52 protein-coding genes are annotated in these 57671 nt (G+C 40.7%); 14 read left to right on the top strand and 38 right to left on the bottom strand.

Going from position 1 to position 57671, the window contains the following annotated elements; genetic code table 11:
* Positions 1 to 239 precede the first annotated feature (239 nt).
* From AABS66_RS04625 to yceD, 21 genes are all read right to left on the bottom strand, one after another.
* Positions 240 to 1544 carry an NAD(P)/FAD-dependent oxidoreductase gene (locus tag AABS66_RS04625; RefSeq protein WP_206086390.1) on the bottom strand — a complete coding sequence of 435 codons (1305 nt, stop codon included), beginning with the start codon at positions 1542 to 1544 and terminating at the stop codon, positions 240 to 242.
* A 416-nt stretch (positions 1545 to 1960) separates the two neighbouring features.
* Complete coding sequence (locus AABS66_RS04620; RefSeq protein ID WP_206086389.1) at positions 1961 to 3580, bottom strand: bifunctional metallophosphatase/5'-nucleotidase; 1620 nt, start codon at positions 3578 to 3580, stop codon at positions 1961 to 1963.
* 39 nt (positions 3581 to 3619) lie between these two features.
* Positions 3620 to 4972, bottom strand: a complete 1353-nt coding sequence (locus tag AABS66_RS04615; RefSeq protein ID WP_272539438.1) for an OprD family outer membrane porin — start codon at positions 4970 to 4972, stop codon at positions 3620 to 3622.
* A gap of 1354 nt (positions 4973 to 6326) precedes the next feature.
* Positions 6327 to 7349, bottom strand: coding sequence for a beta-N-acetylhexosaminidase (gene nagZ, locus AABS66_RS04610; RefSeq protein ID WP_206086387.1), 1023 nt, complete (start codon positions 7347 to 7349; stop codon positions 6327 to 6329).
* Between the two features lie 51 nt (positions 7350 to 7400).
* Entirely contained in the window at positions 7401 to 8273 is an 873-nt protein-coding gene (locus AABS66_RS04605) for a phosphotransferase (RefSeq protein ID WP_349414967.1), read from the bottom strand.
* Complete coding sequence (gene lpoB, locus AABS66_RS04600; RefSeq protein WP_206086386.1) at positions 8266 to 8844, bottom strand: penicillin-binding protein activator LpoB; 579 nt, start codon at positions 8842 to 8844, stop codon at positions 8266 to 8268. The genes AABS66_RS04605 and lpoB overlap by 8 nt, the downstream gene beginning before the upstream one ends.
* Positions 8845 to 8846: 2 nt before the next feature.
* Positions 8847 to 9260, bottom strand: a complete 414-nt coding sequence (locus tag AABS66_RS04595) for a YcfL family protein (RefSeq protein ID WP_272681431.1) — start codon at positions 9258 to 9260, stop codon at positions 8847 to 8849.
* Positions 9260 to 9610 carry a purine nucleoside phosphoramidase gene (gene hinT, locus AABS66_RS04590; protein WP_206086385.1) on the bottom strand — a complete coding sequence of 117 codons (351 nt, stop codon included), beginning with the start codon at positions 9608 to 9610 and terminating at the stop codon, positions 9260 to 9262. The genes AABS66_RS04595 and hinT overlap by 1 nt, the downstream gene beginning before the upstream one ends.
* A gap of 47 nt (positions 9611 to 9657) precedes the next feature.
* Positions 9658 to 10449 (bottom strand): metal-dependent hydrolase, encoded by a 792-nt coding sequence (locus tag AABS66_RS04585; protein ID WP_206086384.1) that lies wholly within the window; start codon positions 10447 to 10449, stop codon positions 9658 to 9660.
* Positions 10450 to 10461: 12 nt separating this feature from the next.
* Complete coding sequence (gene holB, locus AABS66_RS04580) at positions 10462 to 11454, bottom strand: DNA polymerase III subunit delta' (protein ID WP_206086383.1); 993 nt, start codon at positions 11452 to 11454, stop codon at positions 10462 to 10464.
* Positions 11455 to 11466: 12 nt separating this feature from the next.
* Complete coding sequence (tmk, locus tag AABS66_RS04575; RefSeq protein WP_206086382.1) at positions 11467 to 12093, bottom strand: dTMP kinase; 627 nt, start codon at positions 12091 to 12093, stop codon at positions 11467 to 11469.
* 6 nt (positions 12094 to 12099) lie between these two features.
* Positions 12100 to 13122 (bottom strand): endolytic transglycosylase MltG, encoded by a 1023-nt coding sequence (gene mltG / locus AABS66_RS04570; protein WP_206086381.1) that lies wholly within the window; start codon positions 13120 to 13122, stop codon positions 12100 to 12102.
* Between the two features lie 44 nt (positions 13123 to 13166).
* Positions 13167 to 13997, bottom strand: coding sequence for an aminodeoxychorismate lyase (pabC, locus tag AABS66_RS04565; RefSeq protein WP_206086380.1), 831 nt, complete (start codon positions 13995 to 13997; stop codon positions 13167 to 13169).
* 149 nt (positions 13998 to 14146) lie between these two features.
* Positions 14147 to 15397 (bottom strand): beta-ketoacyl-ACP synthase II, encoded by a 1251-nt coding sequence (gene fabF / locus AABS66_RS04560; protein WP_206086379.1) that lies wholly within the window; start codon positions 15395 to 15397, stop codon positions 14147 to 14149.
* Positions 15398 to 15475: 78 nt separating this feature from the next.
* Positions 15476 to 15712: an acyl carrier protein gene (gene acpP, locus AABS66_RS04555; RefSeq protein ID WP_206086378.1), complete on the bottom strand. Its 237-nt coding sequence runs from the start codon at positions 15710 to 15712 to the stop codon at positions 15476 to 15478.
* A 155-nt stretch (positions 15713 to 15867) separates the two neighbouring features.
* Positions 15868 to 16602, bottom strand: coding sequence for a 3-oxoacyl-ACP reductase FabG (gene fabG, locus AABS66_RS04550; RefSeq protein WP_206086377.1), 735 nt, complete (start codon positions 16600 to 16602; stop codon positions 15868 to 15870).
* 7 nt (positions 16603 to 16609) lie between these two features.
* Positions 16610 to 17542: an ACP S-malonyltransferase gene (gene fabD / locus AABS66_RS04545; protein ID WP_206086376.1), complete on the bottom strand. Its 933-nt coding sequence runs from the start codon at positions 17540 to 17542 to the stop codon at positions 16610 to 16612.
* 18 nt (positions 17543 to 17560) lie between these two features.
* A complete protein-coding gene (locus AABS66_RS04540) occupies positions 17561 to 18511 on the bottom strand; it encodes a beta-ketoacyl-ACP synthase III (RefSeq protein WP_430224686.1) in 951 nt (316 codons plus the stop codon).
* Between the two features lie 9 nt (positions 18512 to 18520).
* Positions 18521 to 19561 (bottom strand): phosphate acyltransferase PlsX, encoded by a 1041-nt coding sequence (plsX, locus tag AABS66_RS04535; protein ID WP_206086375.1) that lies wholly within the window; start codon positions 19559 to 19561, stop codon positions 18521 to 18523.
* 11 nt (positions 19562 to 19572) lie between these two features.
* Positions 19573 to 19743, bottom strand: a complete 171-nt coding sequence (gene rpmF / locus AABS66_RS04530; protein WP_047755811.1) for a 50S ribosomal protein L32 — start codon at positions 19741 to 19743, stop codon at positions 19573 to 19575.
* Between the two features lie 12 nt (positions 19744 to 19755).
* Positions 19756 to 20280, bottom strand: a complete 525-nt coding sequence (gene yceD, locus AABS66_RS04525) for a 23S rRNA accumulation protein YceD (protein WP_004911841.1) — start codon at positions 20278 to 20280, stop codon at positions 19756 to 19758.
* 143 nt (positions 20281 to 20423) lie between these two features.
* On the opposite strand from yceD, the gene AABS66_RS04520 reads away from it, so the two are divergent.
* Positions 20424 to 21008 (top strand): Maf family protein, encoded by a 585-nt coding sequence (locus AABS66_RS04520; protein WP_206086374.1) that lies wholly within the window; start codon positions 20424 to 20426, stop codon positions 21006 to 21008.
* 48 nt (positions 21009 to 21056) lie between these two features.
* Here the strand turns inward: AABS66_RS04520 and rluC are convergent, their stop codons facing one another.
* Positions 21057 to 22016: a 23S rRNA pseudouridine(955/2504/2580) synthase RluC gene (gene rluC / locus AABS66_RS04515; protein ID WP_225818847.1), complete on the bottom strand. Its 960-nt coding sequence runs from the start codon at positions 22014 to 22016 to the stop codon at positions 21057 to 21059.
* Positions 22017 to 22557: 541 nt separating this feature from the next.
* On the opposite strand from rluC, the gene rne reads away from it, so the two are divergent.
* Both rne and AABS66_RS04505 read left to right on the top strand, forming a co-directional pair.
* Positions 22558 to 25791 (top strand): ribonuclease E, encoded by a 3234-nt coding sequence (gene rne, locus AABS66_RS04510; RefSeq protein ID WP_272573257.1) that lies wholly within the window; start codon positions 22558 to 22560, stop codon positions 25789 to 25791.
* 198 nt (positions 25792 to 25989) lie between these two features.
* Positions 25990 to 26289, top strand: a complete 300-nt coding sequence (locus tag AABS66_RS04505; RefSeq protein WP_430224611.1) for a putative quinol monooxygenase — start codon at positions 25990 to 25992, stop codon at positions 26287 to 26289.
* Between the two features lie 338 nt (positions 26290 to 26627).
* On the opposite strand, the gene AABS66_RS04500 is transcribed toward AABS66_RS04505, so the two are convergent.
* The 3 genes from AABS66_RS04500 to AABS66_RS04490 are packed head-to-tail and all read right to left on the bottom strand — an operon-like array spanning position 26628 to position 30330.
* Positions 26628 to 27446, bottom strand: a complete 819-nt coding sequence (locus AABS66_RS04500) for a dimethyl sulfoxide reductase anchor subunit family protein (RefSeq protein WP_430224609.1) — start codon at positions 27444 to 27446, stop codon at positions 26628 to 26630.
* Between the two features lie 2 nt (positions 27447 to 27448).
* On the bottom strand, positions 27449 to 27997 hold the full coding sequence (locus tag AABS66_RS04495; RefSeq protein ID WP_225818851.1) for a 4Fe-4S dicluster domain-containing protein: 549 nt from the start codon (positions 27995 to 27997) through the stop codon (positions 27449 to 27451).
* A gap of 2 nt (positions 27998 to 27999) precedes the next feature.
* Positions 28000 to 30330 carry a molybdopterin-containing oxidoreductase family protein gene (locus AABS66_RS04490; RefSeq protein ID WP_206082266.1) on the bottom strand — a complete coding sequence of 777 codons (2331 nt, stop codon included), beginning with the start codon at positions 30328 to 30330 and terminating at the stop codon, positions 28000 to 28002.
* A gap of 207 nt (positions 30331 to 30537) precedes the next feature.
* Here AABS66_RS04490 and AABS66_RS04485 point away from each other — a divergent pair, with 207 nt between their 5' ends.
* Entirely contained in the window at positions 30538 to 31227 is a 690-nt protein-coding gene (locus tag AABS66_RS04485) for a helix-turn-helix domain-containing protein (RefSeq protein ID WP_430224608.1), read from the top strand.
* A gap of 57 nt (positions 31228 to 31284) precedes the next feature.
* Here the strand turns inward: AABS66_RS04485 and tmaR are convergent, their stop codons facing one another.
* A complete protein-coding gene (tmaR, locus tag AABS66_RS04480) occupies positions 31285 to 31617 on the bottom strand; it encodes a PTS system regulator TmaR (RefSeq protein ID WP_004253179.1) in 333 nt (110 codons plus the stop codon).
* 124 nt (positions 31618 to 31741) lie between these two features.
* The gene (locus tag AABS66_RS04475; protein ID WP_272539613.1) at positions 31742 to 33025 is read right to left on the bottom strand and encodes an MFS transporter; all 1284 of its coding nucleotides are present in this window, start codon (positions 33023 to 33025) and stop codon (positions 31742 to 31744) included.
* Positions 33026 to 33361: 336 nt separating this feature from the next.
* Here AABS66_RS04475 and sbcB point away from each other — a divergent pair, with 336 nt between their 5' ends.
* Complete coding sequence (sbcB, locus tag AABS66_RS04470; RefSeq protein WP_206082269.1) at positions 33362 to 34789, top strand: exodeoxyribonuclease I; 1428 nt, start codon at positions 33362 to 33364, stop codon at positions 34787 to 34789.
* Between the two features lie 58 nt (positions 34790 to 34847).
* On the opposite strand, the gene dld is transcribed toward sbcB, so the two are convergent.
* The 8 genes from dld to yieE all read right to left on the bottom strand — a co-directional run bounded on the left by dld (position 34848) and on the right by yieE (position 47434).
* Entirely contained in the window at positions 34848 to 36587 is a 1740-nt protein-coding gene (gene dld, locus AABS66_RS04465; RefSeq protein ID WP_206082270.1) for a D-lactate dehydrogenase, read from the bottom strand.
* 645 nt (positions 36588 to 37232) lie between these two features.
* Positions 37233 to 38615 (bottom strand): APC family permease, encoded by a 1383-nt coding sequence (locus AABS66_RS04460; RefSeq protein WP_206082271.1) that lies wholly within the window; start codon positions 38613 to 38615, stop codon positions 37233 to 37235.
* Positions 38616 to 39213: 598 nt separating this feature from the next.
* Entirely contained in the window at positions 39214 to 41211 is a 1998-nt protein-coding gene (locus tag AABS66_RS04455) for a ligand-gated channel protein (protein WP_272539615.1), read from the bottom strand.
* 284 nt (positions 41212 to 41495) lie between these two features.
* A complete protein-coding gene (locus tag AABS66_RS04450; protein ID WP_206083004.1) occupies positions 41496 to 42284 on the bottom strand; it encodes an ABC transporter ATP-binding protein in 789 nt (262 codons plus the stop codon).
* Complete coding sequence (locus AABS66_RS04445) at positions 42278 to 43372, bottom strand: FecCD family ABC transporter permease (RefSeq protein WP_206082273.1); 1095 nt, start codon at positions 43370 to 43372, stop codon at positions 42278 to 42280. Before AABS66_RS04445 ends, AABS66_RS04450 begins: the two co-directional genes overlap by 7 nt.
* A gap of 19 nt (positions 43373 to 43391) precedes the next feature.
* The gene (locus tag AABS66_RS04440; RefSeq protein WP_206082274.1) at positions 43392 to 44528 is read right to left on the bottom strand and encodes an ABC transporter substrate-binding protein; all 1137 of its coding nucleotides are present in this window, start codon (positions 44526 to 44528) and stop codon (positions 43392 to 43394) included.
* 246 nt (positions 44529 to 44774) lie between these two features.
* Positions 44775 to 46265 carry an amino acid permease gene (locus AABS66_RS04435; protein ID WP_206082275.1) on the bottom strand — a complete coding sequence of 497 codons (1491 nt, stop codon included), beginning with the start codon at positions 46263 to 46265 and terminating at the stop codon, positions 44775 to 44777.
* A gap of 305 nt (positions 46266 to 46570) precedes the next feature.
* Positions 46571 to 47434: a DNA-binding transcriptional regulator YeiE gene (yieE, locus tag AABS66_RS04430; RefSeq protein WP_272539616.1), complete on the bottom strand. Its 864-nt coding sequence runs from the start codon at positions 47432 to 47434 to the stop codon at positions 46571 to 46573.
* A gap of 191 nt (positions 47435 to 47625) precedes the next feature.
* Between yieE and AABS66_RS04425 the strand changes: the two genes are divergently transcribed.
* The 4 genes from AABS66_RS04425 to AABS66_RS04410 all read left to right on the top strand — a co-directional run bounded on the left by AABS66_RS04425 (position 47626) and on the right by AABS66_RS04410 (position 50357).
* Positions 47626 to 48705 (top strand): YeiH family protein, encoded by a 1080-nt coding sequence (locus tag AABS66_RS04425; protein ID WP_206082277.1) that lies wholly within the window; start codon positions 47626 to 47628, stop codon positions 48703 to 48705.
* A gap of 97 nt (positions 48706 to 48802) precedes the next feature.
* Positions 48803 to 49648 carry a deoxyribonuclease IV gene (nfo, locus tag AABS66_RS04420; protein WP_206082278.1) on the top strand — a complete coding sequence of 282 codons (846 nt, stop codon included), beginning with the start codon at positions 48803 to 48805 and terminating at the stop codon, positions 49646 to 49648.
* 116 nt (positions 49649 to 49764) lie between these two features.
* Positions 49765 to 50043, top strand: a complete 279-nt coding sequence (locus AABS66_RS04415) for a type II toxin-antitoxin system RelE/ParE family toxin (protein ID WP_206083005.1) — start codon at positions 49765 to 49767, stop codon at positions 50041 to 50043.
* Positions 50043 to 50357, top strand: coding sequence for a HigA family addiction module antitoxin (locus tag AABS66_RS04410; RefSeq protein WP_430224607.1), 315 nt, complete (start codon positions 50043 to 50045; stop codon positions 50355 to 50357). The genes AABS66_RS04415 and AABS66_RS04410 overlap by 1 nt, the downstream gene beginning before the upstream one ends.
* Positions 50358 to 50407: 50 nt before the next feature.
* Here AABS66_RS04410 and fruK read toward each other — a convergent pair whose 3' ends face one another.
* Positions 50408 to 51343, bottom strand: coding sequence for a 1-phosphofructokinase (gene fruK / locus AABS66_RS04405; RefSeq protein WP_206083006.1), 936 nt, complete (start codon positions 51341 to 51343; stop codon positions 50408 to 50410).
* Between the two features lie 165 nt (positions 51344 to 51508).
* On the opposite strand from fruK, the gene AABS66_RS04400 reads away from it, so the two are divergent.
* The 3 genes from AABS66_RS04400 to yeiP all read left to right on the top strand — a co-directional run bounded on the left by AABS66_RS04400 (position 51509) and on the right by yeiP (position 54072).
* Positions 51509 to 51946: a nucleotide triphosphate diphosphatase NUDT15 gene (locus AABS66_RS04400; RefSeq protein ID WP_206082280.1), complete on the top strand. Its 438-nt coding sequence runs from the start codon at positions 51509 to 51511 to the stop codon at positions 51944 to 51946.
* A gap of 151 nt (positions 51947 to 52097) precedes the next feature.
* A complete protein-coding gene (gene mtr / locus AABS66_RS04395) occupies positions 52098 to 53342 on the top strand; it encodes a tryptophan permease (RefSeq protein WP_206082281.1) in 1245 nt (414 codons plus the stop codon).
* A gap of 157 nt (positions 53343 to 53499) precedes the next feature.
* Positions 53500 to 54072 (top strand): elongation factor P-like protein YeiP, encoded by a 573-nt coding sequence (gene yeiP / locus AABS66_RS04390; protein ID WP_206082282.1) that lies wholly within the window; start codon positions 53500 to 53502, stop codon positions 54070 to 54072.
* Between the two features lie 121 nt (positions 54073 to 54193).
* Here the strand turns inward: yeiP and AABS66_RS04385 are convergent, their stop codons facing one another.
* A complete protein-coding gene (locus AABS66_RS04385; RefSeq protein ID WP_206082283.1) occupies positions 54194 to 54538 on the bottom strand; it encodes a hypothetical protein in 345 nt (114 codons plus the stop codon).
* Positions 54539 to 54867: 329 nt separating this feature from the next.
* Between AABS66_RS04385 and AABS66_RS04380 the strand changes: the two genes are divergently transcribed.
* Together AABS66_RS04380 and mepS are read left to right on the top strand one after the other, a co-directional pair.
* Positions 54868 to 55467 carry a YrbL family protein gene (locus AABS66_RS04380; RefSeq protein WP_206082284.1) on the top strand — a complete coding sequence of 200 codons (600 nt, stop codon included), beginning with the start codon at positions 54868 to 54870 and terminating at the stop codon, positions 55465 to 55467.
* Between the two features lie 737 nt (positions 55468 to 56204).
* Complete coding sequence (gene mepS / locus AABS66_RS04375) at positions 56205 to 56789, top strand: bifunctional murein DD-endopeptidase/murein LD-carboxypeptidase (RefSeq protein ID WP_206082285.1); 585 nt, start codon at positions 56205 to 56207, stop codon at positions 56787 to 56789.
* A gap of 209 nt (positions 56790 to 56998) precedes the next feature.
* Here mepS and AABS66_RS04370 read toward each other — a convergent pair whose 3' ends face one another.
* A complete protein-coding gene (locus AABS66_RS04370; RefSeq protein ID WP_206082286.1) occupies positions 56999 to 57340 on the bottom strand; it encodes a hypothetical protein in 342 nt (113 codons plus the stop codon).
* Positions 57341 to 57671: the final 331 nt, after the last annotated feature.

Here is a 57671-nt window from a genome sequence, read left to right as displayed (position 1 = left end):
TTAATTATTCAAACATCACCCATGATGCTTGTTACAATATTAAACGATTTAATCTTACTGAAGATTGATCTGAATGGGTTTAAATGCAAATACCACTTAACCACATAAAAATAAATAAATTGGCGATTTATATCAACTTCAATAAGCTGAATTGTCCTATCAAAAATTAATGCACTGGATCACCTTTGCAATCAAGTGCATTCTATTATTACGTATGTTTATTTTTCCACCAATAAAAATTAGTGCAATTTAAGCTTTGGCCTAATAATTCGGTTAATACTGCCGACTAACATCATCAAGCCTGTTTTAATATATCCATGCAGTGCAATTTGATGCATGCGATATAACGAAATATAAACAAAACGAGCAATACGTCCTTCTACCATCATATCACCACGCATTAGGTTACCCATTAGGCTACCAACAGTACTAAAACGCGAAAGTGACACTAAAGAACCATGATCTTTATAGATATAGTCTTTAAGCGGTTTATCTTTCATCATGGCAAGGATGTTATCGTAACATAAACTGGCCATCTGGTGTGCAGATTGTGCCCGTGGCGGTACAAAGCCCCCCTCAGGTTTTGCACAAGATGCGCAATCACCAATAGCAAAAATCATGTCATCCAATGTCGTTTGTAATGTCGGTTTCACAACTAACTGGTTGATTCTATTTGTTTCTAATCCTGCAATATCTTTCATAAAGTCAGGCGCTTTAATCCCAGCAGCCCATACCATAAGATCTGCATAAATTTTGCCATCTTCTTTGGTATTTAACCCATCTGAATCAGCACTAGTCACCATAGTTTTCGTCAATACATTCACACCAAGCTTATTCAGTTCTTGATGTGCGGCTCCTGAAATTCGCGGTGGTAATGCAGGCAAAATACGTTCCCCCGCTTCAACCAACGTCACATTTAAAGCGTCTGTATCTAACCCTTTAAACCCATAACTCGTTAATTGTTCCACTGCATTGTACAGTTCAGCCGACAATTCAACCCCAGTAGCACCACCACCAACAATGGCTATATTCACTTTCTCCTCTGCATTATCACGCACAGAATAGCGCAGGAATAGGTTTAGCATTTCGTCATGAAAACGGTGAGCTTGATGAGGATTGTCCAAGAAAATACAGTGATCTTTCACGCCAGGTGTACCAAAGTCATTCGATGTACTTCCCAGTGCCATCACTAAAATATCGTATTCAAGCTCACGTAAAGGAACCAGTAACTCACCGTGCTTATCGTGCAATTCACCTAACACGACTTTTTTATTTTCACGATCAATATTCGTTAATGACCCTAATTGAAAGTTAAATGCATTATGCCTTGCATGCGCTAAATAACTGATAGCATCCACGCCATCATCCAATGAACCCGTCGCTACCTCGTGTAGTAATGGTTTCCATAGGTGGCTAGGATTACGGTCAACGAGCGTAATCTGCGCTCGTTTCTTCCTGCCTAGCTTTCGGCCCAAACGTGTTGCTAACTCTAAGCCACCCGCACCACCACCAACAACGATGATTTTTGGTTGAGATAAGGTCATAAATTCCTCGAACAAATATATTAAAATTATTTAAGATTTCTAGTGATAAAAACCTTAGATAACAATAATTAACACTCTCATTTGCCCCAAAGAAGTTCAGAATATCATGCTTGGTCTATTGGTAATACCAAATATTGATTCACATCAATTTACTTGATTATTATGATATCGACAACCTGCGTCAAATCATTTCTTATCAGCATATGAATCGAGTCAGCTCGAAACCATTAAATATCAATCATATGATTAAATTCATATCAGTATTAATGATAATAAGAATCATTATTCTATCATTTTTATTTTAATACAAACAATTGATTATCTTTAATTGGTAAGATAACTGGATGAATAACAAACAATAAAAAACCCGAAGCGCTTAGCACCCCGGGTTCCAATCATTTAAATATCAGTTTGGATTATTTGATTTTTTTGATACGCACGTCAGTTGGTACTGAAACTGGTGAGTTATCTTTGAAGTATTGCATTAATGCTTCGTTATCTGGCACGCTGTAAACACGGTCTTTACCTTCATTAAAGGCAGAGAAACGGCTACCACCCGTTGCTAAAAACTCATTTGCTGCAACACGGTAGGTTTTCTTCATGTCTAACGGTTTACCATTTAACTTCATTGAGCTTTGGATGACTTTATCACCCACTGCGCGGCTGTCATCCCACTCATAATAGAAACCTTTAGACACTGGCATCACTTGTGGACGTGCACGATCCCATTGTTGTTCCAGTGCTTGTTTAATTTGAGCACCTGTCAGCGATTGAGTCACAACCACATTAGAGAATGGCTGAACAGTAAAGATATCGCCGTAAGTCTGTTGACCCGCTTTCATGTCAGCACGAATACCACCACTGTTCATGAAGGCGATTTGTGCCCCACCCGCATCTTTTGCTGAAGCAACATACAACTGACCATCTGCAATAATTTTACCTAACGTTGAGTCCCCACCAGACAATAATTTTTTGTCTGAATCCGCACTCAGAGACCCCATCACTTCTTGCGAAATTGGTAACGCAATTTTTTCGTATTTTTGTACGAAAGTGGTTAGCTCAGGGTTTTTCTCATAACGTTTTGTTTCAACTGGAATGTTTTTCGCTTTAATGCTAACAATATCTTTTGTTTTTCTATCAATTTCAATATTTAGCTGAGACAACAATGTACCGTTAGACTGTGCAGAAATAACCGTTTTACCATTAATTTCACAGTTATACGCCTGATGAGTATGCCCACTAACGACAAAGTCAACAGCACCATCTAATTGATTAACGATATCAACGATTGGGCCTTTGATATTATCACAACGGTTAATATCTTTGACTTTAGTATCAACTTGTTGGGTTGCACCTTCATGGATCAACACACCGATGCTGTTAATGCCTTGTGCTTTTAACAATTTAACTTGATTGTTGATGGTTTCAACTTCATTTTTGAATTCTAAACCTGCGGTGCCGCTAGGTGTCACGATAGCGGGGGTACCTTCTAACGTCAAACCAATAAACGCCATTGGAATACCATCAAACTCTTTAATAAAGTAAGATGGGAACAGGGTTTCTCCTGTTTCTTTCACAATCACGTTTGCCGCTAAATAGTTAAAGTCCGCACCAGCAAAAGAGTCTTTACCGACACAACCTGCAGTTGGGTGGCAGCCACCATTTTGCTTTCTCAGCAGCTCTTCTTTACCTTTATCAAACTCATGGTTGCCTACTGCGCTTGTTTCCATACCAATTGCACTTAATGCTTCGATGGTTGGCTCATCATAGAACATAGAAGACAATAATGGGCTCGCACCGACTAAGTCACCTGCACCTACCACGATAGTTTTATCGTTTTGAGCACGCAGCTGGTTAACTAAGGTTGCGATAGATTCTATCCCACCTAATTTACCATCACCTGGCGCTTGTAATGCACCGTGGAAGTCATTGATACCAATAACTTGTACTTTTACTGTGTCGGCCGTTTTGGTAGCACAACCTGCAAGTAGCGCTCCCGAAATCAAAACGGTCAGTAATCCAATTTTATGTTTCATTTTTCAATCCTTTTATTATAAACAGCACTCAACTACCGACTACATTTTGAAGCGATAAGTTGTGGTCATAGAGCCTGACAACGAGTGTGCACGACGTGAGTGGCCGTCATACAGCTTTGGTGTGGTATAGTCGTTTTCTTGCTGGTGGTGCCAACCCAGACCGCCACTCAGTGACACAGATAAGTTTTCTGTTGGTTTCCAGTAGCTAAACAGACCAAATTGACCTTGTTTTAATCTTTCGCCTTCATATTTGAATTCTGAATAGTTAGTACGCGCACCAACAGACAGCTCTTTGCTTACACGGTATTCTGCCGCTAATGCAACCATGGTTTCACCATCACGTACATAGTCGATATCTGCATATGCTGGTGAGTTAAAGCGGCCACGAGTATTACCAATCGGGTTGCGGGCAAATTGACCTACACCATTCGCTTTTTTCGCTTGGGTATAGGTTAAGCCAGTACTCAGTGTCCACGGTGTTTCTGGTACACGCCATTCAGCGGTTCCTGCATAGTGCCATGCACGTTTATCAAAGTTACGTTTGCCTTTTGCGTCGTTCGTTTCAGTCCGTTTACCGTCACTACCGTACTCGTGATTATAAATTTGTGTGCCGAGTGTTAAGTCAGAAGTCAGCTTATATTTTGCTTCAAGACCCTGCTGACGGAATAAATCGTCCGCTTGACCATAAAAATAATGCACTTTCAGTGGTTTTGTATTGTAGTTAATACCACCAGTGATCACGTGATTAACGTTATGTCGTACACCATTACCATCCGTAAAATACATTGCATCGATATTTGGACTATCACGACGCATGACTTTCTTATCGAGATATAATAAATCCAAGCTCCAATCATCAATCGCTGTATTGGTGTAATAACCACTGTAACTGTTTAAAGAGAGACGTTGTGAGTTAGTAAAAATACCCGTATTTTTTAGGGTAAACCAACCTGCTTTTGCATTAAATTTAACAGGGTCTAAATCCAGTTTAACTTTGGCATAACGTTGACCAATTTTGTTATAACCTTTCGCATGACCATCATCGTTATATAAAATTGCACGAGAGGCGAAGTCTTTACTCGCGCCTAACTTAATACCGCCGTAGTAAGATGCATCAAAGCCAATCACATCAGCAAAATAACCTGATTTAAAATCGGCTTGAAAGTTTTGCCCCCATGCATTAGCGACTTGTTTTCTGTAGCGTTGTTCGTCTTTATCAAAACGGTTTTCTGTTTTCAGGTATTTCCACATATTACGAGTAGACAGCTCTAACTCTGAGTCCGCAATAAATGCGTTTTCTTTGATTGAATTTTCCCAGTTGCTCGCATTTGCCATAGTAACTGCTAAATAGCAAGGAGAAAGCATTAATAGCGCAAGATTTTTAACTTTCATTGGAATTAACCTAGTTAATGATTATTTGAATTAATTTTATGTTGAGTCATGTTGCCATGAACAACAAATCACCATTTTTTATTTTTAGCTTAATAAAACAATTTAACTTAACGATAAACAAAAACGTCCATTTCAAACACTAAAGTCATTTTTTAAATAAAAAAAATTCAATACAGCAATTTAGCCGCATGCGTGTTTACTTTTTGAGTTAATAAGGTGTTGCCCCTATTGTTAAAAATTAATTAACTTTAATTATTATCAGAATCCCTTACTCATTTTTAGCGTTTAATTTAGGTTAAGATCAAACAAGGCCAGTCAATTTTCAATCAACATAGAAAGTATTAATTGCACTTAAACTCGCAGTGTTACTTATTCTCTTTTTTTTGGGCAAAACTCCCCCTTGAGAAATAAACATCTCAGAATTTACAGCACTATTTGACTTAATATATTGTTTGCGAATGGCTTTCTTTTTCAATGCACTGTATTTATCAACGCATTGTCATAAAACTATCATAATAGGAATGCTATCGTAATTTTACGTCAATTAAAACGATCACTGTCACAACGTGTTACATAAGTTGCATTAAATATCTAATCAAATGTGACCAAAGTCACATATAAATGACATTTACCTTTTATATAAATTGAGCGACACATAAATAGGAAATCATACTCACCTTAAGGAAATAAGGAAAAAACCTTTAAAATCTGGAAGTAACAACAATCATATGCTCCCATTTTTTCATGTATAGGTTGTTATATCCCCATTCCTTCTGTCAATGCCTTATTGGATTTTGGAATATCAAATAAATATGCACCTTTAATCCAGTTTACTAGGTTGGATAATGTGTTTGGTTTTTATACAAAACGTTTGCGTCAATTAATAACTAAAAATAACAGTAGGTTAATGCACTCAATTTGATTCACTTAATTAATTTAATAATAAGTTAAGCTTATGAACAAAAATAAAACCAATTAAGAAAATAACGGAAGTAAACCTCAGATTATTTCAACCTTAAACAAAATTATTGGTTTAATATTCCTAATTTTGGCACCAGCTCTAATCGCCGTGCTTATAGTTTTTTCTTATTCTTAGTACTATATTGTTTCATTTATGTTCTTTTTCGGAAAAAATTAATTTTCAATATAAAATACGTTTTTTGTTTTTTTATTTATATATAATTTCAAAAAATTTAACCTATATAAAAATTATTTAATACGTTACGGGTAACGCATGAGATACAAAGTTAATACATTCTCCTATTTGAAATATTGCATATTTAGGTTAATTATTGTGCAAAAAAAAGCCAGTCAGATATTTCATCTCACTGGCTTCGTCCGTACTTGCTTTCAATTACTGTTTAAACTCTTGCCATCTATGATGTAATTCAACCAGTTTTTGATTGCTTTCCTGCCAACGTGCCGCACTTTGTAGTTCTTTCAGACTGTATTGCCGGCCACTGTGGTATAGCTTCGACGCTTGACTAGCTTGTTGCTTCGGTAGGTTATCCAATACACTCACTGCACCTTCGCGGTTATTACAAACAAGGATCATGTCGCAACCCGCATCCAGGGACGCTTTTGCTCTTTCAGGGTAACTGCCCATAATCGCTGCGCCTTCCATCGATAAATCATCGGAAAAAATAACGCCATTAAAGCCAAGTTGCTCACGTAAAACGGACTTTAACCAGAAAGGCGACCCGCTTGCTGGGCGATCATCAGCCTGCGTATAAATAACATGTGCAGGCATGATGGCATCCAGTAATTCCCTTTGAATAAAATCTTTAAAAATCGACATATCTTTGCCACGGATCACATCAAGCGCACGATCATCCCTCGGTGTTTCTTTATGGGAGTCAGCTTTTACTGCACCATGTCCAGGGAAATGCTTCCCTGTTGTTTTCATCCCAGCGCTATGCATACCTTTAATAAAACGCTCAGCCATCATCATCGCCATGTCGGGATTTTCATGGAATGAACGCTCACCAATAGCAATACTTTGATGACCTAAATCCAGAACAGGTGCAAAACTAATATCAATATCCATCGCTATCATTTCTGCGGCCATTAACCACCCCGCCTCTTCTGCTAGCTTGGCACCGTCATGCTCATTATTCAGTGCTGCAAATGCTTGTGCTGATGGTAACGCGGTAAAACCATCGCGAAAACGTTGTACCCGTCCACCTTCTTGGTCTACCGCAATCAAGAGCCGATTTCTTGATGCATCCCGAATTTGACGTACCAGTTCACGCAACTGCGCTGCATCATGAAAGTTACGGGTAAATAAAATTAAGCCGCCCACTAGTGGATGAGCTAATATTTCACGTTCTTCATTGTCCAGTTCATACCCTTGGACATCTAGCATTATCGGGCCCATAACCTGCCTCACTTATTTCATTCATTATCTGTATATAGGTTTGCCAGGCATTTAGCCTAACAAACTGAAATATTGTCGTAGTGGCTGAGAGTGTATCAAAAAGTCAGAATGCCGACTTTCATTCCACTGCACTTCATACCACATTAATGTCATATATTTTACCCAAGGAGACCATAAATTACAGTGATGCATTAACTGAAATTTATCATGGTAAGCGCCCTGAATATCACAATATTGCGTCAGAAATTGCTGACGCTGATGCACGGTCAAGTTATTGAATTGAAAATAAGTCTCCAGCGAAAACGCAATATCGGTATTTGCAGTATATTCCCAATCCAATAACATCAATTTGCCATCTTCTTGAATAAGAATATTTTTAGGATGAATATCCATATGGGCAGGTGCCAATTTCAACGTCTTTGGCATCTTTTTTTGTAAAAAGTCTCGGTGAATCCGCTTCCAGCGCGGAGAAAAACGTTGTGGGTCAATACGTTTCCCATAATGGGCAATTTCAGCCCTTAAGGGTAACGTGTAGGTCAATAATGGTGAACAATGCAAAGTAGCAATCGTATTAGCGAGTTCCCGCTGAAATTCGACTGAGCAAAATTTTTTATCGCTAGGGTGTCGTCCTTCACGCCAAGCTAAAACTAACCACTCGGCGTTATGTGCAACCACCGCCTGCGCAAAGGGTAAATGCTGAATTTGCCGTAAGATACGAGCCTCTTTACGCCGAGAGACATACAAGGCATTTTGCCGATGTGTATCCGCTCGAGCAACCAGTTTAAGCAGATAATTGGATTGATGACTTTCAACTAAAAAGCTGCCACCAGACAACCCCGCCAAGGGAGATATTTCCCAGCACTGTGCTGAAATTGCTGGGAAATGTGTCGAAAGTAAAGCAAGTAATGACGGTATGTCACTCAATATTCTTTTTCCCAGTCCAAATGATTTCACCTGTTTGCACTTCCATTAATTGCATCTCAAGGCGACGGTCTTTGTTTGAGCCTGACATCACACTATAAATCACATAATTTGCCTGTACATAACGACCCAAACCAATTGCTTTACTACGAGTCACAAGGCTATCTTCTTGAGATAAACCCAGTGTCTTACGTGCTGCGTTAACCACATCTTGTGGAACGACATTAAAACGCTGCGTATTTTCCACCGCGGACATCATATTTGATGTAATTAGCTGAACAGGAAGTGAACCATTTGTATTATTTTTAACTGAATCAACTAACAAAACTTTACCAGGTTCCACACCATCAGCTGCAACCATTTGTGCGACTAATGGTGATATCGCCGCAGACCAATCCGTTGTTTGTTGTTTAGGTGGTGTTGGTACCTTATCTGGCGGTGGCGGAGGTGTCACCTCTGGTTGTTGTGGCTCAATAGGGACAATCGGTGGTTGCTCAACCGGTTGCTGTGGTGGGTATGACGGACAGCCTGCCAAAATAAGCGTTGCCGCAGCAACCATTAAGATCCGTTTCATTATTATTCTCCGGCCTTAGGGGATAAAAATACATGAATGCGCAGATTATCTGCACGAGGTGAAGAGGTTATCGCACGAATTTGTTCTGTAGAGCTCGGCAATACTAATTGTTCTTCCACTGCCGATGTATCCACCCTCAACCCTTGCTTGTCGTACCAATACAAGCGATAAGCAATATTTACCGCTTTTGATCCCACATTGCTAACATTGATGGTGGCAACATGTTGATGGTTTTCTACTCTGATAATTGGGTTTTCAACAATAATCCCTTGAGCTAAAACAACAGGTTCCATAATCACACGCTGTTGTTCATTAAAAACCAAGCCTTGCGGTTTTTTATAGAGGCAACCACTCAGTGCGGCTACCACTGTAGCAAGTAATGCAATGCGGTTTATTGTTGCACCCAATATTTTCATTATTTTGCCAATAATGGGCCTAATGGGCGACCACCCACTAAGTGCATATGGATATGAAAAACTTCTTGGCCTGAATGTTCATTGCAATTCATGATTAAACGGTATCCGTTTTCTGCAATGCCTTCTTCTTTCGCAATTTTGGCTGCAACAGTAAATAAACGGCCAAGTGCCAGTTCATCATCCTGCGTCACATCGTTTACCGTTGGGATAAGCTTATTAGGGATGATTAAAATGTGAGATGGCGCTTGTGGCGAAATATCACGAAAAGCAGTGACCAGCTCATCTTGATAAACCACATCCGCAGGGATTTCTCGACGGATGATTTTGCTGAAAATGGTTTCTTCTGCCATGTTAATTTCCTTAATAATTCAAGAATGATTTAATTAGCGTGTATTGATTATGCGTTATTCACGCCGACATTTAAATGAAACAATCGATTGAAATTCTGTGTGGTGATATCAGCCATCTCCTCAACACTAACGCCCTTGAGTACAGCCATGTATTCAGCCACATCACGCACATAAGCAGGCTGATTTTCTTTTCCACGGTGAGGAACTGGCGCTAAGTATGGTGAATCCGTTTCAACGAGAATTCTATCCAACGGGACAATTCGTGCGGCTTCGCGAATTTGTTCTGCATTGCGGAATGTCACAATACCGGAAAATGAAATGTACATACCTAAATCAAGCAGCTCGATAGCCGTGTCTTTATCTTCCGTAAAACAATGCAATACACCGCCACACTCCATCACCTTTTCTTCACGTAAGATTGCCAGCGTATCTTCCCGCGCTGAGCGGGTATGGACGATAACAGGTTTATTGACCTCTCGGCCAATACGGATATGTTGGCGAAAGGACTCCTGCTGTAATACTGCATTTTCTTGTTGATAATAATAATCTAAACCTGTTTCGCCTAATGCAACGACTTCTTGCCCAGCAGCAAGTTGCGCTAAACGCTCGAAATCGTACCCTTCATCCAAATTGAGAGGATGAATACCACAGGAAAATGCAATATTTTCTCGTTCACCAATAAGCGTTTTCATTTTTTCAAAACCTGGCAGCGTAGTTGCCACCGCTAACATAAAACCGACATCACGAGCGGACGCTTTTGCGATGACATCATCAACATTAGCATGTAATTTTTCATAATCTAAACAATCGAGATGGCAGTGTGAATCAACAACAAACATATTTAACTCTTTTTAAAATGAGGGGCTCGCCAGTAAGGCTTCCCATTGTAATAATTGATTAGCCAGAAGCAGTTCCTGATTTAATGCAGAAACGGTCAGTAATTGGTAGCGACAGTACAACCATTGCTCATAAATATCATGAAGTTGTGTACGGTTCATCATGGACGCCAATTGCATCACTTGAGCACTATAGTCCTGGTTAATGCAAAACTGCGCTGCGCCTTGCTGAACCTTGATAGCATCAGCTAATAAGCTCAATAACCAATTTAGAGACATCACTGCATCATCTATATTTAATGAGGGTAACAAACCTAGCATATCGCGATTTTGTAATGCTAATGCCATGTTATGGCATAATGCAGCGCGCTTTTGCCATAGATTATCATCAAGTAGCGCTAATGCCGCGACGGGTGCGCCTTGGCAAAGCTTTAAAGCGGTAACCGCATTATCCATAACCAAATTTGGCTTTTGCTTTTGCAGCCAATATAACGCGATTTGTGAGTCTGGCGCAGGTAAAAAGTGGCTCAAACAACGGCTGCGGATAGTCGCTAACAAATTTTCCTGTTTTTCACTCACTAATAAAAAATAAGTATCTTTAGCGGGTTCTTCGAGGGTTTTCAGCAGTGCATTCGCCGCTGCATCGGTAAGTGCATCAGTGCTGGGAATATACACCACCTTGCTACCGCCCTGCTGCGCATGACTACTTAAGGTTTCAATCAGTTTTCTAACCGCATCAACGCTGACCGTTGATTTACCTTTTTCCACCTCAATGACATGGTAGTCTGGGTGTGTTCCCGCTAACATCAAACGGCAACTATGGCACTCACCACAGCTTTTCATCCCATCACGATTTTGGCAAATTAACCAGCGGCTAACCCCATAACACAATGCATCTGCACCGTTGCCTGATATGGAATGAAGCAACAAGGCATGGTGACCCCGACCACTTTGGTAAGCCGCAATCATTTGCCGGTAAGGCTCATTTAACCAAGGATACCAATTCATGCCTTCAATACCTTATTTCGCTAACCATTTAAGTAACGCAGTACGAATATCGTTTTGAACTTGCTCAATATTTTGGCTTGCATCAATCGTTATTATGGATTTATCACTCGCTGCAAGTTCCAGATATCTCTCACGTGTTCTTTCAAAGAAAGCCAGCGACTCTTTTTCAATTCTATCTAATTCACCCCGTGAACGCGCACGTTGTAGGCCAAGTTCTGGTGATAAATCAAGATATAACGTCAGGTCGGGTTTAAAATCACCTAGCACTAAATCACGCAAGGACTGCATTAAATGGCGATCAATCTGGCGTCCACCACCTTGATAAGCTTGTGATGACATATCATGGCGATCACCGAGAACCCATTTTCCAGCGGCAAGTGCGGGTTTAATCACGGTATCAACCAATTGCACTCGGGCAGCATACAGCATTAAAAGCTCGGCTTTATCTGTGACTTTATCCCCTTCAATACCTTGTTTGATGAGCTCTCGTAGCTTTTCTGCTAGCGGTGTCCCCCCTGGCTCACGGGAAAAAACGATATCGTTGATACCTGCATGGTTTAAAGTATCAACTACCGTATTGATTGCGGTGGTCTTCCCTGCGCCTTCTAATCCTTCAATAACAATAAATTGGTTTTTCATGTTTTATCAGTTTTGCTGTTCAATTTGACGGTAAACTTTGACGGCACGGTTGTGGTCATTCAAGTTACGGCTAAAGGTATGCCCCCCTTTGCCGTCCGCGACAAAATACAAATAATCTGTTTTGGCTGGATGTGCAGCTGCTTTAATGGATGCAATACTTGGCATTGCTATCGGTGTTGGTGGTAATCCATCAATTTTGTAGGTGTTGTATTCTGTGTAATTATCTAAATCACTACGATAAATTTTACCACGATATTTATCACCCAAGCCGTAAATGACGGTTGGATCGGTTTGTAAACGCATTTTTTGCTTCAAGCGATTGACAAATACCGAGGCAACTTGCGAACGTTCGCTGTCAACACCCGTTTCTTTTTCAATGATTGATGCCATTATCAGCATTTCATACGCATTTTTATACGGCAGATCCCTATCACGCCCCTTCCATTCATCTTCAAGGCTAGCCTGCATGCGCTTATGTGCACGTTTCAAAATCTCAGTATCCGCCGTTCCAGCAGTATATAAATAGGTATCAGGATACAGCCAACCTTCTAAGGTTCCTTCGCCTTTAAAGTCAATCGCATTGTAGAGTTCAGTCGGTGTCATTTCCGTTGATTTATGCGCTAAGTATGGCGCATCACGCAGGATGTTACTCCAATCTACTAAACGATTACCTTCAATAAAGCGAATAGAAAACTGCGCTTCTTTACCGCTTACGATTAATTTTAGTAGCTGTTCTACATCCATGTCAGGTTGCAAACGGTATGTGCCCGCTTTAAGCTGCGCCAATTCAGGTCGCAATTTCAGTAACCATTGAAATTCATTGCCCTGCTCAATCAATTTTTCATTAATAAGCAATGCTTCAAAAGCCACACGTCCAGTCCCCGCAGGCACAGTGAAAATCTTTTCTTCCGTAAGGTTAATCGGTGTTTTAGCGTAATTCAGTACTTGGCGATATTGCAAATAAAGTGCAATCGCCACAACGGTAATCAGAACAACAGCAATTAAAATGATTTTTTTAGCTAATTTCATTTATTGACCACATCAATGCGTATTAGGACTTTAATTTATGCAAACTAGATTTTGCAGCGCAAAAATAAGTATTCGAACAGCTCCCGTGATGCATAATGCAACGGATTTTCTTGTGAAGCTATTTGGATGCTTTTAACGGGTAGAACAGGCATCAACGCATTACACATAATCACTTCATCGCAGTGAGCTAATACTGACGCGAACCGCTCAACTTCTTCAAGATGGTACTGACTCCCTACTAATAACGCTATGATCTTTTGTCTCATTAATCCGTTCACCCCACAATGCGATAATACAGGGGTATAAACAGTTTGCCCGATACGCCAAAATACATTTGCACTACAACACTCAATAATGATGCCATCTGTATCGAGCACAATCGCTTCATCCGCTTGAGCCTCATCGATTTCCTGGCGGATCAATACTTGCTCAAGGCGATTTAAATGTTTCATCCCTGCCAGTAATGGATTTCGAGAAACAGGTGTTTGGCTCAATATCAGCTTAGCCCCTTGGCATTGTAACTGAGTATAGTGTGATGGAAAGGGGGAAACACTGACAATAATGGTAGGCTGAGTAAAGCCTATAGAACTGTAACCTCGCCCACCTACACCACGGCTGATAATGACCTTTAGAACAAATTCTTCATCCACTTGTTGTGTACAAATTTCCGTTAAATGATGTTCTAATTCCCCCCAATCAGGTGCGGTAATTTTTAATCTTAAGCAGTCACGTGTTAAACGCGCAATGTGTTCTTTGAGCATCTGCGCTTGCTGATTCACTCCATGAATGGTCGTGAAACAACCATCCCCGAACGCAACGGCGCGATCAGAGACACTAATTTGTTGACAAGGTTGGCCATTAACCCAATATGACATTGATAATACTTATAATAAAAGCTGATAAATCAGACAGTAATCAGGTAGAACTATCATAAACTAAAGCACAGAGCTGTGCAAAGAAGCTGGCAAAATAAAGCCCCAGTTGCATACACAACTGAGGCTGAATTAATGGTGGAACGATTTGATTATTCTGCGTGGTAACGGCGGAAAATCAATGAACCGTTTGTGCCACCAAAGCCGAAGGAGTTACACAGAGCGTACTCCATGTTCTCAACTTTACGTGCTTTATTCGCAACGAAATCTAACGTACAACCCTCATCAGGGCTGTCTAAGTTAATCGTTGGAGGGACAATTTGATCACACAAAGACAAAATCGTGAAGATAGATTCAACCGCTCCTGCAGCACCTAATAGGTGACCTGTCATGGATTTCGTCGAACTCACTAACACATTTGAATCTTCACCAAATACAGACATAACCGCTTGTGCTTCCGCTAAGTCACCTGCATTGGTTGATGTGCCATGGGCATTGATGTAACCCACTTCGCTCGCCTTAATGCCAGCATCTTTTAGCGCATTTTCCATTGCTAATGCAGCACCTTCACCATTTTCTGGCGGAGATGTCATATGGTAAGCATCACTGCTCATACCAAAGCCAGCAACTTCTGCGTAAATTTTAGCGCCACGTGCTTTCGCATGTTCATATTCTTCAAGAATAATGATACCTGCACCATCACCGAGAACAAAACCATCACGGTCTTTATCCCAAGGGCGACTTGCCGCTTGTGGGTCATCATTGCGAGTTGATAGAGCACGCGCAGCACCAAAGCCTGCCACACCTAATGGTGTCGTTGCTTTTTCAGTACCGCCTGCCAACATAACATCTGCATCGCCATAGGCAATCATACGTGCTGCGTGACCAATATTGTGAACGCCCGATGTACATGCTGTGGCAATAGAAATGCTTGGACCACGTAAACCGTACATAATGCTTAAATGGCCCGCCGCCAAGTTAATGATTGTCGATGGCACGAAGAATGGGCTAACTTTACGAGGACCACCTGCCATCAGTGCTTCACAGTTATCCTGAATTAACCCTAACCCGCCAATACCAGAACCAATCGCTAAACCGATACGAGTAGCATTGGCTTCTGTTACTTCCAATCCAGCATCTTTAAAGGCTTGGAAGCCTGCTGCAATACCATATTGAATAAATGGGTCCATCTTCTTCGCATCTTTGCGAGAGATGTCAAAATCTTCGTAATTGAAATCTTTTACTAAGCCAGCAAATTTAGTTGCGTGGTTAGTAGTATCAAAATGTTCAATGAGGCTGATACCACTCTGTCCGTCACAAACAGCTTTCCATGATGACTCAACTGTGTTGCCGACAGGAGATAACATGCCCAGTCCGGTTACGACTACACGACGCTTAGACACGTATTTCCTCCAAGGAGGGAAAAGTTACAAAAGGAACATAGGCGATCGAGTGATCGCCTAGACATGTTTTTCGTACAATTATTTAGATGCGTTCTCGACGTAGTCAATCGCAGCCTGTACTGTTGTGATCTTTTCAGCTTCTTCGTCAGGGATTTCGCAATCGAACTCTTCTTCCAGAGCCATAACCAGCTCAACTGTGTCAAGAGAATCAGCGCCCAAGTCATCAACAAATGAAGCTGCATTTACAACTTCTTCCTCTTTAACACCCAGTTGTTCAACGATGATTTTCTTAACGCGTTCTTCGATAGTGCTCATACTATTAAAATTCCTATCAAAACTCGCTTTCGCGATGGTTTTCGTAGTTTATGAAATACAGGAAAAGATACAACCCAATCCCGGCTGTTGGAACCATTATTTTGCATTATTTAGCGTTAGATAACACTAATAATGCAAGTAGTCCCATCATTTCTTTAGATCATGTACATGCCACCATTGACATGCAATGTTTCACCTGTGATGTAAGCAGCTTCGTCAGAAGCTAAAAACGCTACAGCACTGGCAATTTCTTGTGCATCACCCAGTCTATCTGCAGGAACCTGAGATAAAATGCCTGCACGCTGCTCATCTGTCAATGCTTTAGTCATATCCGTTTCGATAAAACCTGGAGCAACAACATTAACAGTGATACCACGAGAAGCGACTTCCCGAGCTAATGATTTACTAAAACCAATTAGCCCAGCTTTCGCTGCTGCATAGTTTGTTTGTCCCGCATTCCCCATCACACCCACAACTGATGCGATAGAAATAATACGCCCACAACGTTTTTTCATCATGGCACGCAAAACGGCTTTAGACAAACGGTAAACGGATGAAAGATTCGTGTCAATAATATCTTGCCACTCTTCTTCTTTCATACGCATCAATAAGTTATCGCGAGTGATACCTGCATTATTAACCAAAATATCAATTTCACCAAATTCCTCACGGATCTTAGTCAAAGTTTCTTCGATTGATGCTGCATCAGTCACGTTTAACGCTAAACCTTTCCCTTTACCATCAAGATAAGCAGTAATGGCTTCTGCGCCTTTTTCGCTGGTTGCTGTGCCAATAACGGTTGCACCGCGCGCGATTAATGTTAAAGCAATGGCTTTACCAATCCCACGGCTAGCACCTGTTACTAGTGCAATTTTTCCTTCAAAGCTCATGTCGTCCTCAGCTATTTTCTAAAGCAGTGCTTAATGATACAGGATCATTGGCTGCTACGGCAGTTAAATTAGAGACAATTCGCTTGGTAAGACCAGTCAACACTTTACCTGGCCCCATTTCGATAAGGTGTTCAACACCTTGATCTGCCATCAATTCTACTGTTTCTGTCCAGCGTACTGGATTATACAGTTGACGAACTAACGCATCACGAATATTTTGCGCCGATTGCTCAATTTTAACATCAACATTGTTGATAACTGGATAGACTGGCTCACAAAATTCGATTTTTTCTAACGCTTCGGCTAATTTATCAGCAGCAGGCTTCATTAATGCACAATGTGAAGGCACACTAACTGATAATGGCAGTGCACGTTTTGCACCCGCTTCTTTACACGCAGCACCTGCTCGTTCAACCGCTGCTTTTTCCCCTGCAATGACCACTTGGCCTGGGGAGTTAAAATTCACGGGTGAAACGACTTGACCTTGTGCCGCTTCTTGGCAGGCTTTTTCAATAGATTCATTATCTAAGCCAATTATCGCATACATTGCGCCTGTACCTTCAGGAACCGCTTCTTGCATCAATTTACCACGCAATTCAACAAGTTTAATCGCTTCTTTGAAGTCAATGACACCTGCACAAACTAATGCGGAGTACTCACCCAGGCTATGCCCTGCCATCATTGAAGGCATTGCACCGTTTTTAGCTTGCCAAACACGGAAAATTGCCACAGACGCGGCTAATAATGCGGGCTGTGTTTGCCATGTTTTATTTAATTCTTCTTCTGGCCCATTTTGGACTAATGCCCAAAGATCGTAACCCAATGCTTCTGATGCTTCAGCAAATGTTTGCTCAACCAGCTTATTTTCTTCAGCTAATGCCGCTAACATTCCTAAAGACTGAGAACCCTGTCCGGGAAATACCATCGCAAATTGTGTCATGTCTGTTTTCTCAATAAATTAAAAACGAACTAAGGCAGAGCCCCACGTGAAACCACCGCCAAAGGCTTCTAACAGCACAAGTTGGCTACGTTGGATACGTCCATCACGCACTGCTTCATCAAGTGCAGTTGGGACAGATGCCGCAGAAGTATTGCCATGACGGTCTAAGGTGATAACCACTTTGTCCATAGTCATATCAAGTTTTTTTGCCGTCGCAGAAATAATTCTTAAATTTGCTTGATGTGGCACTAACCAATCAAGTTCTTCTTTTGCAATCCCACTTTTTTCCAGTGTTTCATCAACAATATGCGCTAATTCGCGGACTGCAACTTTGAATACTTCATTACCCGTCATCGTTAAATACGCAGAGTCGTCAGAGCAACGGCTACGATTAGGCAATGCGAGTAAATCCCCATAACGCCCATCAGCGTGTAAATGGGTGGAAATAATGCCAGGTTCATTAGACTCACCAACCACAACAGCACCTGCGGCGTCACCAAATAAGATGATGGTACCACGATCTTCTGGGTCTAATGTTTTTGATAATGCATCAGCGCCAATAACAAGGGCCTTTTTCGTCATCCCTGTTTTAACAAACTGGTCAGCAATACTGATCGCATAAGTAAAGCCTGCACAGGCCGCCGCAACGTCAAATGCCGCGCAATCATTGATTCCTAGCATTTGCTGCACTTGGCACGCTGCACTTGGGAATGCATGCGTTGCAGAAGTGGTGGCAACAATGATTAAACCTATCTCGCTGGCCTCAACCTGTGCCATTTCAAGCGCTTTTTGTGCAGCATGAAAACTCATTACAGAGACATTTTCGTCTTCGTTAGCAATTCTTCTTTCATGTATCCCAGTGCGGGTCACAATCCATTCATCAGAAGTATCAACCATTTTTTCCAGATCAGCATTGGTACGAACTTGCGCTGGCAAGTAGCTGCCTGTTCCTAAGATTTTACTGTACATAGCCATAGGTTATTGATCGCTCCTGGGTAAAACAATATTTAATCGCGCTGTTATTCTTTCTGGTACTTGTTTTTCAACAGCTTGCACTGCGCGGTCAATCGCAGCTTTAAATGCACTTTCGTTAGCCGCACCATGACTCTTGATCACAATACCTTTTAATCCTAACAGAGTCGCACCGTTATACTGGTCGGGGTTCATATCCCCAAAACGCTTCATTAAACGTTTTTTTAGCCATTTTTTCGCCAGTTGCATTATCCAACTGCGTTTTTTCTTTTCGTCGTCCGCCGATTTTAACAAGGAGAGAATAACGCGAACGACTCCTTCCATTGTTTTTAATGAGACGTTACCCGCGAAGCCGTCACACACTAATACATCGGTTTTACCTGTCAGTAACTCATTACCTTCAACGTAACCAATATAGTTAATGGACGCCGTTTCTTTTAATATTGCGGCGGCTTCGCGGATATTATCCAGCCCTTTGCTCTCTTCTTCACCGATATTGAGCAAAGCAACTTTCGGTTTTGTGATATTGACCACTTCTTCAGCCATCACCGAACCCATTACGGCAAATTGCACTAACATTTCACTACTGCAATTGACGTTTGCCCCTAAATCCAACACTACCGTTTGTTTTTTCTGCTGGTTAGGTAAGATTGTCATTAGCGCTGGACGCTCAATGCCATCTATCGACTTTAACATCAATTTCGCTAACCCCATCAATGCGCCTGTATTACCAGCACTCACGCACGCTTGTGCCTGCCCTGTTTTCACCAACTCTAAGGCCACTCGCATCGATGTTCCTTTGCTTTGTCTTATTGCGTTTGATGGTTTGGCATCGTTAGCAATAATTCCATCCGCAGGGATAATTTCGACACGCGAAATTTGCTCGGCACTTAGATGTGCAAGCAAGGGTTGAATGGCTTCGGGTTGACCGACAAGCAGTAATTTGAGTGCTAAATTAGATGCCAGAGCCTGCAATGCAGCAGGCACTGTGACGCGGGGACCAACATCCCCGCCCATAGCATCTAACGCAATGGTTAGATTAGCCAAGGTACCAACAATTACTTGCTGATAACCTTACGGCCACGGTAGAAACCGTCTGCAGTCACATGGTGACGCAGGTGAGTTTCACCTGAAGTTTTATCTACAGAAACTAGGGTAGCAGTCAGTGCATCATGTGAACGACGCATACCGCGTTTTGAACGAGTTGGTTTATTCTGTTGTACGGCCATTGACCTTACTCCTTAAGTACTTTTCTTTAAACTGGCTAATACGGCAAATGGGTTTGGCTTTTCTGCCTCAGGAGGCAGTTCACCATACACCATGTCCGCTTCGGACACTTCACAGTGTTCAGAATCATGAACCGGAACAACTGGTAAGGAAAGAATTATTTCATCTTCTATCATTCCCAGCAAATCTATTTCACCAAATTCATCAATTTGAATTGGCTCGTAGAGCTCCGGTAATGCTTCGGCCTTTTCGTCATTGACGACAGGACTAAAACAATACGATACGTAGGCATGATGCTTGAAATTTTTTCCGCAGCGTTGGCATTGGAGGGTGAGATCCACATCGGATTTCCCTTCGATAACCGTGAGACGCTGTTTATCAATATTAAATGATAATTCGGTTTCTACATCACTGTCTACACTGACTACTGATTCTGCAAGACGTGCAACTTGCTCAGGTGTATAACTCCCGACATAGTCGAGGTTTTTCTGAGCTGCACGCTGCGCATCGATAGTCAGGGGTAATTTTACCTTTTGCATAAGGCGCGCATATTAACTTTGTAATGAGCTATAGTCAAAGAAAAAGGCGGGGTAAACTCGCCTTTTCACCAAAAAATCGCAGGTTTTGCGGTTTATAGTTTAAAATGAGTTAACCCTTTTGGCTACGAGTTTTGAGAAAAATCATGAAATCGATTATTTTGGCGTCAACTTCACCCTATCGGCAATCCTTATTAAAAAAATTAGGTTTGCCGTTTTTAGCCTCACCGCCGAACATTGATGAATCACCTGTTTTAAATGAATCGGCTCAAGCTTTGGTCCTGCGGTTATCTCATGCCAAAGCCGCTGCACTGACAGAACAATACGCTCAACATTTAATTATTGGTTCTGATCAAGTGTGTGTTATTGATGGAAAAATTGTCGGCAAGCCCCATACCTTTGAAAATGCATTCAAACAATTGAAAGCAGCCTCTGGTAATAAAATCACATTTTATACTGGGTTGTGCCTATTAGATTCCGCGACAGGAAAATTTAATCTGCAATGTGAATTGTTCGATGTCTATTTTCGAAACTTAACTGACCAAGAGATCACCAACTACTTGTATAAAGAAGAACCGTTCCAATGTGCAGGAAGTTTTAAATCCGAAGGGCTAGGTATAACTTTATTTGATAGGTTAGAGGGACGTGACCCTAACACTTTAATTGGCTTACCGATTATTTTGCTGTTAGATATGCTACGCCAGCATGATGTTAACCCACTATTGGGTTAATAAAAATAATTGGCGGGTAATGACCTTCTACCCGCCAACGAGTGATGCTTACGATGTGGTTTTACGGTTACGTAATACTTTTAAACAATGGTTTAGCTCTGCACCCATTGGCGCTTGCAGCCGCATCTCTTCCCCAGTTTTGGGATGAGTGAATTTTAATGCGCTTGCGTGCAGGAACAACCGATTGAGGCCTGTATCTGCTAATTGGCTATCGAATAATTCGTCACCATAACGGTTATCAAACGCAATTGGATGACCTGCATATAAAGTGTGCACACGAATTTGATGCGTTCGCCCCGTGACAGGACTCGCTTTTACTAACGTTGCATTATCAAAACGTTCTTCGACTTTAAAGCGCGTTTCCGATGGTTTTCCTTCGCTACTCACTTTGACGACTCGCTCACCACTTTGCAAAATATTTTTCAACAACGGTGCTTGAACCACTTTAACATGAGATTGCCAATGACCACGCACTAAGGCCAGGTAATCTTTTTGCATAGTTTTCAAGCGCAACTGTTCATGCAATGCTCTTAAGGCAGAACGTTTTTTCGCAACTAATAAAATTCCTGACGTGTCCCTATCGAGGCGATGAACCAGTTCAAGAAAACGAGCTTCAGGCCGCAAGGCCCGCAGCCCCTCAATAACACCAAAGCTCAAACCACTTCCGCCATGTACTGCTGTACCAGAAGGTTTGTTCAGTACAAGTATGGAATCATCTTCAAATAAAATGCAGTTAGCTAATGCCGCCACTTTATCTAATTTAGCGGAAACTGCGGGCACCTCACGCTCAGCGACTCTGACTGGCGGAACACGAACTTGATCCCCTTCGACAAGTTTATACTCAGGCTTAATCCGCCCTTTATTTACACGCACTTCCCCTTTACGGATAATGCGATAAATCATGCTTTTTGGTACGCCTTTAAGTTTAGCGAGCAAAAAGTTATCGATGCGTTGCCCAGCCTCGTCATCGCTGATGTCTATAAATTGAACTTGATTTTGTGTATTCATTCGAAAATGCGTTAACTCTAATTGATTAAAATATGCGCTTATTAACTCTCTCTATCATACCGACTCCACGAATTTTTTTATGTTTTTTTTTATTTTGGTTATTTTCTGCATGATTTTTCCTATTTCTAAATAAAATTTCCATATAACTTCCTTATCGACTTGCTATAATGCACATGGCAATGGAATAATATGCAGTTGCCAAGATGTTTAAAAAACGAAAATTGGCGTTTATAGGATTTCTTATTTGATAGCGTAACAATGCAGCAATGGCGTAAGACATTTAGCAATATCAAATAAATTAGCGAGCAACGAATTTTGGCTTATTGGGTTAGGTACTTCCGTTTTAATGATAATCAACGGCACCCTAATTAAGAACGCTGAATTTTTAATCTAAAAATCAGGTTCACCGAATACTGCGCGTCTCTATACGAACGACTGCCGCGAGGCAGACGGTTTTGTAAAAATCACGAGGCCATCGGTTTACAGTAGCTCTTTCTTTCGCTGCTCTTTATTTAAAAGAAAATAATGAGTAAGTAATAACATGAAAAGAATGCTAATAAACGCAACTCAACAGGAAGAGTTGCGTGTTGCCCTTGTTGACGGGCAACGTCTCTATGATTTGGATATTGAAAGCCCAGGTCATGAGCAAAAAAAGGCGAACATTTACAAAGGTAAAATCACCCGTATCGAACCTAGTCTTGAAGCTGCTTTTGTTGATTATGGTGCAGAAAGACACGGTTTCCTTCCTATCAAAGAAATCGCTCGTGAATACTTCCCAAGCAACTACCACTCTCAAGGCCGTCCTAACATTAAAGATGTGTTAAAAGAAGGCCAAGAAGTTATTGTTCAAGTTGATAAAGAAGAACGTGGTAATAAAGGTGCAGCGTTAACTACTTTTATTAGTCTGGCAGGTAGCTATTTAGTGTTAATGCCAAATAACCCACGCGCAGGCGGTATTTCTCGTCGTATTGAAGGTGAAGACCGTACGGAACTCAAAGAAGCACTGTCTTCTTTAGAAATTCCAGATGGTATGGGTCTGATTGTCCGCACGGCTGGTGTTGGTAAGTCTGCAGAATCCCTACAACAAGATTTACTGTACCGCTTACGCCACTGGGAAGCCATCCAAAAAGCCGCTGAGAACCGCCCTGCACCTTTCCTAATCCATCAGGAAAGTAATGTTATTGTGCGTGCGTTCCGCGATTATCTACGCCCAGACATTGGCGAGATTCTAATTGATAATCCGAAAGTCGTCGAAATGGCTCGTAACCATATCGAAGCGATTGGTCGTGGCGATTTTGCTAGTAAAATCAAACACTACAGTGGTGATGTTCCATTATTCAGCCATTACCAAATCGAATCTCAAATTGAATCTGCGTTCCAACGTGAAGTACGTTTACCTTCAGGTGGTGCGTTAGTCATTGATACAACAGAAGCATTGACTGCGATTGATATCAACTCATCACGTTCTACTCGTGGTGGTGACATCGAAGAAACTGCGTTCAATACTAACCTTGAAGCGGCGGATGAAATTGCCCGTCAATTACGTCTACGTGACCTTGGTGGCCTAATTGTCATTGACTTTATTGATATGACGCCAGTTAGGCACCAACGTGAAGTGGAAAACCGCTTACGTGAAGCCGTTCGCCAAGACCGTGCACGTATTCAAATTGCCCGTATCTCTCGTTTCGGTTTACTCGAAATGTCCCGCCAACGTTTAAGCCCATCATTAGGCGAGTCAAGCCACCATGTGTGCCCTCGTTGTATGGGAACTGGGACAATTCGTGATAACGAATCACTGTCATTATCGGTTCTTCGTTTAATCGAAGAAGAAGCACTGAAGGAAAATACGCATGAAGTTCACGCGATTGTTCCTGTGCAAATCGCGTCTTACTTGCTAAACGAAAAACGTAAAGCCGTCAGCGAAATTGAACAACGCCAAACTCACGTTCGCGTTGTTATCGTACCAAATGACCAGATGCAGACACCTCATTTCCATGTAATCCGTATCCGTAAAGGTGAAGAAGTGAATACTCTGAGCTATAACCTAGCTCAATATCACGAAACTGAAACCTTAACTCATACCGATGAAACAACGTCTGAGCGTAAAGTACCTGAGCAACCTGCGATTTCCGCTTTTGCATTACAAGAGCCAGTTGAGCTTTCTTCCGCTAAACCTAAAGAAGTCGCGCCCGTTAAAGCGCCAGTAAAAACAACGTCAAATGAACCTGCTCAGCCAGGCTTATTCAGTAAAATTGCTGCATTCTTTAAAGGCCTCTTTGGTGGTGAAGAAGAGAAAGTGGTCGAAGCACCTGCCCCTAAAGCTCGCAATAATAATGACCGTCGCCGTAATAACGATCGTCGTCGTAATAATGATCGCCGTAACAATAATCGTCGTGATCGTGATGATAACGAAAATCGTGATAGTCGCGACAATCGTAATAACCGCAATGATCGCAATGCTTCATCGGAAGAAACGAATAATCGTAACAAGGGCCGTAACAATAAAAATACGGCACCGCAAGATGAGCAAACGGCTGAAAATGCAAACCGTGACAACCAGCAGCAACGTCGTGAACAGCGTGCTGATCGCCGTCGTCGTCAAGATGAAAAACGTCAGCAACAAACTGCAAAAACTCAGCAAGATGCACAACAAGATAACGTTGAAGCAACAAATGCAAGAGAAGAAGAACAGCGTCCTGCTGCTCCTCGCCGCCAGCGTCGCCAGTTAACACAAAAAATTCGTGTGACTGATAACGAACAAATGGTCAAAACTGATGTTGCAGAGCCCGTTGTCGCTGTATCCGCACCAGTTGCTGCATTACCAGCACCAGTTGCGGTAGTTAACCAAGCTGAAGGCCAAGTACAAGCTGACGATCTACAAGATTTAACTCATCAAACTGATGGCGAAGAGAAACAAGACACCATCATTCCTCGCCGTTCGCGCCGCTCTCCTCGTCACTTACGTGTAAGTGGGCAACGTCGCCGTCGTTACCGTGATGAGCGTCATCTCAATAGTTCACCAATGCCATTAGCCGCAGCAGTAGCATCACCTGAGCTAGCTTCTGGTAAAGTTTTCATTCATTACCCAATTGTTCAGCCTCAACAAGAGAGCATGGCAATTATGACTAATGAGGAAATGCTTGAACAACAAAATAGCACTGAGTCTGTCAATACAAACACGGTAGAAATAGCTAAGACGGAAAGCCAATCTGAAGCCCTAGCCGTTGTAGCAACACCTGTTGTTGATGTAGTGGCTGCTGATGAAGAAGCTGAACCTGTTGAGGTCGTGTATGTCAGCGAAACTGTTGAACCACAACCTGTTGAAACACATAATGTTATTACTGCAACAGAAACGCCTATCGACAAGGTAAAAACTGACGTAGAAGACGTGATTGTTGCCGCAGATACCGCAATTGAAACGGCTGCTGAGGTTATGGTTGAAGAAAATACTCAACCAACAATCGCTGCAGCCGAAGAGATTGCTGAAACTGAAACCGTTACTGAGCCAGTCGTTGAGCAGCCAATTGCCTCTGTAGAGGTTGAACCAACTAAGGTCGAGGCACCAGTAACTGCTAATACTGATGCAACTAGCTTGCATAAACGTCATTCGTACTCACCAATGACCAAAGCCCCTGCCCCTGTAGATGCAGCGGCGCCATTTGAGATTACTGAGTACCAGCGCGAAACCTCTACTTTTGAAGGTAAAGGTGGTGCTGGTGGTCATGTGGCATCAAATGTAGCAACTTCAGAAATGGCGAAACCAGCGAGTTTCTAATCTAAAGTAATGCTGATTAAAAAGCCTTGCTGGGAAACCAACAAGGCTTTTTTGTTGCTTATCTACATTCAAATTATTACTTTACCAATTAAAAAGTTTCATTGATTATCGGTATTCTGCTATTGCGTCAGTGCACTCCCTATGGTTATATAACTGTAATTTCATACAGTATTTAATTCAAAAAGGAAGGAGTCCATTATGTTAAAAGTGATTGCAGAAGATTTTATTAAAGCTGAAGCGATTGAAACAGTTATGCCGTTATATCAGGAGCTTGTAGAAGCGACAAAACAAGAACCCCTTTGTATCAGCTATGATTTATATGTTGACCAAAAAAATCCTGGGCATTTTATTTTTATTGAAGAATGGCCCGATCAACACGCGCTTGATATTCACTGTGCCAGCGAACACTTCAAACGCCTCGTTCCTCTTATCAATAGTTATAAAAAATCCGACCCAATCATTAAACTGATGAATAGTGCATTTGTCCCTGATAAATAGCTACTGATGCCTCTTGAGCTTTGAGCTTTGAGCTTTGAGCTTTGAGCTTTGAGCTTTGAGCTTTGAGCTTTGAGCTTTGAGCTTTGAGCTTTGAGCTTTGAGCTTTGAGCTTTGAGCTTTGAGCTTTGAGCTTTGAGCTTAAAAGTATGTTGCTAAAAACATCTTCGACAACAAATAATAAGGCTGAATCTCATTGGCTATTTAATACCAATCCTCTAAATAGTTCGCGTTGTGGCTAGGCGGCAAAGTGAAGGCAGCACAGGGAGCATACTCAAGTATGTGACCTGTGTGACTGAATGACGCCAACAACGCCACAGCACGAAATATGACGAGGATTTTTAGAACCAAGGTGCTTGGATCATCACCGAACCATAAAACAATGCGCGACCGGCTAGCTCGCCGCTAAACATAACCACCATCAATGCTATAAGTAGTGGTACTGATGGCATTTTACCTTTGCCCCCTCTAACAGCTATCGCACAAGGTAAAACCATGCTCATTACCACTTGCCACCATAAGAGATAGCTTTCTCCTTGGCTTGCTGGTATTTGCGATCGGATAACTTGAGATATTAAGACAAGTATGACCCCTAATAACACACCGACTTTAATAGCTTTTGGCACAGGCTTTGCTAAAGCTTGAACAAACAGTGTGATAGAAACGAAGCCTAATACGATTGCAGTACCAATAAAAGCAATTTGTGTTGCTGAGCTATGCCAAAGCGGATGAGCAACCATCTGGTAATAGACTTGAGCAGTGACAAGAATTGCGGCTAGTCCGCCGATACCACTTAACCAGCCCAGCACGATATTACGTATATTTACCGTTGGTTGTAACCAACAAGAAAGTGCCCAAAGCGTGACTAGACCATTAAGCAAGACAAATGTAACCGCTTCTCGACTTAGCCATGAATGGCTTAGTCCAAGTACTGAACGATAAGCTTCTAACGGCACCCCTAAATGTCCCATAGACATAGATGAACCAACCACTTCAATTAACCAAATAATTATCACCGCGGTACGCAGGGATTTACCGACGAGTTTATGTTCCGTACTAACTTTCATTTGGTACAACGTCAATGCAAGTACTGCGCCGATCCCCCACTGACTCATCACAGTAAAAAATACCAATGGGAGCTCCATATGATGAATATTCATGATTAGTCCTCCATTCCAATAATCACAATATTTGGCTGGCTGATTGTGTGATCTGGCATATTGTAGCGTTTCTCCAATACTGCCCAGTTTGTCGTATGTTTTTTACGAAGTTCAGAAATTTCACCAAACTCAATTGCACCTGTAGGACAAGACTCAACACATCGAGGTAATAACCCCTCATCTAAACGCTCAGCACACATATTACACTTACTGGTTTTCCCTTCCGCAGGGTCAAAAACAGGGGCATGGTATGGACACGCCATGATACACATTTGGCAACCGATACATTTTTCATGGTCTTGTACCACAATTCCATCAGGACGCTTAGTGTAGGTATCCGCTGGGCAAACTTTTAAACATTGTGGGTCATCACAGTGGTTACACGACATCGTAATAAATGCCTGTGTATTCGGTGAGTCATCATTGAACTCACGAACACGGCGCCATAAAACGCCAGGAGGAGTGACATTCTCTGATTTACATGCCATAGAACAAGTGCGGCAGCCATAACAATCTTTTGTGTTGATTAAAAAACCATATTGCTTAACCATGATTATGCCTCCCTTCTGACATCAACGAGCGTACTATTACAGCAATGGCCTGTTCCTAAATGTTCCACTTGGTCATTTGTCACATGGCTACTACTCCCTCCTTGCTGTTCCCACCAGCCATTATCGAGAGAAATAACACCCTTTTTAATGTGCGTCGTGACCACCGCTATCGCTCGATGCTCCCCTCTATCATTAAACGTTACCGCCCATTCGCCATTTTTAATACCACGAATTTGCGCGTCTTCAGGGTGAATTAACACATTGGGTTGATTACGTTGTACTTCGAGGATCCATTCATTCATCCCATGACTAGAGTGAACACTGCGTGCTAACTTACGTTGCACTGCCATTAATGGATATTTTTTAGCCAGTTCGGGGGAGCCCTTCACTGACTCTTTCACTTGATAATAAGCCACCACGGGTGAAAAATTTTTCTTTTGCCAATCCTCAATAAAGAAATGGGCTTTTTTAGTCGACGTTCTAAATACACCATCCTTGAATGGGATCCAATCACCTTCAACAGGTCTTACAGGGCCTTTTTCTAACATTTCACGCGTAATGCCAGAGCCTACAAGGCAAGCATCGATATAGTGTTCAATCGGCTTATTAAACACCTCACCAAACCCGAAGCGCTCCGCTAAACGAGCAAAAATCCAGTAATCAGGCTTTGCTTCCCCAACTGGCTCAACCGCTTTTTCCATCAATTGGACATATTGGCTGCGTACCCCTGCCATCAGGCTGGTATCTTCAAAAATCGTCGTCACTGGCAAGACTAAATCTGCATATAACGCCGTTGAACTCATTAAATTATCAGCAACAACAACAAAAGGAACTTTCTTCAGCGCTTCCCGCACTTTGTTGGTATTGGGTAATTGTGTCATTACCCCCATCGTCATAATCCACCAAAAATTAATGGGATGCGGTTTTTCATTCACGATATAGTCACCGACTTTTGCCACTGGAATGGGTGGGATATTTTTTGCATTCGGTGCAGGAGGAACAATGGGACTAAATTTAGCCATCTGTCTTGCACCGCCTGCATCACAGACACCCGCACCGCGTTTGCCGATATTCCCTGTTAGCAAAGCAAGGTAAAACTGGCTTGCAGCCACATATGCACCATGCTCTGTACGCTGTGCTCCAGACATGTTTTGCACAATCATTGATGGCGTAATCGAGGAATAATCTCGCGCAAGACGCACGATAGTTTCGGCAGGCACATCTGTTTCTGCACTGACTCGTGCGATATCCCACTCTTTCGCTTGTCGATAAATTTGCTCAAAAACGGTGGTATAACTAAACTGACTAGGTAATTCATGCTGAAATAATGCAGGTTTAATCCCTGCTGAATCATGGCGAACAAGTTGCTGACTGAGAATATCAAACACCAAATAGCTATCAGGATCTTGGGCGTCTTGCCTAAGTTGCTGTTGATTCTCATCCACTAAATACACAGCGCCAGTGTGTGCACGAAGAAAACCCTCATCAATACGATTTTCCTCAATGATAATTTTAATCATTCCAAGTGCTAACGCAGTATCGGTTCCAGGAATGATAGGGATCCACTCATCTGCTTTTGCTGCAGTCTCATTAAATCTCGGATCAATGACCACGAGTCGCGCACCATTTTTCCGTGCTTGATTATAGTTTTTAAAGTACGCCTGCATGGTTACCGCGGGATTATTTCCCCAACACAAAATATAACGACTATCCGCCACCGTATCTCGCGTGTCAGCGTATCGTAATCCCACCATTGGGATCATTGCCGCTGTTACCGCCGAACAACACAAAGAACCCGCTTGTTTTGTTGAGCCGCCTAGGTAATCAAAAAATGCCTTGCCCATATCATTTTTAATGGAGTCCATGTTTCCCGCATGGGTAGAGATAAATAACCCTTCGTTACCATACTTAGCGATAGTGTCACGAATATTTTTTTCTATTAGATCAAGAGCTTCATCCCAGCTAATCGGTTTAAATTCAGCTTTACCTTTCTCTCCTACACGTAATAACGGCGTCGTGATACGCTGGTCGTGATATACCCATTTTGTTCGACTCATTCCCCGTAAACAACATTTGACATTAAAGCCCTCTGTTGCCTGTATTTTCATCAACTTACCCTGGTAAGTATACGCTGTTAAGTTGCAGTGTAAGCACTCCATTGCACACGTTGAACGGAAAGTTTTGTAGTCAGATAACCTTAATCGTACTTTTGGCAGAGGCTGGTTATTGTTTCCCTGCGCAAAAGAACACGGTGTGATAGACGCCAATCCAATAACACCAAGTCCTTTTAGGAGTGTTCGGCGTTTTAGGCGTAATTCATTTATTGTTTTCATTATAGTAAACCTCGACATTGCTTTTAGAAGTACACTATATATATACCCTATCCATTAATAGTGAACTTGAGGCTAATCAAAATTTGCTATTATTTATAGGTACGAAATATCTACCTCTTAATGATTAGACTATCCACATTTTCAGTTATTAGCAGGGATCCGTGACTCATGATAAAATAGATGAACTTGTTAAAATGAGGTTTATGTATGTCTACCCTGCAAGGTGTTAATTCTGTTGATATCGCTGTAAGCATTCTGAATTTTATTGCCCAAAATGGCGGGATAGCGCGAGCTGCAGATATTTCCAAAGGTTGTGAAATATCCAAAAGCCGTTTACATAAATATTTGGTATCCCTTTGTCGTACTCAAATGCTTTATCAAGATACACAAACGAGCCGTTATGGATTAGGGCGCAACCTCACTTTTTTAGCGAATTTTGTGGAGCCTGAAGGGTCTTTTATTGAGGTTATCAATAACAGTTTGGTTCAATTTCGTGATGAACAAAACGTTTCAACGGGTGTTGCATTGCGCTCTGGAAAAGTGTTATCACTGGTTAAATACAACCGTAGTTTTAAAAATATCGAAATTGATTTCTTACCAAATACTCCATTGCCCACAGTCAAAAGTGCAGCGGGTCTAATCTATGCGGCTTTTGATACGCAATTTGTGTGTGATGATTATTCGCAAGATGAACTCAATAAAGTCATTAACCAAGGTTATGCGATTCGTTATGAACCCACAAAAGGGATCCCTGGTGCACAGTCTATCGCCTGCCCTGTATTTAGTCAGAGTGGGGAATTAATCGCGGCGGCCGTTACGATGGGGTTTATTGATAAAACAGAAATGGAGCGGTTAGCGAACGCGCTCATTAAGCAGGTAAAAACACTCACATTATAATTTTTCTTGTCGATTAAAAACTGACAAAAAAGCCGAGATAAACTCGGCTCATTTCTTCTATTTTACGTCAATACGTGGCAGTTCGCCCATCTCTTTCAATTTTTTAGAAATTTCGCGGCGTTCTTTCGACAATTCTGCATTCTTGATAATATAATCATCAACACGGTCATCATAATCGCTGCGCATATTGGCAATAATCGCCTGAATGTCTTCAATTGACATACCAGGCTTAATATATTCGCTTAAATTATCCAGTAATAAAACACGCTTCTGGTTATCACGAATTTTTTTCTCATTATCGGTAATTTCACGACGAATTTTATTTTTGCGACGAAACATACGCACAAATTCCAGAACATTTTGGAAAGACGGCTTGTTAGCGTTGTCCATGTTTAAAACCCTCTAGTCAATATTCAAAACGCATAATCTCATTACACAATACAATCTAATCGCCTTACGTTACAAGTCAGTTTCACATATTTATTGATTTAATCTCTCGAAAAAGATCATTGGGTTATGCTTTTTCCACCTGTATTTCTTGATTATGTTGGTTTAACTTTGCTGGTTTCTCATTAAGACTAAGCTTTATATCATCAGTTTTATCATTTCTAAGACAAAAAGCAGACAATATCGTTGTGATGACCACAAACATCCCCATAATCAAATAGGTCTGCGCAAAACCAATTTTGTCATACCCCCATCCTGCCAATGGTGATAACACACTAGCAACCACCGAACTCACACAACTAAACCCAACCAAATAAAGTGTTGAGGACAAGCGTTTATCAAAATGGTGGCTGTTATACTTGAAGATTGCCACCAGCAAGATAGGTAACTCAACGGCATGTAGCAATTTCATAACGGATATAAGAACAGGCCCCTCGACTAAACCTGAGCCGATAATCCGTAATGCCATAACTGAGCTAGCAAATAGTAATCCATTTTTAGCACCTATTCGGTTAACAATGAATGGCGCTAAGAACATCCCACCAGCTTCAAGGAATACTTGCAATGAATTCAGATAACCGTACATCTCATTCCCTAATTTTTCATCTGGGAATTGATGCGAAAAATACACCATAAATTGCTGGTCATACACACTATAAATACATGTGCCTAATACAAATAGTATTAACGCCCAAAAACGTGGTAAAGCAAAAAGTTGCAGTGCATCACGCAATGTAATAGCAGACGAATTACCATGTTCTAAATTATTATAGGCATCTGCATTCGCACTTTTAAGGTTTAATAGAATGATTAAGAAAAGTACACCTGATACTGTAGCCATAATAAAATTATAGTCAGGGTCGATATTAATGTTGCGCCCTGCAAAGAACGTCGCGGCCGCCCAACCAAGAGACCCCCACATTCTCGCCTTACCATATTCAAAATTACGTTGTCGACTTACACGCTCGGTGTAAGATTCAAGAACACCAATTCCTGCATGAAACGTCATACCAATAAATAACCCACCAACAATACTGCCAATCACTATGTTCCAGTGTAATAATGTCCCGAACACCATAAAAAATGGCCCAGATGCAATCAGTAAAACTGCAATAAATAATAATAAGTTTTTGCGTAACCCTAATTTGTCTTGCAAGAAGCCGTACAATGGCTGAGCACATAACGCCACAATTGAAATACAGGCAAAGATAAACCCTGTGTCCGCCCCTTCTAAGCCAACATATTTACGCAGCCAAATGGCGACAACTGAAAATGTAGATGACCATGTAAAAAAGAAAAAAAACAACAATGCGCTCAATGACGCATAGTATTTCCTTGCACTGCTATTCATGTTAATCACCTATTATTAATTTACTTTTGGTAAATGTTAAGGTTAACATTTTTCAATTCCCACTCAAAAACAATTACTTTGTGATGTTAATCACTAATGTTAACGTTAACAATTTATTTATGTGATGAACATAACATTTCACGCGCTATAACCTAATAGTACCCCTTTCTGACACAGAAAATACCTTATTGATATTCAATTTAATTTACCTGCTATTTCAGATGGCCTTGGTTTAGCTTTGATAATAGATAGGGTATCATTGATTTATATAAAATAGTGAGTCTGAAGGTACTCCACTATCAGATTTAAATGCGCACAATTCAAACGGTGATAACGTTGCAAGATAATAAAAAACAACCCTCATTCTTTATTCATGATTACGAAACTTTTGGTAAACGCCCTGCACTTGATAGGCCAGCCCAATTTGCAGGTGTGCGCACTGATTTAGACTTTAATATTATTGAAGAACCTGAAGTGTTTTACTGCGCGCCCGCGGATGATTACTTACCGCAGCCAGAGGCTGTGATGATCACAGGCATCACCCCACAAATAGCATTAGCCCAAGGCGTTAACGAGGCGGAGTTTACTAAACGCATCCATCACGCTTTTAGTGTGCCTAACACCTGTATTATGGGCTATAACAATATTCGTTTTGATGATGAAGTCACTCGCAATATTCTCTACCGTAATTTTTACGACCCCTACGCATACAGCTGGCAACAAAATAATTCACGTTGGGATTTACTTGACCCGCTGCGTGCTTGTTTTGCGCTACGTCCTGAAGGCATTGAATGGCCTGAAAATGATGACGGCTTGCCAAGCATGCGCTTAGAGCACTTAACAAAAGCCAATGGCGTTTCCCACGAGAATGCCCATGATGCAATGTCAGACGTCATTGCAACAATTAGCATGGCAAAATTACTTAAAGCGGCTCAACCACGTATGTTTGATTATTTTTATCAACTACGCAATAAAAACAAGGTAAGCCAACTTATTGATATTGTGGAAATAAAACCTTTAGTACATGTCTCTGGTATGTTTGGTGCATTGCGTTCCTATGTGAGCTTAGTCGCCCCGCTTGCTTGGCATCCTGAAAACCGCAATGCGGTCATTATGTGTGATTTATCCGCGGATATTTCGCCATTATTAACCTTAAATACCCAAGAACTACGCGAGCGTTTATACACACCTAAATCTGAGCTAAACGGTGAGCTTCCCGTTCCTGTGAAATTAGTGCACATCAATAAATGCCCAATTTTAGCCCCTGAAAAAACATTACGTGATGAAGATGCACTACGTACAGGGTTAGATAGGGATCTTTGTCATCGCAATTTAGAGATTTTGCGTAAGACCCCCGATATCCGTAATAAACTCATTGAGTTATTTAGTGAACCACAACAATTTGAAGTTTCAGATGATGTGGATGCACAAATATATAATGGCTTTTTTAGTCCATCAGACCGCTCCACCATGGACATCATTCGTGAAACCCCACCACAAAACTTACCTGCATTAGATTTAAGTTTTGAAGATAAGCGGATGAAAGAACTCTTTTTCCGTTATAAAGCGCGTAATTACCCAGCAACGTTATCTTTCGAAGAACAGCAACGCTGGCTGCAACATCGCCGTGATTATTTCAGCGAAGCTCGATTAACGGAATATATGCAACAAATACAATTCTTATTAGAAGAACATCAACATGATGAAAAACGCTGTCAGCAATTAAAAGCGTTGGTCAATTATGCGATGGAATTAGCGAGTTAAATAAGAAATGGGCAGAATAGAAACTCTCTGCCCATTTTTAGGTTTACATTAATTTAGACTAGTGTTCACCTGATTGACCACAACCACAATCTCCTTCCCAATGTTTACGCTTAGTGGTTTTTCCTAAACCTGGGTTCATTGTGTTAGTCGGGTCTGCATTTTTATAGAAAGACTTTAACTGCGGTGGCGCTTTATATAAATGCCCAACGTTATGCTCCGCAGGATATTGCGCACCACGTTCATCCAATAAAGCTAACATTTTTTCTTTTAGGTCTTTCGGGTTAACCCCTTTTTTCAAAACATAGTCTTGGTGCATAACGTGGCACATAAAGTGACCGCAATACAATTTATGCACTAATAAATCTTCAATTTCAGGGGGGAGTTTTTCAAACCAATCCCTATCATTACGGCGTAATGCGATATCCAGCGGCAATACATCCTCGACATCTTTATTATGAACCGCATGGTAACGAACCGCAGAACCTGCCGCCGCAAAGCGATGTAAAAAGGCTTTTGCTCCCTCTTCTGGAGTGCATTCAAAATAGCCACCATCTGCCTGTGCAAAATAAGATTTTAGCCAAACTTTTGCTTCATCAATTCCATCCCCTGCCATTTTTAGCATTAAATGATGCTCATAACGGTCACGAAATTCTTTCATTCGAGGTGGTAAATGCGATGGCCATAATTTGCTAAGCACCTGCATTGTGCGGTCAATTAAATTAGACGGTAAAAAAGGAACTTTATTTAATACAGCATCAATACGCCCTTTAATAGTAAAGAACATTGGCATTTTATCGGTGCCAAATTTATCAATCATTAAGAAAGTATCTTTGCCGTATATTTCCGCGATATCAAAGCAGCCACGGTGCATATATTCACCTGCAACTGGCAGATTTTTAAATTCACTCAGAATATAGCGACGAATATCTTCCAGTACATCTGGGTTATTTGAGCCGATATAAAAAACCTGCGTTTTTTTATCCGCTGGGAAAGTATCCAAGCGAACCGCAAATACGGCCAATTTACCCGCACACCCTGACGCTTCAAATAAGCGACGTTCATCAGCATTAAAACGCGATGGCGAATCAGCATCAACATCCCGCACACGTTCAGCATATTCATGGTCGGACGCTAATTTATCACTAACTTGCACATCTTCACTACTATAACCACGGTTTTGTAAGTTGGTTAAAATCTCTTCTGGTGTATTACCTAGATCAATCCCTAAATGGTTAACTAGCTCAACCTTTCCATCATCATTAACACGACCATACAACGCTAGCTCGGTATACGCAGGGCCACGGCGCACTAATGAGCCACCTGAACTGTTGCAAATTCCCCCAACAACAGATGCGCCAATACAGGAGGAACCAATAAGAGAGTGCGGCTCACGCCCAAGGGGTTTAAGGATTTTTTCTAGGTCATATAAGGTGCTGCCTGGCATGGCAACCACTTGGTTAAATTCGGGAAGCACTTGAATTTGGTTTAATCGTAATGTGCTGATAATCACGATATCGCGGTCATAATCATAACCACTTGGTGTCGAGCCTTCAGTCAGTCCTGTATTTGCAGCTTGCATCAAAACAATTTTATCGGCTTCTACACAGGCTTTGAATACATGCCATTGCTCTAGCAAGGTGGTTGGAAACACAACCGCAATCGCATCTCCAGTGCCGGAGCGGAACCCTTTGCGGTAACGTTCTGTTTTGTGTGGCTCAGTGAGAATATTTTTCTTACCAACAATGTTCCTGAGTGTGAGTAATAATCGTTGATTCTCAGGTTTTTGTGCATCTTTCATGTGCGCGCCTTCTTACTCGAATTCATGTTGATTATGAGTTATGCAATATTAGTGCTAACAACAATATCACATAACATTATGATGTTAATAGGTTACACGTTTTATCTTAAAAATTTCTTAACAGGCAAAAAAATAGCGCCTAAGGCGCTATTTTTAATTTCGGACTGATTTGAACGACTTCTCAACGCAAAATATAAAGAATATATTTTATCTTTCTTACACCCTGTATATTCAAAATAGTTCGCGTTGTAGCAAGGCGTGGAGCCAAACGATCATGGGGAGCATACATAAGTATGTGACCCATGTCGTTTTGAGAACGCAACGACAGCGTGAAATATGAGGAGTCTATTCTGTTTTTCTTACAGCCTGTATATTCAAAATAGTTCGCGTTGTAGCAAGGCGCGGAGCCAAACGATCATGGGGAGCATACACAAGTATGTGACCCTTGTCGTTTTGAGAACGCAACACCGTTACAGCGTGAAATATGAAGAGTCTATTCTGTTTTTCTTACACCCTGTATATTCAAAATAGTTCGCGTTGTAGCAAGGCGCGGAGCCAAACGATCATGGGGAGCATACACAAGTATGTGACCCATGTCGTTTTGAGAACGCAACACCGCTACAGCGTGAAATATGAAGAATATATTTAGATGTCGCTCATTTGCGGCATAGGCCGCTTAAACATACGCGTCAATACTGCCATATAGATTAAGCCAACAGCCGTCCAAATCAAGCCGTAAACCATTGAATCTTCTTCAATATTTAACCATAAAACGCATACTGTTAGTGTACCGATAATAGGTAAAATCAAATAGTTAACAATGTTTTTGATACCTGTCATACGGCGTTCGCGAATAAAGAACTGGCTGATCACCGAAATATTTACAAAGGTAAACGCGATTAATGCACCGAAGTTAATTAACGCGGTCGCAAAATCCATTTCAAACCAGATTGCACCTAATGCTAAAACACCGACCATTAATACGTTGTACGCTGGAGTACGCCATTTCGGGCTGACATAACCAAATACTTTCTCTGGGAATACACCATCACGACCCATTACGTACATTAAACGCGCACTTCCTGCGTGAGCAGCCATACCAGAAGCCAATACTGTTACGCATGAGAAAACCAGAATAATTGACTGGAAGAATGCCCCAGCAACAAAGCGCATAATGTCAGGCTGCGTCTCATTGATATTCTTAAAGCGTGATACGTCTGGGAAGTATTGCTGTAAGAAGAATGAAACCGTGATAAAGATAATTCCACCAATTAATGCCGTTAAGAAAATGGCGCGAGGGATCACTTTACCTGCGTTTGGCGTTTCTTCCGATAGTGAACTTAAACCATCGAAGCCTAAGAATGAGAAGCAGAGTATGGTTGCCCCAGCAATCAGTGGGATCATTTCTGTCTTTTCATTGGCAAATGGGTTGAATGTCCAAATTTCGCCCGAACCTTCACCGTTAGAAACACCGTGGATCACTAGCCCTGTAAATACTGCCATCACACCGATTTGAATAATCGCAATAACCGTACTTAAATTAGCAATCACGTTGATACCACGTAAGTTTGCTGCGGTCATAACAATGACAAGGCCGACAACAAATATCGCGGGTTCCACGTTAGGGAAAATGTCTTGTAAATAAATTTTAGCCAATAAAATGTTGATCATTGGCATAAAAATATAGGACAGCAATGATGTCCAACCCACAAGGAAACCAATGTGTGGGCTCATTGATTTTTGAGCATAGGTATACGCCGAGCCAGCAGATGGGAAGCGTTTCACCAGCTTGCCGTAGCTCAGAGCAGTAAACAGTATCGCAACCAGTGCAATAATGTATGAAGTCGGGACGTGTCCACCTGTTTTGTCCGATACCATGCCGAATGTATCAAAGATAGTCATTGGCTGGATGTATGCCAGACCGATCATCACGACTTGCACCAAGGTTAAGGTTTTCGCAAGTTGCACGCGGTTATTGGCGCCAGTTTGGTTTGGACCGATGGATAAAGGTATTGAATTATTTGGCATGTCTAAGCCCTCCCATAACTTTCGATTGCAAGCTACTTCGGCTTAATCGACAGTTACTGGGAAGACTTTGCATCTGCCTATAGGCAGAAAAAAACGTAGAAGAGGTTAGAAGAGTGTGTGCGAAGCTGCGCGGAGCTCCGTAGTCATCGATGCGGCAACGACGGCCGCTTGGCCCTGCTGCGATAGCGAAAAAGTAAGCCATAAAAGCATTCCTCAAATCGGTAGCGTAAAATGTTTGCTACACGTAAATATTAAAATTATCTCTCCGGCTCTATGTCCGGCCCCGCTAGAATGAACGTTCCTAAAAACAAAAAAACCGATGCTTAAGTTTATTGAGCATCAGTTATTTTTTAGTTCGCGCATTTTGCACGCCATAACCCCAAATAGCAAGTTAAATTGTTAACAAATAGCCCTATTTCCGATGAGAAATTTTGATGGTTTATCCTATTTTGGCGAGGTAGCTAATAACTGCGTTTTTCCCATTATTTTCTTACCCCAAAAACCACTTTTATTTATTTTAACGGCTGTATTTGACGAGATACAAAAAACCCTTTGGCGCAAACCAAAGGGTTTTAGTCAACAACGATAAATAGTTGTCTTAGAAATTATAGTTGATGCCGACATTATAACGTCGACCTTCGAGTTCTGCGCCATAATTCGCATTATCAACGCGGCGATCTAATACATTATAAATACCACCAACTAAATTTGCGTTTTTGTTTAATTGATAACTCGCACCTAAATCAAACAAAGCATATGATGGTGTACCATTACTCATTTTTTCACCACGGCCTTGATAGTCTGAGGTTTTGCCACGGAAGTTCATGCGCGTCCAAGTTTGCAAATCTTCGGTTGTTTCCCATGTTAAGGTCGTATTTGCCATATGTTTAGGCTGTTTATTCAAAGGTTTGCCTTTATTTACACCACTTTTTTGTTCCGTGTCTGTGTAAGTATAGTTCGCTGCAAAATCTAAGTTATCTAAAATACCCCAATTAAATGTTAACTCAACACCACGCATTCTGGCTTTATCCACATTTTTTCTATCGCTAATAAATCTGTATGGATCTTTACCGTTATCACCAGGGCCATCGAGATCAACACTACATTCTCTTAGATTTGGGTTGTTTTTTTCACAACGTCTAACTTCAGTAATTTTATCTTTAAAGTCCGTATTATAGATAGTAATGCCCGCAGTAATGTTGTCTTGGTTATTCCAAATTACCCCAATCTCTTCTGTGATACTTTTTTCTGGTTTCAAATCAGGGTTACCATAGATAACTGCATTCCCTGCATTTCCGCCTGTTGCCTGCCCCCAACTTGCTGAAGATTGGCGTAAATCAGGCGCTTTATACCCCGTAGAAACACCACCTTTAATTGTCCATTGTTCATCTGCATGCCATACACCATAAACACGTGGTGTCCAATGCGTACCATAGTTTTCGTCTTTATCCATACGAAGACCACCCGTTAGCGCAAAGTCATTGGTCATTAACCACTCATCTTCAGCAAATAAAGCCCAACTATATCTATCACGTTCATTTGATGCACCATGAGTTGCAGCCAGTTTATTATCACTGCCTTCTAATTTTTCTTTACGATACTGGCCACCTAAACTTAAACTATGGTCACCCAATAAAAAGACACTTTGATTACGGATAATCGTATCTTGTGCTTTCATCTTACGACCAATATTCTTAGATTCGTCATGCTGAATATAAGTATCAGTAGAGATGCCATCATAGACACCGTAATGGGTTAAGGCTGCATGGGTGTTTTCAAATTTTTCAAGATTCGCTTCCTTGGATGTACTTGGTCTTGAATAACCAAATCGAGAGTCACGGTGCTGATTATCTTTTTTAAAGTCTAAATCAAATGTATTTTGCTCATCTGGCGTCAAAGACAATGTACCGCCGCCACTCGTCATAATTTGGCGATTAAAACCACCTTCATTTTTATCTTCGCCACGGTGAGAATATTGACCATTCAGTTTTACACCTAATAGACCATCAATTAGTGGCCCTGATGTATAGAAACTCCCTTGCCCAGTATTACCTGAATTTTTACGTTCTGTAATTGTGGTATCTGCACGTAAACTGGTTGTCCACTCTTGTTGTACACGACGCGTGATAATATTGATAACACCGCCAATCGCATCCGAACCATAAAGGGAGGACATTGGTCCCCGTACTACTTCAATACGTTCAATTGCTGGCAATGGCGGTAACCAGCCTTGCTCTACGCCAGAATTATCGCTATTTGGACGTGTGCTGCGTGTATCGACACGTTTGCCATCGATCAGGATCATGGTGTATTTTGCATCCATACCCCGAATACTAATATCTGAGCTGCTGCCACCACCTGTCACTAACACGCCAGGTACATCCTTTAGCGCATCCGTCACATCACGGTAAGCTTTCGTTTCAAGTTGTTCGCGCGTCACAACAGAAATTGATGCTGGTGCATCTTCAATTTGCTGTTGGTAACCTGATGCTGTTGTCACATAGATTTTATCTTTACTATCATCAGCAAATGCAGGTGATGCAGCGATAGCAGCAATAATGCAAATCGCCACTTTTCTTTTATTAAAAACAACCATTCCCAACTCTCCAAGAAATATTCTGTTTTATATATGAATTGATATGCTCAACATTGGTTTCTTTGAACCTAATAATTATGATTATTTTTATTATTTGGATAATAAATACCCATAGGAAATTTATGGTAAAAACCATTTCCTAATACAATTAAATTTCCTGTGGGTAATTAATCTTTATTAATTAATTTCTGCGAGTAAATATTTAATAATCTTTTTTATTTCTGCTCCTGTGGATTATTAAATATGCTTGCAGAATAACAAGCATATTTATTATTAATCACAAATTAACTGGCGAGTTTATCCACTAGCCCATCAATCAACACTTGCGGTACACCTTGAGAGCAGCGTTCTATGCGCCCTCTTACACCATAGACCTCAGCAAGACTTTCTGGCGTAATTACCTCGGCAGGTTCACCTTGTGCAATTAATTTGCCTTGTTTTAACATCAATACATGTTCTGCGTGTTTCAATGCAATATTAATATCGTGAACGACCACGACAGTAATAATATTTCGGCGTTTAGTTTCTTTCGCCACTAAATCCATAACATGATATTGATAATTTAAATCCAGTGCACTCAGTGGCTCATCCAATAATAATAAGTTAGGTTGGCGAATTAACGATTGAGCCAAACCCACTAATTGTTTTTGCCCACCTGAAAGCTGGTCTAAATAACTTAACGCCAGATGTTCAATACCTAATTGGCGCAATAAGTGCATCACTTCGTCTTTATGGTTTTCATTGCTTAAACCGCCAGAAGCGCGCTGGGCAACAATCACCGACTCTAAAACATACAGGTGCACACCTGCGGGTAATGTTTGGGGTAAATACACCACATTTTGTGCACGCTGGGCAAAATTTTGCTGCGTAAGATCTAAGCCATCCAACAGTAATTGCCCCGTGGCTTTGTTTAACCCTGCCAATGAACGTAATAAGGTGGATTTACCGCTACCATTTGGGCCAAGCAATACGGTGATTTTGCCCCTTGGCAACACATCCGTCGTCAGGTTCTCAATCACTGCGCGTTTTGGGTAGCCCGCATTAAATTGGTTAATAATCAGGCCACTCATGATACGTTACCTCGATGACGTAAAATAATACTTAAGAAGAACGGTACCCCTACTAATGAGGTGACAATACCCACAGGAATAATTACACCAGGGATAATGTTCTTCGAGGCAATTGAAGCCATCGATAATATCAACGCACCAATTAATGCACTTGCAGGTAAATAAAAGCGGTGATCTTCACCAAAAATCAAACGTGCAATGTGCGGCGCAACTAAACCAATAAACGCTATCGGCCCAACAAATGCCACAGCTAACGCAGATAAGATACTGATCCGTAATAAGGTAGTCAGTCTTAAGCGACGGACATCAATACCAAAACTAATCGCTCTGTCTTCACCCAGCCTTAATGCTGTTAATTTCCAAGAGCTCATCATAGCAATCGGGAAAATCAGTGCAAAAACCAGCGCCATTACACCTAACTTCACCCATGTTGCTTTTGATAAACTTCCCATCGTCCAGAACACAAGGCCTTGTAATGTGTCTTCTGTGGCGATGAATTGCATCATCGAAACCAATGCATTAAAGGTAAATACTAACGCGATACCAAATAAAACAACGCCTGATGTTGCAACGCGCGTCCAGCGAGTAACGGCATCCAACATTAATGCCGCTAATAAAGCAAAAATAAATGCGTTCGCTGAAATCACCCATTGGTCAGGAACGCCTGGGATCGCAATCCCCGACACAATGGCGAGTGCAGCACCAAACGCCGCCGCATTAGAAACCCCAAGTGTAAATGGGCTCGCTAATGGGTTATTCAATATGGTCTGCATTTCTGCACCCGCTAACCCCAGAGACATACCGATGACCACCGCCATCAAGGCGTAAGGTAAACGGATATCCCATACAATCACACGGGTCCCTGCATCTACGGCTTCTGGCGTCATCAAGGTTTGCCATAATCGCTCTAAGGATAGGCCTGATGGTCCTAACGTAAAATCAATAACCAGCGACAATAAAATTGCCGCAATAATTACCACTATCCATGTAAAACGACGGCGCAACATATTTTGATAATGTTGTTTCACACCATCATCAGCCTGTTTAGCGGCTTGTTCCACCGCCGCTATTGGCTCGCTTGTAATACTCATTAATTCTTACCTACTCTCATTACTTTTCGCTAACCCAATATACACCAGTTGGCTCTACAGCAAGAAACTCTCTGTGCAATTCTTCCAGTGTTTTTTGTGGATCAAGGCCTGAAAACTGCTCAGGATAGAACCACTTGGCGAAAACTTGTGTCGCAATGACGTTGTAGGGTGAATTATAATAATTGTGCCAGATAGCATAATCTTGCTTATCTTTAATAGCGGATAATGAACGAATGCCTTTACGATCTGTGATCTTTTTCAGACTTTCTTTAGCATCTTGCAATGTACTTTGTGCGCCTAATTGTACGCCCGCATCTTTACTGCCTGGTGCTTTTGCGCCACTTGCAATATAAATATTCGGGTCTGCAGCAATGATTTTCTCTAAATTCATAGTGCCTAATGCGCCAGGTAAAACACCTTTCGCGATATTTTTACCGCCTGCTAAGTCAATAAAGTTACCCATATTACCGTCACCTGCGGTGCCACAACAATCTTCAAAGGCGCCTGCACGTAACTCAATAAAGACACTTGGCTTTTTGTCTTCTGGAATTTTTGATGTGATATCCGTGACAATTTTTTGGTTTCTTTCATAAAAATCTACATATTTATTTGCCACTTGCTCACGGTTTAGTGCTTTACCTAATAAACGCATACTTGGTAGGGTATTTTCTAATGGGTTGTCTCTGAAATCGACAAAAACAACAGGCACCCCTGCCTTTTCCAATTGATTGACTAATTCGCTGTTTTTACCTGGTCCGTGGCCTGATAAACCAAAAATAGCGATATCTGGGTTTAAGGTTAATACTTTTTCAGAGCTGACGCTGTCTGCGCTGGTATTACCTATCAATGGGATATTGTCAATCGCAGGGAACTTGGCTTTATAAGCCGCATAAGTTTGTGGGTCTAATTTACGCAAATCCCCTTGCCACCCTACGATACGTTCAATCGGCTTGTCGCCTTCAAGTAGAGCAACCGCACTAAATAGGCGGCCTTCACCAAGTAAAATACGGTTAACATTATCGGGTACTTCAACGGTTCTTCCCGCCATGTCAGTCACTGTTGCTGACCACGCGCTCAAACTGGCACTGGCTAATAACGCTAAACCTATTCCCTTTACTACCGACCTAGCTACTGACTTCTTGGCTACCGACGACATAGTATTAAGCTCCACAATTAAACTCATTGACTTACATTTTAATGCGGTAACAATAAAGCAAATAAGAATACTTATCAATACGATTATTGATTTAATAATGGGTATAGCGAATGGAATTGTGTGAGCTACCTCGAAAAGCAAAACATTTAGAAGAACTAACCCGCAAATCGTGGGTTTATTGCGCTATATACAAAAAAACAGCACCCTATAAAGGATGCTGTTATTCAACTCATAAATAATGATCGATTATTTATTTAAATTCTCGCGGTAGCTTGGAAAACTCATATCTTTATAGCGAATAAAGGTTGTTTTCTTGGCAATTTTATAACCAAACCAAATGGCTAAAAAGAGTGGGAGACCAATATACGTCGCTGTAACACCAATCCAATCAATATTATCTTCTAAGAAGGCTTGGTAGTTCTGGCCCAGTGTTATTGTTAAACACAAAATAAAGGCAAAAATTGGCCCAATTGGGAAGAAACCAGAACGATATGGCAAGTCATTTAAGTCTTTACCTTGTGCAATATACCCTCTACGGAAGCGGTAATGGCTGATAGCAATCCCTAACCATGCAATAAAGCCTGTCATCCCTGAGGTATTCAATAACCAGAGATAGACCGTTTGGTTACCAAACATGGAACTTAAGAAGCACAGCCCCGCAACAACCGTCGTGGCTAACAATGCATAACGTGGTACGCCACCTTTTGATAACCGAGCAAAAATGCGCGGCGCTTTGCCTTCACGCGCTAAGGTATACAGCATACGGGTTGATGCATACATACCTGAGTTACCCGCAGACAATACCGCGGTTAAGATAACCGCATTCATGACTGCCGCTGCTGATAATAACCCTGCATTTTCAAATACTAAAGTAAATGGGCTCACGCTAATGTCTTTAACATCATTGCGTAGCAAGTTAGGATCAGTATAAGGAATGATCAAGCTAATAATTAAGATGGCAAAAATATAGAACAACAGGATACGCCAGAATACTTTACGTACCGCTTTAGGAATATTTTTAGCAGGGTCTTTTGACTCACCCGCTGCAATACCAATTAACTCAGTACCTTGGAAGGAAAACCCGACAATCATTGCCACGCCGATCATGGCAGAAAAACCACCAGCAAATGGCGCATCACCAATTTCCCAGTTATGCCAACCTGCGTTTTCGGCCCCATTCATGATGCCAAAAATCATTAATACGCCCACAACGATAAAAATAATTACGGTGGTGACTTTGATCAGCGAGAACCAATATTCTGCTTCACCAAAACCTTTAACAGAAATAAAGTTCAATAAGAAAATGATAGCAAGGAATATAGCACTCCAAATCCAACCAGGCGTATCAGGGAACCAATAGGTCATCACCAATTGTGCGGCAACGAGGTCAACTGCGATGGTTACCGCCCAGTTGTACCAGTAGTTCCAACCTAATGCGAAACCAAAACCTTCATCAACATATTTTGCGCCATAAGTAGCAAATGAGCCTGAAACTGGCATATAGGCAGCCAATTCGCCCAAGCTCGTCATTAAGAAATAGACCATTAAGCCGATGATGGCATAAGAGAGTAGTGCCCCTCCGGGGCCTGCTTGTGCAACGGTTGCACCCGATGCCACAAATAAACCGGTACCGATAGAGCCACCGATAGCAATCATCGCAAGGTGACGCGCTTTTAATTCACGGCGCAACTTTTGTGGTCGGTCTTGCGTGATAGTATTGGTATGTTGTTCTGACATTTGTTCCCTGTATTTTATTATTCAGCCAATATCGAGTGAATTCTAGCAAAATAGGCTGTGAGAACTAAGTAACTCTTCACTGTTATAAGATACCTTCATAATTCACGCAGAATTATAAGTAAAACGCGTTATTGCCAAAAAATTAAACCGTGGCTTTTAATAAAAAAATACCGTCTCTAATCCTCTAAATATTTTGGCTTGCTGCTAGGCGGCATATGAAACTACCCAAGGAGCATACATCAGTATGTGACTTGGATAGTCGATTGCAGCCAACAACGCGGCAAGTTAAAAGATAACGAGGATTTTTAATTACAGTAGGCTAGAAGATTAGTAATCGCACTCGAAAGATGCTTTTGACGGTGATAAATCAAATACAACGTTCTTTCTAATTGAAGTTCGTCTACCTCAAGCTCAACTAGAGTACCATTTTCTAGTTGCTCGGCTATCACCCTTCTTGATAAACAGCTAATGCCCATCCCAAAACGCACTGCATGTTTAATTGCTTCTGAATTGCCCAGTTCCATTAAGATATGGAAACCTGGTAGATGTGCAAATAGCAGTTGGTCAAGCACGTCTCGCGTTCCTGAACCGCGCTCACGTAAAATCCATGGTGCGTCTTTAAGTTCTTTTAATGACACCTTTTTGTTTGCTAATGGGTTTTGTGGTGAAGCAAAAACAACCAGCTCATCTTTCAACCAAGGTTTCGAAATCAATTCAGGGCTATGACAAACCCCTTCGATAAGTCCCACATCCACCCGAAATTCCATCACCGCTTTAATAACTTCTTCAGTATTACTAATAAAAAGCTCTAGAGGGATATCAGGATGGTCATGGCGGTAACCCGCTAAGATCTCTGGCAACATGTAATTACCAATTGTGGTACTCGCCGCCAGACGCACTGCGCCCATCTCTTTTTTGAATAATTGCTCAACTTCTGCCCCTTGCTCTAATAAAGCTAATGCTTTGGGATAAAGAAGTCTTCCATGCTCGTTTGTAACAAGTCGTTTACCCACACGGTCAAAAAGCTGAACGCCAAGTTGACCTTCTAAATCCGTTAGCGACGCGCTGACCGCTGATTGGGACAGCGCTAATAATTGAGATGCCTGCGTCGTGGAGCCACTTTTCAATACTTCTGTAAAAACCTCAAGTTGCCTAAGTGTTATTCGCATAAAGGTCGCCCCAACGTGTTTTTAGTCGTTGTAATAATATTGTTAATATTAATGATTTATTAGCAATATTCCAGAAGAAACTTATAATCACTTTTTTTGATAGATTATATATAAACAATCAATTTAAATTATTATATTTTTTATTATATGCTTATTACCAAATCATATAAGCAGCAATAAAGAGCATTATCATGGATAAAAGCGACATTCACACCCTAAATCAAAATAGCTTTCACCCTGTTTTGAAATTATTACCAGGGCTCTTGTTAGCAGGTATTTTAACGGCTATCGCCATCTACCTTGGTGAACAATCATGGTTTATGGATATAGGTCTAGGTGCGTTAACACTCGCCATTTTATTGGGGATTGTTGTAGGTAACACCTTTTACCCAACAGCAAGTAAATCTTGTGATACTGGTGTCAAATTCGCCAAACACTATTTTTTACGTGCAGGGATCATCCTTTATGGCTTCCGTTTAACATTCCAACAAATTACTGATGTCGGTGCCACTGGCGTTATTATTGATGCATTGACCCTAACATCAACCTTCTTATTAGCCTACTGGCTAGGAAAGAAAGTTTTTGGTTTAGATGATGAAACAACCATTTTGATCGGCGCAGGCAGTAGTATTTGCGGTGCAGCTGCGGTTATGGCAACAGAGCCTGTTGTGAAAGCGTCAGCTAGCAAAGTCGCTGTTGCGGTTTCTACTGTCGTCATTTTCGGCACAATTTGTATCTTTGTTTACCCTTGGATTTACCAATTAAATGCGCACTTTGGCTGGTTCCCAGCGACCCAAGAAACATTCGGCATTTATATTGGCTCAACAGTGCATGAAGTCGCGCAAGTGGTTGCCGCTGGTCATACTATTGGAACTGATGCAGAAAATGCGTCAGTTATCGCAAAAATGATTAGAGTTATGATGCTTGCACCATTCTTAATTATTTTATCTGCATTTTTAAGCCGTAAAGCGGCGGCCAAAAGTGGCAATTCAACAGAAAAAAGCAAAATTACTATTCCTTGGTTCGCCGTGTTCTTTATCTTAGTGGCAGGGTTTAACTCATTACATTTACTACCACAAGCATTAGTCCAACAAATCATTGCGTTAGATACGATTTTACTTGCTATGGCCATGGTGGCATTAGGTTTAACCACCCATGTAAGCGCAATTCGACAAGCAGGTATTAAACCATTATTAATGGCACTGATTTTATTTGCTTGGTTAATCATTGGTGGTTTATTAATTAATCTGCTGATACAAAATATCTTTTAATATGTACCTCCGACTTTAGCCGCTTTATTAAGCGGCTTTTTTGTTGATTTCATTTGTGCGCATATTAATGGCATACTTCCATAAAAAGGAGTCAAAAATGAAATATGTTGGAGCACACGTCAGCGCCTCTGGCGGCGTTGATCAAGCCGTTATTCGCGCCCATGAGATTAATGCAACGGCATTCGCATTATTCACTAAAAACCAACGTCAATGGAAAGCGGCACCATTGAGTGAAGAGGTTATCCAAAAGTTTAAAGCAAACTGTGCAAAATACGGCTATGGTAAACACCAAATTCTGCCCCACGACAGTTATTTAATTAATCTCGGCCATCCTGAATTTGAAGCTTTAGAAAAATCACGGGTTGCCTTTATTGATGAAATGCAGCGTTGTGAACAACTTGGCATTGATTTATTGAATTTCCATCCGGGCAGCCATTTAAAACAAATTGAGGTGGATGATTGCTTAGCACGTATTGCTGAGTCAATTAATATTGCGTTAGCCGAAACCGAAGGTGTCACCGCTGTCATTGAAAATACCGCAGGACAAGGGACTAACTTAGGCTTTGATTTTACACACCTCGCAAAAATTATCGAAGGCGTAAAGGATAAAAGCCGTGTGGGTGTGTGTATTGATACCTGCCATGCCTTTGCCGCAGGTTATGATTTACGCACGATTGAAGATTGCGATAAAACATTTACGCAGTTTTCAGAGATTGTTGGGTTTGAATTTTTAAAAGGCATGCATCTGAACGATGCTAAAAGCGAATTTGCCAGCCGCGTTGACCGCCACCACAGCTTAGGTGAAGGTAATATTGGTTTTGTGCCATTCACGTATATTATGCAAGACAGCCGTTTTGATGGGATCCCGCTGATTTTAGAAACGATCAACCCAGACATCTGGCCACAAGAAATTGCATGGTTGAAATCGCAGCAAAATAGCTAACATTGATAGAGTCCTATTAAAATTTAGGGCTCATTTCTATTTGCTTAGCTCACCTTTATGTTGCACAGCTTGTAACACCCTAATAAGGTGTTACAAGTCACGTAACGGAAGGTGATATGATTAAATCATTTAAACACAAAGGACTAAAGCAACCATTTGAAAAATGGACACTTTCAGGTATTTCCCCTAAAGATTCTTTACGTATAAATGATAGGCTCCAGGCTATTGATTCCGCAAACTTTATTGATGATTTAAATATTTTCACATTTAACCTTCATCAATTAAAAGGCGACCGAGTCAATATTTGGTCAATTACTGTTCGTACAAATTGGCGTATTACATTTGAGTTCATTAATGGCGATACTTACATTTTAAGTCTAAAGGACTGCCACTAATGAAACAGGTTATTGTTACCCATCCCGGTATTATGGTTGCAAACATCTTAGATGACTTAGGCGCTAGAGTTCAGCAATTTGCCAGAAATACTGGTGTCACATTCGCGGCTGTTTCCCGCTTTCTTTCAGGAAAAACTGCATTAACCCCTGCTCTCGCGATCCATATTTCAGCGGCTTTAGGCAGTAACCCCGAGTTTTGGCTACGGCTACAAACTCATTGCGATTTACGCTTACTCGAAGATAAAATCGATATCTCAGGGGTTGTTTTATTCGAAAATCTGCCGCAACCACAACAATCAACGTCTAAACACTAACAAAAAACCCCACGTGAATAACGCAGGGTTTCTTTTCAAATATTCAAGAATTACAACGACTTCATTTCAATCTTAGCCATCATGTCAGCTAACTTACTGCGGTTCTTTAAACCGACATCCGCTTGTGAAACTGATAACGCTGAAATTGCAGTTGCCATCCGCAATGTGTGCTCGCTTGATTCACCATTGAGCAGCCCATAAGCAAGGCCAGCAACCATCGAATCGCCTGCCCCTACTGTGCTGATGACCTCACAATGAGGCGGCTTAGCTAACCAAGAGCCCGAAGCATTAACCCATAATGCTCCTTCTTCTCCCAATGATATTACAACGTGAGAAATGCCTTTATCTCTTAGTTCATGAGCCGCAGCAATCACATCTTTTAAATCAGGCAGTTTGCGGCCCACCCAACTTTCTAATTCATGGCGATTAGGTTTTACCAACCAAGGAGAAGACTTTAAGCCCGCTTTTAATGCCTCACGGCTACTGTCGAAAATGATGCATGGACACAATTGGCGCAAGCGAGTCATCCAACGGGTAAATTCCTCAGGGTCAATCCCATTGGGTAGGCTTCCACTCACCACGACCATATCAAAATGACCTAACCAATTTAGTGATTCAGTTGAAAAACGGTTCCAGTCTTCTTTACTCACATCAAAGCCAGAAAAATTAAAATCAGTTGATTTCCCATCATTTTCAGTGAGCTTTACATTGATACGCGTGCGTCCAGGCACCATACTAAAACGGTTTGCCATACCATTTTCACTGAAAAAATGTTGAAATTCTTCTTGATTATCTTTTCCCATAAAACCACTAACAGTAATATCAATGCCCAGATCACGCAGCACTTTCGCCACGTTAACGCCTTTCCCTCCGGCATTCAGGCTAGCGGTTTTGACTAAGTTAACTTCACCCACTTCAATAGACGAGCACAACCCTACAAGGTCGTAAGCAGGATTTAATGTAATTGTAGCAACCCGGCGAGTCATAACCACTAATCTCCCTTATCATGATTATCATGTCATTAGATGTATGTCATAGTTATAACACTAAAACGTGTTGTTTTCAGTGCTATTTATACTTTTTCCTGCTTGTTTTTCTCAGACCCCATGGCAAAATTCTCACGCTAAAAATGAAAATAAATGGGAGAAAATATGTCTCAGTCAATTAACGTCGTCGTTGGCGTCGGTGTCATTATCACCAATAAACAAGGGCAGATTTTACTAGGTAAACGTAGCAGCAAACATGCACCCTATTGGTCTATTTTTGGTGGTCATGTCGATCCAGGTGAAACATTCGAAGCCTGTGCTATTCGGGAAATAAAAGAAGAGATTGGCATTGATATCACCACACCTTCTGTATTTGGTATCAGCAATAACTTACAAACCTATCAGCAGGAAGGTAAACATACCGTTTCCATTTGCATGCATGTTGAATATAACGGAGATAAACAACCGCAAATCATGGAAATCGATAAATGTGAAAGTCTTATGTGGGTTTCTCCTAATTCCCTGCCTGAACCGCATTTTGAGGCAAGTCGTAACGCAATCAATCTTTGGCTAAATCAGCGCTTTTACAACCAATCTATTTAACACCCCATAAAACATACAAATTAGATTAATTTGTATGTTTATTCACCATCCCTTTCAAATTGTTCAGTTTATTTTATTTTCGTTGTTTACAAGACTTCGCCACTACCGTATCATTTAGCTAGTACAGTGAAACAATTTATTAGGAGCCACCATGGCCGTTAATGGGACAACACAACCAAAAAGCCCTTCTATATTAGGAGGCGCAATGATCATTGCAGGTACCGCTGTTGGTGCAGGCATGTTTTCAATTCCAATGGTGACTTCTGGCGTATGGTTTTCAGGCTCAGTTATCCTGCTAATTTATACTTTTATTTGTATGTTACTTTCTGGGCTAATGATTTTAGAAGCGAATATGAATTATCCAGCGGGTGCTAGTTTTCACACCATAGTAAAAGATTTACTCGGCACTGGTTGGAACACCATTAACAGCTTATCAGTGACTTTCGTCCTGTATATTCTAACTTACGCTTATATTTCTGCAGGCAGTTCAATTATTACCGCAAACTTAGCAGAACATATTCAGATTCCACAAGCTGGAGCGGGGTTAGTTTTTGCATTCATTGTTGCATTCTTTGTTTGGTTATCTACCCGTGCAGTGGATAGGTTAAGTACCATTTTAATTGGTGGGATGGTTATTACCTTTATCATGTCAATTGGTGGGATGATCTCAACGGCTTCGCCCGCAATTTTATTTAACCAAGTAGAGCAAAACGAAACACAATATCTACCTTATGCCTTAGCTGCGCTGCCTTATTTGTTAACATCATTTGGTTACCATGGTAACGTGCCTGGGCTGGTGAAATATTATAATAAAGACAGTCGTAGTGTAGTGAAAAGCTTAACTTACGGTGCCATCATTACTGTTGTTATTTACATCTTATGGCAGTATGCGATTCAAGGAAACATTCCACGCTCTTCATTCATTGAAATCAGAGAAAATGGTAACAATATCGATGCACTACTGGCTCAGATGAATATTTCTACACAAAGCAGCTTTATTTCCCAATTTTTGAATCTGTTTTCCTATATGGCTTTAGCAAGTTCTTTCTTAGGTGTGTCATTAGGTTTATTTGATTTTATTGCTGACTTTTTTAAATTCTCTGATGATAAGCAAGGCCGACTGAAATCTATTTTAGTCACCTTTATGCCACCAACCGTTTTAGCACTGATTTTTCCTAATGGCTTTATTTATGCTATTGGCTTTGCTGGATTAGCTGCAACAATTTGGGCTGTGATTGTCCCTGCATTAATGGCAAAAGCAAGTCGTAGACGTTACCCAAATAATAGCTATAAAGCACCTGGAGGCATGTTTATTATCGGTTTTGTTATTTTATTTGGTTTAATCAACGCCGTTGCGCACATCATGTCCTTAGCTGGTCTACTCCCTATTTACTAATTTGCCATTCTTAATATAGCCCTGCGGGGCTATATTATTTCCCATCAGTTATTTTTCAAAAAATTTTCACTGAAAATTGACCTCAACATCTTGCCTAATCCCGTTTGTGCGAGTAATTTTGTCGCACTCTTTTTGACAATACCAAAGAAGGTTATTTATGGCCAAGGCCAACGAAATCAAACGTGGTTTAGCAATCAACTACAATGGCAAGTTACTACTCGTTAAAGATATTGATATTCAAGCACCTAGCGCTCGTGGTGCCAGTACTTTATACAAAATGCGCTTTACGGATATCAAAACGGGCCAGAAAGTTGAAGAACGCTTTAAAGGCGATGATATTTTAGAAACGATTTCGTTAACTCGCCGTGGTGTCAGCTTTTCTTATATTGATGGTGATGAATATGTTTTCATGGATAACGAAGACTACACACCATATATTTTCAAAAAAGCAGATATTGAAGATGAACTGCTGTTTATCCCTGAAGAAGGGTTACCAGGCATGCAAGTTCTAACAATGGATGGGCAAGTTTTAGCCTTAGAATTACCGCAAACTGTTGATATGGTTATTGCTGAAACAACACCAGGTATCAAGGGTGCTTCCGCTAGTGCACGTACAAAACCCGCTTTGATGCCGACGGGGTTAACCGTTCAGGTTCCTGAATATCTCACCAGTGGTGAAAAAATTCGTATTCATATCCCTGAACGCCGCTATATGGGACGTTGTGATTAATCTTATATCGATAAAATAATATTAATATGTGTATGCCTATGGACAACATGCTCATAGGCATACATTTTTATTTAACATCATACTCTCCTAGCCTACTACTTCCTCATTTCATTTATTGTCATTAATCATACTTAACAGTGTAAATACCCATCGTTTTTTCTTTATTAATCCAGTTAAACTGCTGTGAGCCCTTCAAATTTGGTAATAGTTGTTCTGTCATTTTTAACTTGGAAACATCAACAGACTGTGTTTTTTCTTTTCCTGAGTCACTCCAACACTTTGTTTCGACAAAATTTTGATTTGTACTAATGATACATGGAGCAGCAACAATCGAGCCTGTAAAACGAATAACCGCAGTATTAGAACGTTGTTGACCACTGTTGTGTGAAGCGAATGTTGAGATACTGGTCATTAATGTAGTCGCTGCTAAAAATGTGAATATTGTTTTTTTTACTAAGCCATTCATAAGAATTTTCCTCTTAAAATTAAGTTATCGTCATTTTTAGTAATTTATTTACTCTTAAATGAATAATTCAGTTCAACTGAATGAGGACGACATCTTATTCCTAATGAATAGCTAGAGATTTCACTTATGGTCGTAGTTTTTTATTTTTAATATTGGATGATATTCAATATATAATTATTAGACTAGATCACACTTTTAATGACCACACGTATTGCAACACATATAAAATTAAGTCTATTAAAATAAGACGAAAATATAGCAATCTTCGTCGAAATTAGTGTTTTTCCTATTTATTTGTATTCGATGTATCAAAAATAGTGTTATTAGATATGAATGAAAAACTCAACTACAAAATTAATTTATCACCGACTAACTTAATTGCTTCTGGACGTCAACGAGCCTGTTACCAGCACCCAGATTATGATGAGCTTTGTATTAAGATTCACCTAAAAGGCCGCGATGATAAAGAAACACTCAGAGAAGTGCGGTACTATAAGCGCCTTTATAGAAAGGAATACCAAGCGACAACAGTGTCCCACTATTTTGGCACACAAGAAACCAATCTTGGGCTAGGTTACGTGTTTCAATTAATTAAGGATAAAACAGGGAATGTATCGCATACTTTAGATTATTATCTAAAAAATAAAAATGCCTACTTGAAGCATCAAAAAAATATGAAAATTGCTTATGCTCAATTTAAAAAATCTATTTATAAAGAAGCAATCGCCACCATGGCGCTAAAAACCTATAATATCGTTTATCAATTAGGCTATAAACCACATGGGCAATTTTTAATTATCGATAACCTTGGGTCGTCTAATTTAATTCCGCTCGATTATTTTTCATCCACAATTGCACGTTCAACGTTAGACCGCCGCTTTGCGGACTTTGAAAAACGACTATACAAAGAGTTCCATGTCAAATTATAAATATCCATTTTTAATTATCTTTTTTATTTAATTTTTATTCGATAATTTTATCCCTCTACGCAATAAAGGAGTGATTATATATTATTCCTTTATTGTTTAAGGCCCCCTCAATAAATACTGATAAATACACAGTAGTTATTGCATATCTTAATTAAACTCGCCTATTTAACCACCAAGAGAAGAATTGACCGTCAAAATTTAGCTTTCTACACGTGCTAAAATTTGAGCTCACCTTGCATAAATTTAAACTTCTTTACATTTGAAGTGCAAAAAAAGCTTATTACGTAAATAAACTGAAACAGAGTAATAATAAATGTGAGAAAGATCATATTTCATTATCAATAATCGGCGCAATTATACGCAAAAATACGCTACATATGACAGCAATCACATAACTCAATGGCACATATGCACTTTTATCTAATGTTTTGTAAATTATCCCCCTATTAACTCGCCATTTCGGTTTTGTTTATGTATGCTCTTAAAGGTTTGGTATTCGGGCTGTTACGGTACTAACTTCAAGCAATAACTGAATTAGTAAATATTGAGCTTTCATCTATACTCAATAAGGTCACAAGAAACCTCTGATCCAGTAAAGATTTAGATGGCGTGATAAACACTTTCTGCGAAAAGCACACTCTTATTTATCAATGCGTTTTTCACAGGGAAAAGTTTAGTTTTGTTGTGTCTCTTTACACAATAATGCGATAAAGAAATGGTAAGGGATATATATAAGAATGTTAACCTCTGAAAAACTTAAGCGCTATGCTTGGCGCATTGTTCCGGCAGTTGCTATTGCCGTAACACTCACAGCATGTACCAACCCGAAGTCGACAAAAAATACACAATATACTGCTAAATCAGATGTTCGCATGTTAAACGGTGCTGCAGGCGACTCTTTAACAATGGCATCCCAAGACGAATTTGAAGAATTAGTGCAAAGTGTTGACACTAAATCTAAAATCATGAATCAATATGCAAGTTGGAAAGGTGTTGCTTATCGCCTAGGCGGAACCACTAAAAGCGGCATTGATTGTTCAAGCTTTGTTCAACGCACCTTCTTTGAACAATTCGGCGTAGAATTACCTCGTACAACGTCAGAACAAGAGTCTTCAGGCAAAAGCGTAAAGCGTAATAATTTAAAAGTGGGTGACATTGTTCTGTTTAAAACAGGTCGTACAATGAAACACGTTGGCATTTACATTGGTGATGAAAAATTTGTTCATGCATCAACCAGCAGTGGTGTCATTGTTTCTGAAATGTCTAATAGTTATTGGAGTAAAAGGTATTATGCAAGTCGTCGTATTATCAACGGCTCCTAATTTTCAGTAAAACACTCCCCCTTACCTATAAAAAAAGCTTCCAAAATTGGAAGCTTTTTTTATATTTGCTATCAAGTAAAAATGAAAACTGCCATTATTGCGTAGAATAATCTTTTTAACGCCAGTATAAATACTAGCCCTTATTAGCCACCACAAAATGAGTCAGATACAATATCTCCCCCCATTAAAAACATTACAGCTCAAGCTAACTAAGCACAATAAAACCCTGAAGATAGCTCCGCAATTGCAACACCCGTTGCTTTTAAACGGCACATTGCAGCTAATTCATCATTCGCATGAATGAACAGACAAACCTCTTTCTGCCATTCTAGGATAGCACTTGAAATCTGCATATCGGATAACGATTCAGACAGTTTCTGCATCGCAATACAATCTGTTGCACAGTCATGACTAAGTAATTTTAGCCCCACAAGATTATCGCTATCAACATCATTCATAGGCACAACTTCTACGTCTGTTCCTATTTTGCCTGATAACCAGCGGTAGCTTTGCGGTAGCCTGTGCACCACCGAAAGACCTAATTTTTCCACAAAAATATCCTATTAAAACAATTGGTATTTTGCCTAATTACAGGAAATAGCCCTGCAAACAAACTTAACATTGAGTAATGACCCTATATCCTGTGTGTTCTTTGAAGTCAATTTTTGACTTCAAAATATTACTCGTTCAAACCGAAGCTTTAACACAACAAAAAGTAACAACAATGTTAAATATTAGAACCTAAATATAACATTAAAATTATGATGTGTCGTTAAATTTTTGTGACGCAAATCATTGCACGTCTATTTTTCTGCTAAAAATATTAAAAATTAAATTAATTTTGACATCAACCTTCAACATGATAGGTAAATCATTTAACTA

The organism is Providencia sp. SP181 (assembly GCF_050446505.1).
Classification (GTDB): domain Bacteria; phylum Pseudomonadota; class Gammaproteobacteria; order Enterobacterales; family Enterobacteriaceae; genus Providencia; species Providencia vermicola.
This window is presented reverse-complemented; position numbering and strand designations above follow the sequence as displayed.

Coding starts and splice junctions, on each gene's coding strand:
- AABS66_RS04625 (WP_206086390.1), bottom strand. CDS start 1,544: ATGACCTTATCTCAACCAAAAATCATCGTTGTTGGTGGTGGTGCGGGT.
- AABS66_RS04620 (WP_206086389.1), bottom strand. CDS start 3,580: ATGAAACATAAAATTGGATTACTGACCGTTTTGATTTCGGGAGCGCTA.
- AABS66_RS04615 (WP_272539438.1), bottom strand. CDS start 4,972: ATGAAAGTTAAAAATCTTGCGCTATTAATGCTTTCTCCTTGCTATTTA.
- nagZ (WP_206086387.1), bottom strand. CDS start 7,349: ATGGGCCCGATAATGCTAGATGTCCAAGGGTATGAACTGGACAATGAA.
- lpoB (WP_206086386.1), bottom strand. CDS start 8,844: ATGAAACGGATCTTAATGGTTGCTGCGGCAACGCTTATTTTGGCAGGC.
- AABS66_RS04595 (WP_272681431.1), bottom strand. CDS start 9,260: ATGAAAATATTGGGTGCAACAATAAACCGCATTGCATTACTTGCTACA.
- hinT (WP_206086385.1), bottom strand. CDS start 9,610: ATGGCAGAAGAAACCATTTTCAGCAAAATCATCCGTCGAGAAATCCCT.
- AABS66_RS04585 (WP_206086384.1), bottom strand. CDS start 10,449: ATGTTTGTTGTTGATTCACACTGCCATCTCGATTGTTTAGATTATGAA.
- holB (WP_206086383.1), bottom strand. CDS start 11,454: ATGAATTGGTATCCTTGGTTAAATGAGCCTTACCGGCAAATGATTGCG.
- tmk (WP_206086382.1), bottom strand. CDS start 12,093: ATGAAAAACCAATTTATTGTTATTGAAGGATTAGAAGGCGCAGGGAAG.
- mltG (WP_206086381.1), bottom strand. CDS start 13,122: ATGAAATTAGCTAAAAAAATCATTTTAATTGCTGTTGTTCTGATTACC.
- pabC (WP_206086380.1), bottom strand. CDS start 13,997: ATGTCATATTGGGTTAATGGCCAACCTTGTCAACAAATTAGTGTCTCT.
- acpP (WP_206086378.1), bottom strand. CDS start 15,712: ATGAGCACTATCGAAGAACGCGTTAAGAAAATCATCGTTGAACAACTG.
- fabG (WP_206086377.1), bottom strand. CDS start 16,602: ATGAGCTTTGAAGGAAAAATTGCACTAGTAACAGGTGCTAGCCGTGGG.
- fabD (WP_206086376.1), bottom strand. CDS start 17,542: ATGACACAATTTGCGATGGTATTTCCCGGACAGGGTTCTCAGTCTTTA.
- AABS66_RS04540 (WP_430224686.1), bottom strand. CDS start 18,511: ATGTACAGTAAAATCTTAGGAACAGGCAGCTACTTGCCAGCGCAAGTT.
- rpmF (WP_047755811.1), bottom strand. CDS start 19,743: ATGGCCGTACAACAGAATAAACCAACTCGTTCAAAACGCGGTATGCGT.
- yceD (WP_004911841.1), bottom strand. CDS start 20,280: ATGCAAAAGGTAAAATTACCCCTGACTATCGATGCGCAGCGTGCAGCT.
- AABS66_RS04520 (WP_206086374.1), top strand. CDS start 20,424: ATGAAATCGATTATTTTGGCGTCAACTTCACCCTATCGGCAATCCTTA.
- rluC (WP_225818847.1), bottom strand. CDS start 22,016: ATGAATACACAAAATCAAGTTCAATTTATAGACATCAGCGATGACGAG.
- rne (WP_272573257.1), top strand. CDS start 22,558: ATGAAAAGAATGCTAATAAACGCAACTCAACAGGAAGAGTTGCGTGTT.
- AABS66_RS04505 (WP_430224611.1), top strand. CDS start 25,990: ATGTTAAAAGTGATTGCAGAAGATTTTATTAAAGCTGAAGCGATTGAA.
- AABS66_RS04500 (WP_430224609.1), bottom strand. CDS start 27,446: ATGAATATTCATCATATGGAGCTCCCATTGGTATTTTTTACTGTGATG.
- AABS66_RS04495 (WP_225818851.1), bottom strand. CDS start 27,997: ATGGTTAAGCAATATGGTTTTTTAATCAACACAAAAGATTGTTATGGC.
- AABS66_RS04490 (WP_206082266.1), bottom strand. CDS start 30,330: ATGAAAACAATAAATGAATTACGCCTAAAACGCCGAACACTCCTAAAA.
- AABS66_RS04485 (WP_430224608.1), top strand. CDS start 30,538: ATGTCTACCCTGCAAGGTGTTAATTCTGTTGATATCGCTGTAAGCATT.
- tmaR (WP_004253179.1), bottom strand. CDS start 31,617: ATGGACAACGCTAACAAGCCGTCTTTCCAAAATGTTCTGGAATTTGTG.
- AABS66_RS04475 (WP_272539613.1), bottom strand. CDS start 33,025: ATGAATAGCAGTGCAAGGAAATACTATGCGTCATTGAGCGCATTGTTG.
- dld (WP_206082270.1), bottom strand. CDS start 36,587: ATGAAAGATGCACAAAAACCTGAGAATCAACGATTATTACTCACACTC.
- AABS66_RS04460 (WP_206082271.1), bottom strand. CDS start 38,615: ATGCCAAATAATTCAATACCTTTATCCATCGGTCCAAACCAAACTGGC.
- AABS66_RS04455 (WP_272539615.1), bottom strand. CDS start 41,211: ATGGTTGTTTTTAATAAAAGAAAAGTGGCGATTTGCATTATTGCTGCT.
- AABS66_RS04445 (WP_206082273.1), bottom strand. CDS start 43,372: ATGAGTATTACAAGCGAGCCAATAGCGGCGGTGGAACAAGCCGCTAAA.
- AABS66_RS04440 (WP_206082274.1), bottom strand. CDS start 44,528: ATGTCGTCGGTAGCCAAGAAGTCAGTAGCTAGGTCGGTAGTAAAGGGA.
- AABS66_RS04435 (WP_206082275.1), bottom strand. CDS start 46,265: ATGTCAGAACAACATACCAATACTATCACGCAAGACCGACCACAAAAG.
- yieE (WP_272539616.1), bottom strand. CDS start 47,434: ATGCGAATAACACTTAGGCAACTTGAGGTTTTTACAGAAGTATTGAAA.
- AABS66_RS04425 (WP_206082277.1), top strand. CDS start 47,626: ATGGATAAAAGCGACATTCACACCCTAAATCAAAATAGCTTTCACCCT.
- nfo (WP_206082278.1), top strand. CDS start 48,803: ATGAAATATGTTGGAGCACACGTCAGCGCCTCTGGCGGCGTTGATCAA.
- AABS66_RS04415 (WP_206083005.1), top strand. CDS start 49,765: ATGATTAAATCATTTAAACACAAAGGACTAAAGCAACCATTTGAAAAA.
- AABS66_RS04410 (WP_430224607.1), top strand. CDS start 50,043: ATGAAACAGGTTATTGTTACCCATCCCGGTATTATGGTTGCAAACATC.
- fruK (WP_206083006.1), bottom strand. CDS start 51,343: ATGACTCGCCGGGTTGCTACAATTACATTAAATCCTGCTTACGACCTT.
- AABS66_RS04400 (WP_206082280.1), top strand. CDS start 51,509: ATGTCTCAGTCAATTAACGTCGTCGTTGGCGTCGGTGTCATTATCACC.
- mtr (WP_206082281.1), top strand. CDS start 52,098: ATGGCCGTTAATGGGACAACACAACCAAAAAGCCCTTCTATATTAGGA.
- yeiP (WP_206082282.1), top strand. CDS start 53,500: ATGGCCAAGGCCAACGAAATCAAACGTGGTTTAGCAATCAACTACAAT.
- AABS66_RS04385 (WP_206082283.1), bottom strand. CDS start 54,538: ATGAATGGCTTAGTAAAAAAAACAATATTCACATTTTTAGCAGCGACT.
- AABS66_RS04380 (WP_206082284.1), top strand. CDS start 54,868: ATGAATGAAAAACTCAACTACAAAATTAATTTATCACCGACTAACTTA.
- mepS (WP_206082285.1), top strand. CDS start 56,205: ATGTTAACCTCTGAAAAACTTAAGCGCTATGCTTGGCGCATTGTTCCG.